This is a genomic window from Parvibaculum sp., assembly GCF_045863935.1.
Taxonomy (GTDB): domain Bacteria; phylum Pseudomonadota; class Alphaproteobacteria; order Parvibaculales; family Parvibaculaceae; genus Parvibaculum.
This window is the reverse complement of record NZ_BTVP01000003.1, coordinates 55,211-111,600: the sequence shown is the minus strand read 5'-3', so window position 1 is coordinate 111,600 and position 56,390 is coordinate 55,211. Positions and strand designations below refer to the sequence as shown.

The window sequence follows — 56,390 nt, the reverse complement described above, 5'->3', positions numbered from 1 at the left end:
AGCCGAGAAGCTCTTCCTTGTTCGCGGGCCGCGTCTGCTGGTACTCGATCCGTTCCGCCTCGGTCGCATCGCCCGCCTTGTGCCACTCATAGGACATGAGCAACACGCATTGGGCGAGGTTGAGCGAGGCAAAGGCCGGGTTCACCGGCACCATCATCAGCGCGTCGGCAAGCGCCAGATCGTCGTTTTCGAGGCCGGTGCGCTCCGGCCCGAAAAGGAGCCCCGCCCGACCGCCGCCCGCAAAGGCTTCCCGCATGCGCGCCGCCGCCGTTTCGGGCGTGAAGATCGGCTTCACCATGTCGCGGGCCCGCGCCGTGGTCGCCACGATATAATCGAGACCGGCAACCGCATCCGCCGTGCGGTCGAAGAGCTGCACATTGTCGATGACGATATCGGCGCCGGAAGCGGCCGCGCGGGCGCGCTCGTTCGGCCAGCCGTCGCGCGGGCGCACGATCCGGAGGTCCGTGAGGCCGAAATTGAGCATGGCGCGCGCCGCCGTGCCGATATTCTCGCCAAGCTGCGGCGCAACGAGAATGACGGCGGGCCCCGGCGAGGGGGCCGCAAGCTCATTTTTTGTGCGATCTGTTCCGGCCATGCCGCTCCGTCAATTCGGGTGGGGTAAAGCTGCCGCGCGGTCAATAAGCGATTGCCTGTCTTTAATCAATCGCCCCGCAATGTTATAGGGGTGTAGGCCGGTTTCAGGCCCCTCCGCGCAGCGCCCCAGTGTCTCCCTGCGCGCGCCCGTTGCTCGTATGTCACCTGTCGAAGGACCCCCCATGCCGAAGATCAAAGTCGCAAACCCCGTGGTCGATCTCGATGGCGATGAGATGACCCGGATCATCTGGCAAATGATCAAGGACAAGCTGATCTTCCCCTATCTGGACCTCGAACTCGACTATTACGACCTCGGCATGGAACACCGCGACGCCACCGACGACAAGGTGACGGTCGACGCCGCCGAAGCAATCAAACGGCACGGCGTGGGCGTGAAATGCGCCACCATCACGCCGGATGAAGCCCGCGTTACGGAATTCAAGCTCAAGAAGATGTGGAAGTCGCCGAACGGCACCATCCGCAACATCCTGGGCGGCACCGTCTTCCGCGAACCGATCATCTGCCGCAACATTCCCCGCCTCGTGCCCGGCTGGACGGAACCGATCGTGATTGGCCGCCACGCTTTCGGCGACCAGTACAAGGCCACCGACGTTCTCATTCCCGGCAAAGGCAAGCTCACGCTGAAATGGGTGTCGGAGGACGGCAAGGAGAGCATCGAGGAAGAAGTCTTCAACTTCCCCGGCGCAGGCGTCGCCATGGGCATGTACAACCTCGACGATTCGATCCGCGACTTCGCGCGCGCCTGCATGAAATACGGCCTCGACCGGAAATACCCGGTCTATCTTTCGACCAAGAACACGATCCTCAAGACCTATGACGGGCGCTTCAAGAATCTCTTCCAGGAAATCTACGAGAAGGAATTCAAGAGCGACTTCGACGCGGCGAAGATCACCTACGAGCATCGCCTGATCGATGACATGGTGGCCTCGGCGATGAAGTGGTCCGGCGGCTATCTCTGGGCCTGCAAGAACTACGACGGCGACGTGCAGTCGGACTCGGTCGCTCAGGGCTTCGGTTCGCTCGGCCTCATGACCTCCGTGCTGCTGACGCCCGATGGCGACATCATGGAAGCCGAAGCCGCCCACGGCACGGTGACGCGCCATTACCGCGCGCATCAGCGCGGCGAGGAAACCTCGACCAACTCCATCGCCTCGATCTTCGCCTGGACGCGCGGTCTTACGCATCGCGCCAAACTCGACGGCAACGACGCGCTGGCGGAGTTCGCGCACAAGCTCGAGAAGGTCTGCGTCTCGACGGTGGAGAGTGGCTACATGACGAAGGATCTCGCGCTCCTCGTCGGCTCCGAGCAGAAGTGGCTGTCGACGGAAGGCTTCCTCGACAAGGTAGCGAGCAATCTCGAAAAGGCGCTGGCGAAGGCAGGGTGATACCGCCTCTTCCGTACAACAAACCTAATTCGTCATGGCCCGGCTTGTCCGGGCCATCCACGTCTTTGGCGGCATCCTGAGAAGAAAGACGTGGATGACCCGCATAAAGCGGGTCATGACGGTTAATTGTATGGCCTTATGACATTGGCTGGATTGCGGCCTTTATGGCTTCGAACGCTTCATCCAGCCTCTCACCGTCTGGTCCGCCCGCTTGCGCCATATCAGGACGTCCGCCACCGCCCTTACCGCCAATATGCTGTGCCCCGATCTGGACCAGACCAACAGCATTGTTCGACGACATCAAATCCGCGCTGACACCAACTACGATTGCCGCTTTTCCGTCATCTCCCTTCGACGCAAGCGCAATGATTGTCGAGTCACTGTGTTGTCGACCGATCTCGTCGACGAGGCTCTTCAAATCTTTCGGGCTAACGCCCATTAATATGCGCGGTATGAACTTGATGCCGTGCACCATCTCAACCGGCGCTTCCGCCGCGCCGCCGGAGGCAGCGCCACCGCCCAGGGCGAGCTTCTTCTTCGCCTCGGCGAGCTCGCGCTCGAGACGCTTGCGCTCCTCCATCAGCGAGACGACGCGGGAGGGGAGATCTTCCGGGGCGATCTTGAGCGCACCCGCGGCTTCCTTCAGCGTCCGTTCCTGCTCCACGAGATAGCGCCGCGCGCCCTCGGCCGTCAGCGCCTCGATGCGGCGGATGCCGGACGCGACCGCGCTCTCGCTCACGATCTTGAAGATCGCGATGTCGCCGACGCGGCGCACATGCGTGCCGCCGCAGAGTTCGACCGAATAGGTGCCGTTGTCTTTCGCTTCGTCGAGACCCATCGCCAGCACACGAACCTCGTCGCCGTACTTCTCGCCGAAGAGCGCAAGCGCGCCCGCCGCGATAGCGTCGTCCGGCGTCATCAGCCGCGTCGAGACTTCCGCGTTCTGACGGATCACGCGGTTCACGATCGCCTCGACCTCGGCGATCTCTTCCGCCGTCATCGGCTTGGGGTGGCTGAAGTCGAAGCGCAGCCGTTCCGGCCCGACCATCGAACCCTTCTGCGTGACATGAGGTCCGAGCACGCGGCGCAGCGCCTCATGCAGCAGGTGCGTCGCCGAATGATTGGCGCGCGTCGCATCGCGCAGGCCTTTGTCGACCTTCATCTCGACGATGTCGCCGACGGCAAGCTCTCCGCGCGCAAGCTTGCCGAGATGCACATGCATGTCGCCGAGCTTCTTCACCGTATCGATGACGGGGAACTCCGCGCCATCCGCCGAGAAAATAATGCCCGTGTCGCCGACCTGGCCGCCGGATTCGCCGTAGAACGGCGTCTGGTTGGTGACGATTGCCGCCTCGTCTCCCGCCGCGATCTTCCCGACCGGTTTGCCGTCGACAAGAAGCGCGACGACCTGGCCTTCCGCGATTTCCGATTCATAGCCGAGGAATTCAGTGGCGCCTGCCTTCTCGCGCAACTCGAACCAGACAGCTTCCGTCGCCTTTTCGCCCGACCCCACCCATGCTGCGCGCGCATCCTGGCGCTGCTTCGCCATCGCCGCATCGAAGCCCGTCTGATCGACGCGCAAGCCGCGCGAGCGCAGCGCATCCTGCGTCAGGTCGAGCGGGAAGCCATAGGTGTCGTAGAGCTTGAAGGCGACCTCGCCGGGCAGCACGCTTTTGCCGCCAAGCGCCTCGACCTCTTCGTCGAGAAGTTTCAAACCGCGCGCGAGCGTATCGCGGAAGCGCGTCTCCTCGAGCTTCAGCGTCTCGGTGACAAGCGCTTCAGCGCGGCGGAGCTCCGGATAGGCATCGCCCATCTGGCGAACGAGCGCCGGCACCAGCCGGTACATCAGCGGCTCGGCCACGCCGACGATCTGCGCATGGCGCATGGCGCGGCGCATGATCCGGCGAAGCACATAGCCCCTGCCCTCGTTGGAGGGCATCACGCCATCGGCGATGAGGAAGGAAGACGAGCGCAGATGATCCGCGATAACCCGGTGGCTCACCGAATGGGGACCGTCGGGATCGGAATTCGACGCATCGGCGGACGCCACGATCAGCGACCGCATCAGATCGGTCGAGTAGTTGTCATGCGTGCCCTGAAGCACCGCCGCGATCCGCTCGAGGCCCATGCCCGTGTCGATCGAGGGCTTGGGAAGCGGCGTCCGCGAGCCGTCGCCATGCTGCTCATACTGCATGAAGACGAGGTTCCAGATTTCGATAAACCGGTCGCCATCCTCGTCCGGGCTGCCGGGCGGGCCGCCGGGGACTCTTTCCCCGTGATCGTAGAAGATTTCCGAGTTCGGGCCGCAGGGACCGGTGTCGCCCATCTGCCAGAAGTTCGACTTGGCGCCGAGCCGGACGATCTTGTCGTCCGAAAGCCCGGCAATCTTCTTCCAGAGCCCGTGCGCCTCGTCGTCATCCTCATAGATCGTCACCATGAGGCGGCTTTCCGGCAGCGCGAATTCCTTCGTGATCAGGTCCCAGGCGAATTTGATCGCCTCTTCCTTGTAGTAATCGCCGAAAGAGAAGTTGCCGAGCATCTCGAAAAAGGTGTGGTGGCGCGCCGTATAGCCCACATTGTCGAGATCGTTGTGCTTGCCGCCTGCGCGCACACATTTCTGGGCGCTGGCCGCGCGGCGGTAGGGCCGCGTCTCCTGGCCGGTGAAGACGTTCTTGAAGGGCACCATGCCGGCATTGGTGAAGAGCAGCGTCGGGTCGTTATTCGGCACGAGCGGACCCGACGGCACGACTTCGTGGCCCTCGTGCCGGAAGAACTCCAGGAACTTGTGTCGGATATCGTTGAGGCCGGCCATCTCGCTTGCGCTTCCGCTCTTGGAACCCTCGGGAGGACATTCTGGCGGGCGCCTCGCGCCCCTATCCGCCCGGTTCCATTAACAAATACAGGTGCCAGCTTTTACCTGTCGCCCTCCCGGCTGTCCAGAATGGGCCCTGGAAAAGGGCATGGAAACGGGCTGCGGCGAAAAGGCGTGTTCCAAAGGAAAACGGCGCCGGAGGGTACCCGGCGCCGTTCTTATGCCCGGCCAAACGAACCGAAGCAGAGAAATCCGTCAAAGGGCAGTCTCGCCCGCCCGGCGGCGCCTGTCAGGCGCTCGCCTCCATGTCATCCGCATCGCCGTCATCGTCGCTCTCGGCGCCGGCCGGCATTTCCATGATCTTCTCGGCGATGAGACCCGCATTCTGGCGGATCGCCTGCTCGATCTCGGCGGCAATATCGGGATTGTCCTTGAGGAACTGTTTGGCGTTCTCGCGGCCTTGCCCCACGCGCTGGCTGTTATAGGAGAACCAGGAGCCGGACTTCTCGACGATGCCCGCCTTGACGCCCAGATCGACCAGTTCGCCCGTTTTCGAGATGCCTTCGCCATACATGATGTCGAATTCGACCTGCTTGAAGGGCGGCGCAACCTTGTTCTTGACGACCTTCACGCGGGTCTGGTTGCCGACCACTTCCTCGCGCTCCTTGATCGCGCCGATGCGACGGATGTCGAGGCGGACGGAAGCGTAAAACTTCAGCGCATTGCCGCCCGTCGTCGTCTCCGGGCTGCCGAACATCACGCCGATCTTCATGCGGATCTGGTTGATGAAGATGACCATCGTGTTCGACTTGGAAATCGAACCGGTAAGCTTGCGAAGCGCCTGGCTCATGAGCCGCGCCTGAAGGCCCGGCAGGCTATCGCCCATTTCGCCTTCGAGTTCGGCCTTGGGCGTCAGCGCCGCCACCGAGTCGACGACGAGAATATCCACGGCACCGGACCGCACCAGCGTGTCGGCGATTTCGAGCGCCTGCTCGCCCGTGTCGGGCTGCGAGATCAGGAGATCGTCGAGCTGCACGCCGAGCTTGCGGGCATAGACGGGGTCGAGCGCATGCTCCGCATCAATGAAAGCACAGACGCCGCCACCCTTCTGCGCTTCGGCGATGGTCTGGAGCGCGAGCGTCGTCTTGCCCGACGATTCCGGCCCGTAGATCTCGATGACGCGGCCGCGGGGCAGACCGCCAATGCCGAGCGCGATATCGAGCCCGAGCGAGCCGGTGGAAATCGATTCAATCTCCACCACCTGCTCGTTCTTGCCGAGCCGCATGATGGAGCCCTTGCCGAACGAGCGCTCGATCTGGCTGAGCGCGGCGTCCAGCGCCTTCTTCTTGTCGGAATCGTCTTTCACGAGGCTCACTACATTCTTGGACATGACCGATTTCCCCTTATTCCATTGCTCGCCGAGTCGCGCAACGCGCCGTTCGTCTATGACGGTTAATGTACTTATTTTGTTCTCATTGGCAACGGAAAATTCAAGTCTTTGAGAACAAAGGGAAATTCAGTTCATGTTCGTGTGACGTTCCGCTTCCGCAGCAGCCTGCGCACCGTGCGTTACTACGGTTCCCCCCGCCCTCGCCGTCCGGGCGCCCGGCGCAACGCCGGAAACGGGCACAGCGGTTCCCCGCGCGGGCTTCCGGTCCCAGGCATGCGTCCAGTCGTGGATCGTCGCCCCTTCCGCCTCGAGGATCGGCCGCATCTCGTGGAAGGCAAGGCCGATCCGGTGGAACGGGATGCGCGGGAAGAGGTGATGGATCAGGTGATAGGTCTGGTACATGTCGAGCACCGTCACCAGCCGGTGGATGGCGCGCGGCAGCAGGAAGACGCCGGAATCCGTGTAGCGCTCCTGCGAGAGGTGCGGCCGGTGCGGCAAGTAATTGAAGATGAGCCCGATCAGCGCGACGTTGAGAAAGGTCGGCACGATCCAGAGCATCGCCATCTCGACGCCGAACCCATAGACGAAACCGACGGCGAGCAGGCTCCAGGCCGCGAAGTGATGCGCGCCCGCAATGAGATAGGGCCGCCGGAGCGCCTTGTCCTTCCACATCCCCATCCGCGTCATCATGTAGACATAGTGAGGCGTCTGCGTGAAGAAGCGCAGGACCAGCAAAAGCGGGTTGCGCCCCGCGCACCACGTGTCGGGATCGCGTTCGAAATCGTTGGTATAGCGGTGATGCGCGAGATGCATCACATCGTAACCGCGATAGGGAATGAGCGTCAGGATGCCGCCGACCCAGGCGAGCAGGTCGTTCAGCCATTTGAAGCGCTTGTCGTCGCCGCAAATCCCATCATGGATGCCGTCATGCACGGCCATGAACTGCATCAACAGGAGATAGCCGTTGACGAACATGGCGGCCCACATGGGCCAGAGCCCGGTGAGCGCCGCCGCGCTGGAGACGGCAAGCCCCGCCAGCGAGCCGAGCGAGACGAAAACGGTCGGCCAGGCGACATGCCCCATATGCCGCCGCGCGATGGCAAGCGCCGCGCGATGGTTCTCCGCGCTCGTGCGCGCGGGCCGCGAGCTCTCAGGGCTCAGATCGCTCAGATGGTCGACGGACATCGTTCGGGCCCCCGCTTCAGCGTGTCATACCGGCACAAAATACACCCGCCACCCGGGTGAAACCAGTATTGCATGGCAGCTTTCATGCCATGCGCGGCAATGCCGCACAGCGCTCCGGGGAACGAGGCGCCTGCCCGCCGCTCACTTGGCGTCCATGACTTCCTTCACGGCGGCGGCAAGCTGCTTCAGGGAGAAGGGCTTCGGCAGGAAATGGAACTCCTGATCGGGATCGAGATTCTTCGCAAAGGCGTCTTCGGCATAGCCCGAGACGAAGATGATCGGGATGCCCGGCAGCAGGCCTTTCAGCTCCTTCGCCATGGTCGGCCCGTCCATGTTGGGCATGACGACGTCCGAGACGACGAGATCGATGCGGCCTTCGTGCCCGCGCACGACATCGAGCGCCACCTCGCCGCTTTCGGCCTGCAACACCTCGTATCCACGGGTGCCGAGCGCCCGCGCGGCGAAGGTGCGCACGGCGTCCTCGTCCTCGACCAGGAGAATAGTGCCCTTGCCGGTGAGGTCCGTCGCTTCCGGCACCGCAGCCACGGTCGCCGCTTCCGCCGCCTTGTCGGCCGCGGTCTCGATGTAACGCGGCAGATAGATGCGGAAGGTCGTCCCCTTCCCTATCGTCGAATAGGGGAAGATGAAGCCGCCGGTCTGCTTGATGATGCCGTAGACGGTGGAAAGGCCGAGCCCCGTCCCCTTGGAGGGATCCTTCGTCGTGAAGAAGGGCTCGAAGATTTTCCCGAGATTTTCCTTCGGAATGCCGGTGCCCGTATCGCCCACCTCGATCAGCACATATTCGCCATGCGGCATCAGCGGGTGATCGAGCGCCCGGCTGTCCGCCTCCGATACGTTGGCCGTGCGGATGGTGAGCCGCCCGCCATCCGGCATCGCATCGCGCGCATTGACGGCGAGATTGATGATCACCTGCTCGAGCTGGTTCTGGTCGACCTTCACGAGGCCAAGCTCTCGCCCGTGAACGATCTTGAGTTCGACCTTCTCGGTCAGGAGCCGTGCGAGCAGGTTCTGCAGCTCCGCCAGAGCGTCGGTCAGCGAAAGAACCTTGGGCCGCAGCGTCTGCCGCCGCGAAAAAGCGAGGAGCTGCCGCGTCAGATTGGCAGCGCGGTTTGCGTTCTGCTTGATCTGCACGACGTCGGCGAAGGAAGGATCGCCCGCCTGGTGCCGCGCGAGCAACAGGTCGCAGAAACCGATGATCGCGGTGAGAAGATTGTTGAAGTCATGCGCCACGCCGCCCGCGAGCTGGCCCACCGCCTGCATCTTCTGCGACTGCGCGAATTGCAGCTCCAGCGACTTCTGCTCCGTCGCATCGATCATGTAGACCACGATGCCCGCCCCCGCGCCCGTGTCCACGCGCGAGGCGTAAAGCTGACCGACGCGATCCGGGCTGCGCGCAAGCCGCACATCTATGGGCGCTGCCGAGAATTGCCCCCCACGCGCATTCGCGACCGCCTCGTCGACCGCCGGGCGGTCTTCCTCGAGGAGGAGCGAGGTCAATTGCGTCCCCCGCTCCACGCCATCCCCCACATAGGCGACGAAGGAACGGTTCGCGTTGTCGATCCGGCCTTCGCCATCGATGGTCGCAATACCGATCGGCGCATTGTTGAAGAAACGGGCGAAGCGCATTTCCGCGTCCCGCGCTGTCTCCTCCGCCTTGTCGCCCGTTGTCCGGGTCAGCACCAGCGCGAAGACACGCGGCGGCCGCTTGCCGGTCGACGGTACGCGTGAACGCAGGATGCGAACTGGAATTGCCTTGCCGTCGGCGCCTTTCAGGTCGACGTCGAGCGGTGGCATCGTCTCATCGTCGCCAACAGAGCCATCCGCCAGCGCCGGAACCTCGCCAAGCGCAAGTTCGGAGAGTTTCGTTTTCCGTTCGGTCAGCCTTTCCGGAACCACGCCGAGCCAGGAGGCAAGCCGGGAATTCATGAAGATGAGGACGCCGTCCTCGTTGGCCGCGAAGAAACCGAACGGCGCATGCTCGATATAGGACAGAGACCGCAAATGCGTGCGTTCGGCGATCTCGACCCGCTCGCGCTCGCTCGTCATGTCGCGAAGCAGCCAGACCGCGCCGCCCGAGGCCCCGCTGAGTGGGCGAACCACCGCACGATAGGTGCGCTGCGCGTTGGGCGGCCCGATGCGGACGTCTTCTTCAGCGGCAAATCCCGTCCGTGCCGCCTGCGCAAGCCGGAAGGAGGCCTCCGCCCCCTCGCCCCGGCCCGAGAGCAACCGTTCGACCGGAACGGTCCTGCCGCCGTCGAAGCCGCCCGAGAGCGAGCGGTAGGCCTCGTTGGCGAAAAGCACCGCGCCGCGCCTGTCGGTCACATAGCAGGGATCGGGCAGCGCCGTCAGAGCGTCCGCCGCCGCAAGCGGCGCACGGCTGAGCGTCTCGGAACTGGTGCCGGAAAGACCGTAGAGAACGGCGGCGGCAATGGCGACAAGACCGAGCGCCGTAAGCGCCCCCGGCATGCCGAAGGCCTGCACGCCCAGCGTATCGAGGAGAGCCAGCACGAAACCGAGCGCAAGCGCTCCGATGACGACCCAGCGCCGCGCAGGCAGCGACCATTGCGCATCCTCGCGCGCTGCGGCGGCATCCATGCCGTCCGCGCCGCTATCGGCAAGATCGGCCGGCGTCTCGGCCATGTCCTACTCCTGCTGTGCCCGCCCCTCCGGCATGCGGGAACTCCGCGCCGGCGCACATCACCTCACCCCGGCCGAATCATCTCCGGCCGCTTCGGCTCATCTTAGCCTTAAGACGCATGACATAGCCAATAACCTCCGCGACCGCCTTGTAGTGCTCGGGTTTGATCTCCTCGTCGATCTGCACGGTCGCGTGGAGCGCGCGGGCGAGCGGCGGATTTTCGATGATCGGAATGTCATGTTCCTGGCCAACTTCGCGGATTCTGAAGGCAACAGCGTCGACGCCCTTGGCCACCACGACCGGCGCGCCCATGCCCTGCTCGTATTTGAGGGCCACGGCATAGTGGGTCGGGTTGGTGATGATGACGGTGGCGGTCGGCACGGCGGCCATCATGCGCTTGCGGCCGCGCTCCACCCGGATCTGGCGCAGTTTCGCCTTCACCGTGGGATCGCCTTCCATCTGTTTGTACTCGTCCTTCACTTCCTGGATGGACATGCGCTGCTTCTTCATCCATTGCATCCGCTCGAACAGGTAGTCGAGCGCCGCAACGATGGTCATGACCGCGATCACGCCCGCAAACATCTTGAGGGCCATGGCTTGAACGAGCGGCAGGAGCTGCGCGATATCCCAGGTCATCATCAGCGCAAGCCGGTCGCGCTCCGGCCAGACGATCAGGAACGAGACCGTGCCCACCACGCAGAGCTTCACGATGCCCTTCGCAAGGTTCATGAGGCTCTTCGGCCCGAAGAGACGCTTCAGTCCCTCCTTCGGTGAAATCTTGGAGAGCTTCGGCTTCATGTTCTCGGCCGTAAAGACCGGTGCGTTCTGAATGAGATGTCCGAAAAGCGCCGCACCGACGAGAATGGCAAGCGGTGCAATCACCGCGCCGAAGGCGTCCTGCCCGACCGAGAGCCATATGCGTCTCAGGTGCTCGGCATCCATCGGAATGGCATCGGGCTGCGCGAGAAAGACCTTGAGGGAGCCCGCGAGCGAACTCGCGGTCGCGGGGGCAAGAAGCGCAATGGCGACGGCCCCGCCCATCATCACGAACCAGGTGCTGATCTCCTGGCTCTTGACGACGTCGCCCTTCTTCTGGGCTTCGTCCAGTTTTCGTTGTGTTGGTTCTTCTGTTTTTTCTGAATCGTCCTGGTCCGACACGGCGCGCTCTCCCCGCTAACCGGCGAACATGGAAACGGACTGCTCGAAGCCCTGCAGGAACCACGTCATCATGGCGCCGAGCAGGAAAAGCAGCAGGAAGAAGCCGAGCATGATGTTGGCCGGCATCGCGATGAAGAAAATCTGGATCTGGGGCATCAGCCTCGAAAGAATGCCGATACCGACATAGAAAATGAGACCGAAAACGAGGAAGGGCGCCGCGAGCTGCAACCCGATCCGGAAGGCGCTCGAGACGAGCTTCACCGCCATCTGCGAAAAATCGCCGACGGGAATGGCCTGTCCGGGCACGAAAAGTTCGTAGCTGTCGCGCATGGCGGCAATCATCAGGTGGTCGAGATTGGTCGCGAAAATGAGCGTCACGGCGAGCAACGACAGGAAGTTGGCGATGAGGACGCCCTGCTGCCCCTGCGTCGGGTCGACGTTCTGCGCGAAGGCAAGGCTCATCTGCAGGGCGATGATGTTACCCGCGACATGAAGCGCGCTCATGATGATCCGCGCCGCGCCGCCGATGAAGAGGCCGATGGCAATTTCCGTAATGACGATGAAGGCGAGCGCCGGAACCGTGCCCGGTATCGGCCCGTAGGACGCGGCGACAAGCGGCATCATCACCATCGACAGAAGCAGCGCCAGCACCAGCCGCGCCTGCGCGGGAATGCTCGTCTCGCCGAGCGCCGGCAGCAGCATGATCATCGCCGCGAGCCGCGAGAAGATCAGCATGAAGGTGAAAGCCGTTTGCGGCAGGAAGTCGACCGTGATCATGGAATGCGGCGTCCGCTGCTAACCGGTCACGATCTTCTGCGCGACGAGGTTCATGAAGCCGCTCAGCGATTGCGCCATGAAGGGTAGTGCAATCAGCAGCGTCAGAAAGATCGCCACGATCTTCGGCACGAAGACGAGGGTCATTTCCTGAACCTGCGTCAGCGCCTGCAAAAGCGCGATCGCAAGGCCCACAACAAGCGCGACCACCATCATCGGCGCCGAAACCTCGAGCTGCACATAAATCGCCTGCCGCGCGAGGTCGAGAATTTCAGGTCCCGTCATTTTTGTTATTTGCCCCCGTCGCTGCCGTCAGATCGGCATGCGCATGATTTCCTGATAAGCCGTGATGACCTTGTCTCGCACGGTCACAACCGTTTGCAGCGTCGTCTCGGCCTCGGCCACCGCCGTCACCACGTCGACGATGTTGCCGCTGGTGCCGCCCGTAACGGCCGCCATCTTCTGTTCGCCACCCTTGGACGTCTCGACGCTTTCGTTGATCGCCTGCTTCAGCATGTCGCCGAAGCCGCCGGCTGCATCCTTTGCGGCGCCGGCCTGCGGCGTCTGGTTGCCGGAGCCCATCCCCGCGGCGCGGGCATAGGCGTTGAGCACTGTCGATGCCGGAATGGTCGTCATGTCGCTCGAGCTCCCCTCGCTTCAGCCGTCACTTGCGCAGAATGTCGATCGTCTGCGAGATCATGCGGCGGGATGCCTGGATGAGATTGAGGTTGGCCTCGTAGCTGCGCTGCGCCTCGCGCATGTCCATGGCCTCGATCATGCCGTTGACGTTCGGCGTCTTGACGTAGCCGTTCTCGTCGGCGCCCGGATGACCCGGCATGTATTTGAGGCCGAATTCGGCATTGTCGCGCACCGGCCGGCCGAGCGTCACGGTATGCGCGCCGATCTCCCGGTTGAGCTTGTCCTCGAAAGTCACGATCTTGCGCTGGTAGGGATCGCCGCCCGGAACGCGCGCGGTCGAATCCGCATTCGCGATGTTTTCGGCGATGACGCGCATGCGCCCGCTCTGGGCCTTGAGCCCGGAGGCCGCCACCATCATCGATTTGATCAGGTCCATGGCGCTCATGTTGCGTCTCTCCCTTTCAGTCCGTCTCAGCTACGGCCGAGTGCGATCTTGATGAGCTCGAGGCTCTTCGAATAAAGGCCGGTCACCGTCTGGTAATCCATCTGGTTCTGCGCGACCTTGATCATCTGGTCTTCCAGCACCACGGAATTGCCCGTGGGCGAGGTCTCGAAATCGGGCTGCTTGATGACTTCCCCGCCCGTCGCCTGGCCGGTGTGAAAGCTCCGTCCGCCGCCCGTCACCGGACTGCCGATATGGCCTGCCTGCGTTGCAGCGGGACGAAGCGCAAGGCCGCTCCGCTCCATCATCGTGCCGAAATCGAGTTGCTTGAGGTCGCGCGCCGTATAGCCCGGCGTGTCGGCATTGGCGACGTTCTGCGCGAGCACCTGCTGCCGCGCGGTCAGCCACTGCATCCGCTGCTTCATCATTTCGAAGATGGGAAGATCGCCGATTGCCATCGCCCGCGTGCCCCCGCGACCGGCTCTCCGAACACTCATTCTGAGCGATCAAACGGCCGGAACTAGAAGCCACGCATTCCTTGGCGGCAGGGTCGAGTGTTGCGCCCGAGCGTTAAGATCGTGCTAACGCGGCAAGAATGACCCGGTTCGTTCACAAACGGGTAACCAGAGAAGCGCCCGGATTCTCCCGCCCTTAACCCGGCATTAAGCGTGACGCGGCAAATTCTTCCCCATGACGGACGGTCTCTGGCCGTTTCCTGTGGGGGTAAATCCAATATGGACTTCTCGGAAATCTTCCGGTTCGTTGCGGCACTTGCATTCATCCTTGGGCTGATCGGTGTCTGCGCGATCCTCGCGCGCAAGTTCGGTCTGGTGCCCGGCGTCTCCGCCGTCGGCGGTCAGCGCCGCCTCGGCATCGTCGAGGTGAAGTCTGTCGACGCGAAGCATCGTCTTCTGCTGATCCGCCGGGACGGCAAGGAGCACCTGATCCTGACTGGCGGTGAACATCCCCTCCTCATCGAGGCAGGTATCGACGCCCCCCTCCCCGTCGAAACGGAACAGACCGAGACGGGCGCAACCGCGCCGGCTCAGATGGCGCTGCCGGCGCATGTCGTCCAGTTCCAGCGCATCGTGGAATTCATCAAGGAGCGCCGCGCGTGATCGCCCCCCGAAAAATTATGTCCTGGAAAATCATCGCTGTCATGAAGGTGGTCAACTTCTCGCGTCTCGCCAGCGTCCTCGGCCTCGTGGCGCTGAGCTTCGCCTTCGCGCATCCGGCCGCCGCCGAAACGATCCAGGTCGACCTTTCGGACGGGCTCGGCCTCACCGATCATGTCGTCCAGATCGTCGCGCTCGTCACGATCCTCAGCCTCGCGCCGTCGATCCTCATCATGGTGACGTCTTTCGTCCGCATCATCGTGGTGCTCGGCCTCCTGCGCACGGCGCTCGGCATGCAGCAGTCGCCGCCGAATGCGGTGCTGGTCAGCCTTGCGCTCTTCCTCACCGCCTTCGTCATGATGCCGACCTTCACCGCCGCCTATGAAGACGGCGTCGAACCGCTGATGAACCAGCAGATGGAAACGGGCGAAGCCTTCGATCGCGCCAGCGTGCCCTTCAAGGCTTTCATGCTGAAGCAGGTCCGCAAGGCCGATCTGCAGCTCTTCGTCGACCTTTCCAACGCGCCCGAACCCGAACAGGCCGAGGAAATCGGCCTTCAGGTGCTGGTTCCCGCCTTCATGATCAGCGAGCTCCGCCGCGCCTTCGAAATCGGCTTCCTCGTCTTCCTGCCCTTCATCGTGATCGACATGGTGGTTGCCTCCGTCCTCATGTCGATGGGCATGATGATGCTGCCACCGGTCATCATCTCGCTGCCCTTCAAGCTGATCTTCTTCGTCCTGGTGGATGGCTGGTCGCTGATTGCCGGCAGCCTGGTGCAGAGCTTCGGCACCTGAGGAAGCGGACGAAGCCTTTGCCGGCGCTCAGTTGAGCGCCGGTGTCCCTTCGACCCGCAGCGACGCCAGGAAGCGTTCGAGCGTATCGACCGAAGCGATCCGGCTCGTCATTTCCCGGAAGGCCACGCCCTGCTCCACGATGGGCTCGGAGACGACCGCGAAGGCGCTCGCATCGGGGCTCATGCTCATTGCCTCTCCGAACTTTGCCCTGAGCCTCGACAACCCGTTCTCGTCGCCCGCCAGCGAATAGGCGATGGCACCGCGCATCACGAGAAGCCGCGTCTCGTCGTCCAGTGTCTGATCGTACTTCCAGCTCTCGCCGAGGAACATTTCGATCGAGGCACCTGCCTCCGGCCAGCGTCCCGCGTCCCAGAGCGTATCCGCGCGGAGCCGCGCCGAGATATTGTCCTTCCGGCCTTCCAGCAGATCGAGCGCATTGTCGTACTGCTTGCTCTCGGCCAGCGCCCGCGCTTCCAGCAGCATGCGCCGCTCGGCAAGCGCCTCCGGCAGGAGGTTCTGCTTCGTGGCCCGAAGCGCCGCAAGCGCCTGCTCCGGCTTCTGGTCGACCAGGTAGATCGAGGCAAGTCGCGCCGCGACCTGCGCCTTGGCGACACCGCCGTGAAGCCGGTTCGCGACCTGATAGTCGAGTAGTTGCTCGGCCTGTGTCAGCAGGTCGACCTCGACGAGCCGTTCCGCAAGGGCGCGGATCATTTCGTCGCCCTTCTGCCCGATGGGCGTCAGTTCCTTGAAGCTGTCGAAAAAGGCAAGCGCCTGCACCGGCTCCATTTCCTTGATGGCATCGCTGAGGAAATAGTCCGCGAAGATATCGGACATGCGCACATTCATCTTGTGCGCTTCCTCGCTGTCGGGATAGTTCGCGGTCGCCGTCTGCATCTGCTTCAGCGCTTCGCCGATCTCTCCCTCTTCCAGCCGGAAAGTCGTGAGCCGCGTCAGGACTTCGAGTTCGAGCGCATCACCGCGCCATGCATAGCGCAGGCTTTCGAGTTCCTTTGCAAAGGTCTCCCCGTCGATCTCGCCGCGCTTGTGCTGCAGCATCGCCTTCCCGAACCGAGCGCGCGCCGCCACCGGCGGATAGTTTGTCGCGATCGCCGCGTCGTATCGCGCCAGCGCCGATTCTCCACCCGAACGCGCATCGTCCGTCATGGCGCGAACGAGCAGAATTTCGGCCTTCGCCTTCGCACTCCCCGGTGCGGCCGGGAAGCCCGCCACATAGGCTTCCGCCGAATTGACATCGCCGCCCTTGAGGGCCGCGACGGCGGCCCCTGTCCTGAAGCGCGTGCGCAAATCGTCGTCGAAGGCATCGAGAATGGCGCCAGCAAGTCCGAATTGTGCGCGAGCCTCTTCCCAGTGCCCGAGTTCCGCCCGCGCAAGCCCTCGCCATGCCGCGGCGTGGGGCGCATTTTCAAGACCGGTCGCCGAAAGATCGGCCATGGCCTCGACATAACGTCCGCTCAACACGTTTGCGACGCCTTTGGCGGCGCGGAAGGCGGGGTCGTTCACGAACTTCTGTTCGGCCTCGAGCGCGCCTGCAAAGGCCGCCAGCGCCTCCGGCGCAAGTCCGTTGCCGAGTAGGAAGCGGCCATAGGCGAAGCGCAGATCACCCAGCTCCTGCGTTCGCGCATTCGCAAGCCGCGCGAGATAATATTGCCGCCGCTCGGTGAAATTCTTGCCCGGCGCATTGCGCCATTCCGCGAAATGCATCTCGGCCGGCGCTTTTACCGCAGCAACCGAAGTGCCTTCCGCCTCCGGCGCTTCGGGACCGCCGCCGCCTGCGGACAGCACAAGCCCCTCGCGCCGCGACACGATCACATGGTCGGGTGCCGCCGCCACATTCACATCGTCCGCCACAGGAACAATGGCGAGACCTTGCGCGGTCTGCAGAGCCTGGAATTCGACGAAGCTCCGCGGCGTCTGCATGGACTGCACGGGGCCGCGCGCCGTCGCCACCACGATGTCGTCACCGACAAGCGGATCGCGCATCCTCAGTATCTTGCGCGTAGCCTTGAGATCGAACGCGACGCTGCCGCGCCCGTCCTCACGCCAGCTTCGCGAAAGCGATATCGGCCGTCCCGTGGTGGTCAGCGTCTCACCGGCGGAAATACGCCAGGACGCACCTTCCTCCACAGCGCCGATCAAAACCTTTTCGCTCAGCGGCACGACAAGCGCGGTCCCTTCCTCGAAGGCCAGAACCTCCGGCGTGCCGAACGAACCGAGCTTTTCCGGTATTGCATCCGTTGTATCGAGCGGCATCGCCGCATCGAACACGATCCAGAGTCTGTCTGCCCTTTCGAATACAGCGGCGCCCACAGGCTCCGGCCATTCGACCAGGATGTCGGTCCCGCTCCGGCCCGGCGCGAAACGCACCACCGCCTTGCCTTCCGGCCGCCCCCCCTGGGGCAGCGGGTTGGTTGCGATTCGCTCCTCGGCGGAATCCTCCGGCGATGCCGCCTCTGCCTGCGCTTCCGCGCCCTCTTCGGCTTCAGTCTGCGCCGCTTTCGGCAGGATATTCGTCGGGCCGTGGGCCTCTTTCTCGCTGTCCGCCTTCTCCGCGCCGTAGGTCTGCGACGAGGTGAGCTCGTCGGCTGCCGCCTGCGCTTCCGGGGCGATGCTGCCGCCCGAAGGCTTCAGGTCCAGCACCACGCTCATATCCTCGCGGAAGTCACTCACGCTCACGCCGGGTTTCAGCGTCAGCACAATGGCAAGCCTGCCATCATGTTCGAGAGCGCTCGCATGACTGAGATAGGGCGGCGGGTCGGCACGCAGCGGCGCGAGGTCCACTCGGGCCGAGCGGTCGAACGTAATGGTGGCAAGCCCCTCCCGCTCCACAAGCGAATAGAGAACGGGCTGGTTCCAGTCGAAAACAAGCCGCGTCATGCCCTCGCGCGCCGCGACACGCACCGCGAGGCCGGGCTTTTCGATCGTGGGCTTTTCGACCCCCAGCGCCTTGGCCGCAAGCTCCGCTTCCGCCTCCGCCCGCTTCTTTTCTGCGGCGGCATCGAGCCGAGCCTGCACATCTGCCGGCAGCGGCGGCGGCTTGCCGCTCCAGCTGGGCGGCATGAGATCGACATAGACGGAGTTCTCGGCCTGCTTCGTATCGAGCCAGAAGTCCGTCGTCAGCGCGAGGCGAATGGTGCCCTTGTCGCCGTCCCGCCGGGCCAGCGCCACATAGCGCGGCATCTGGCGGACGAATTCCTCGGTATCCGCATCGAAAGGCTTGTCGAACTGAAGAACGAGAATGCCGGCGTTGATCGTGGCGCGGTAGCCGGGAACCTTGCCTGGAAAGGTGAAGACCATGCGGCCATAGCCGTCCCGTTCGCTGAGCGACAGCGTCGTGGCTTCGGCGGCGCGGGCGGCGGGCGCGAGTGCCGCAGCGAGCAGGAACAGGCCGGTAATCGCCGCCAAAGCGCGAAAGCGCATGCCGACAGTCTCCTGTTGCTCGGAATTTCGGTGAGATCGAGTCACGCCGCTGCGTCCCAAAAGCTTCTGCCCACGAATGACGGCTTTCTGCCGTCATCGGGCAGTCTAGGCATCGCCGGTTAAGTGGGGCTTAAGGGTGCGAAGGCAAAAGGGCGGATTAGCTGGCTTTTTCGCCGCCGCCGGGCACTGTTGCGGGCGTCTCGGCCTCATCCGCGCTCTCACCCGCCCGGATTCCGGAAAGCCGGTCGCCGGTTGCAAGCTCGACGGTGAGGTCCTGTGCCACGACGGGATCCATGGCGGCCAGCACGGCGGCCATCTTCCGCGGCTGCATCCGCATCACCACGTCGAGCAGCACGCCCATGTCGAGACGTTCGAAAATGCGTGCCGCATCCTTCGGCTTCATGGTCTCATACATCGACACGAGCCCGGCGATCCGCGCCTCGTTCGCCTCGTCTTCCGCGCCGATCCGTTCGTTGATCCGCGCTTCGATTTCTTTCAGCTCGGCAATCCGTTCCTCGACGCGCCTTTCGGCGGCGGCGAGCAATTGTTCGCGCGTGTCGAGTTCCCCGGCACGCGTATCGAGTTCCTTGCGCCGCGAGGCAAGGCTCTGCAGCACGGTGCGTTCCGACTTGCTGATTTCCGGTTCGGCGGTAGGAGCCGGCGCCGGGGGCACAGCGGCAGCCGTCTCGCCGGCCGCCGTGTCGCCATGGCCCGCAGCCTCGCCATGCGCTTCGGCTTCTTCGCCGGATTTCTCCTCCGGCGCGCTGGCCTGGGCAATCGAGATCGCCGAGATCGTCGCGCTGCCCTCGCCGCCGGTTGCAAGATCGGCGAGCTTCAGCACCAGCAGCAGCGAGGCGCAGAGAATGACGGTCGGAAGAAGGCGAAGACGGTCGAGCATTCGGTTTCCCTGTAGATTGAACTCAGCGTGCCTTCTTCAGCGCCTCGAGAAGCTGGTTCGCGGCGCGTGCAGCGACAGCCGCATCGCGCGCTGTAGGTGACGGCGCCGCATGGCGCGGTCCGGCGGCGGGTTGCAGCGGCGCGCGCGGCGATGCCATGCGCTCGGCCGGTGCCACGCCCCGCCCAAGCCGTTCGGCGATCCTCTCGCCGGATTCGATCATGAGCGAAAGCTCATCGGCGAGCGCGCGTGCCCGCGTGACGCCGTCGCCAAGCTCCGCGCCCGTGGCGGCGCTCGCCTGCTTCAGCGCGTCGATGGCCGATGCGGCGCGTTGCGTCGCGGTGTTGAGTTCGCCCACCAGCTCGCGCAAGCCGTCCTGGCCGGAACGCATGGCGCGCAGCCTGCGATCCAGCATCGCGCAATAGGCGATGGTCGCGGCAAGAAACACGCAGACGATGATTTCGAGCATGAGACCGATCGGCACACTGGAAAGAACCGTCATTTCTCGGGTCCTGCAATCTTGACTTCGGGAGAACCTGCATCCGCTTCCGGCGCGGCAATGGCCGGGCCGCGCCGCGCATGACGGATCGCCTGTTCGACGCGCACTGCAACGTGATTGCCCACGCGGCCCATCCGGCCCCGTCCGAGCTTCACGCCGCCGCAACGCAGGTCGATCGCACCGTCCGGCGCGTTGTTGAGCATGAGCGTTTGTCCAACCTGGAAATTCATGACGTCGCGCAGCGTCAGCATCTGCTCGTCGAGCACCGCTTCCAGCGGCACCCGCGTCGACCAGAGCTCCGTCGCGAGATGGCTTTCCCAGATCGAATCGCGCCCGAACTTCTCGCCCATGAACATCTGCAGAAGCAGCTCTCGAATCGGTTCGAGCGTCGCATAGGGCAGCAGCATTTCGATGCGCCCGCCGCGATCTTCCATGTCCACGCGCAGCTTCACGAGGATCGCCGCATTGGCGGGCCGCGCAATGGCCGCGAAGCGCGGATTGGTTTCCATCCGGTCGAGTTCGAGCGTCACCGGCGACAGCGGCTCGAAGGCCGCCTGCACGTCCTGTATCACGACCTCGATCATGCGCTGGACGAGATTGAGTTCGATGGTCGTATAGGGCCGGCCTTCGATGCGCATGGCCGCCGTGCCGCGCCGTCCGCCGAGCAGCACGTCGACGATCGAATAGATCAGGTTCGAGTCGACCGTGAACATGCCGTAATTGTCCCACTGCTTCGCACGGAACACGGCGAGAATGGCCGGCAACGGAATTGAATTCAGGTAGTCGCCGAAGCGGATCGACGACACGTTGTCGAGCGAGACCTCGACGTTGTCGGACGTAAAGTTTCTGAGCGACACGGTCATCAGGCGCACGAGGCGGTCGAAGACGATTTCGAGCATCGGCAGGCGCTCGTAGGAGACGAGCGCCGAGTTCACGATGGCGTCGATCCCGTGCCGTTCCGGCGCCGCTTCTTCGTCCACTTCGAAACCGAGCAGGCTGTCGATCTCGTCCTGGTTGAGCACGCGCTCCGGTGCGGCTGCGGCCGCTTCGGCGGTCGCATTCATCGCTTCCTGTTCGAGGGTATCGCTTTCCGGCATCTCGGATACTTCCCGCTGACTGCTACTGAACGATGATTTCCTTGAAGAGCACGTCGGTGACGATCGGCTCTTGCGTGGCGAGATTGAGGCGGCGAAGCAGCTCCTCCTTGAGGTAGAGCATGCCGCGTGACCCCTCGAGGTCCTCCGGACGAAGCTCACGCAGGAAGGTCTGGAAACCGTCGAGCACGCGCGGCATCTCCATTTCGAGCTGCGGCACGGCCTCCTTGCTGGTGATCTGCAGCGCGACGCGCATCTTGAGATAGTGCTGCGGCGGCGGGCCGGAGAGGTTCACGAGAAAATCGGGCATGTCGAAGAACACGGGATCGGGCGCAACCTCGGCCACCGCCTCCTCGCTCTCGCCGCCGCCGAGAAGGCCGGACATGTAAACGCCCACGCCCGCCCCAACGAGGAGCAGCACGGGCAGCACGATATAGAGAACGAGAACCTTGCCCGCGAGCCGGCGCTTCGGCGCTGCCGCGGCTCCTTCTTCTTCGTCTCCCTCGGGAATTTCGGCGTCGACATCGGCCATCTGAACCGCCCCACCTTCTGCACAGATTGCCGCCGGAAAAGCGATGCTGCTTCCGGCCTGGCTCGTTACAACCGGATGCTCGCTGACTTTGGTTAACGAAGCGTTCGCGGTTGCGCTTCCGGACGGCCATTCTTGTGCCGGATGTCTCTATGGATGAGCGGACCGGCGGGCCGTGCCGGCTGCACGGCAGAAACTGCCCGGTAAAGCCTGCCCGAAACACCCGTCCGGTCGCCGGCGAAACTCTTCAAGCTATTGATTTAATTAAGTTTTCGATCTGGCACAGCCCCTGCACATAGCCGGGCAGCGCAAGACCTGCGCTCAAGGACCTGGGAACCGGCATGGAAAACGCTCTGCTCATAGGCCTCTCGCGTCAGATGGCGATGACGCGAGAAATGGCGACCATCGCGAACAATCTCGCGAACATGAATACGACCGCCTACAAGTCGGAAGCGATGCTCTTCGAGCAGTTCCTCATGCCCGATGCCTCCGAGGAGAGCGCGGGTGGCAACATCACCTTCGTCCAGGACTACGGCCAGCATCGCAACATGCGCGACGGCGCGATCCAGACGACGGCAAACCCCTTTGACGTGGCGATCGCCGGCGAGGGCTTCTTCCGTGTGCAGACGGAAACCGGCGTCCTCTACACGCGCAACGGCCACTTCAGTCTCGACGCCGAAGGCCAGCTCGCCACCTCCACCGGCGCCCTCGTCCTCACCGATGCGGGCGCGCCGATCCGCTTTGCCCAGGATGAGACCGGCATCTCCATCGCCCGCGACGGCACGATCTCCACGGATCAAGGTCAGCGCGGCAAGCTTGCCGTCGTTTCCTTCGAAAATCCGCAGGACATGCGCAATGTCGGCGACACCATGCTCGACACGGCCCAGGCGGAAATCCCCGTTGAAAACACCCGCCTCGTGCAGGGCGCGCTCGAAGGCTCGAACGTGCAGCCCATCGTCGAGATGACCAACATGATCGACGTCTCGCGTTCCTATGCGAGCGCCCAGAAACTCATAGACCAGGCAGACCAGATGCGTCGCCAGGCCATTCAGGAACTCGGGACGGCGGCCTGACGCCGCGCCCGCCCCTTCAGGGAAGTAAGGAAGAAAGTCCATGCAGTCGCTCAGCATCGCCGCCACCGGCATGATGGCCCAGCAGCTCAATGTCGAGGTCATCTCGAACAACATCGCGAACATGAGCACCTCGGGCTTCAAGCGTCAGCGCGCGGAGTTCCAGGATCTGCTCTATCAGAACCTGCGCCGCGTCGGCACCAACTCGTCGGACGCCGGCACCATCGTGCCAGCGGGTGTGCAGGTCGGCCTCGGCGTGAAGACGGGCTCCGTCTATCGCATCATGACGCAGGGCAACCTCGACAACACCGAGAACAAGCTCGACATAGCCATCCAGGGCCGCGGCTATTTCCGCGTCGAAATGCCGAGCGGCGAAGATGCCTACACCCGCGCGGGCTCCTTCCAGATCAGCCCCGACGGCCAGCTCGTAACGGCGGACGGCTACACCCTCGCGCCCGGCATCACCATTCCGCAGGAAGCGACCGATATTACGATCAGCAACGACGGCCAGGTGCAGGTCACTCTTCAGGGCCAGACCGACGCCCAGGTCGTCGGCCAGATCGAACTCGCCGCCTTCGCGAACGAGGCGGGCCTCGATCCGCTCGGCAGCAACCTCTTCATCGAGACCGCCGCGAGCGGCGCGCCCACGCTCGGCACCCCCGCCTCGGACGGTATCGGCAGCGTGCTGCAGGGTTTTCTCGAAACCTCGAACGTGAACGCGGTGAGCGAAATCACCACGCTCATCACCGCCCAGCGCGCCTACGAGATGAACGCCAAGGTCATTACCGCCACCGACGAAATGATGTCGGTCACCTCGAACGTGAAGTAACAACGGATGACCCTCATGTCCCCGCGTATCGCCATACTCGCTCTTCTCGTTGCCGCCGGCTTCACCACTGGCACGGGTGCGGCGGAGCTTCGCCCCGCCGTCACGGTTTCGGACGAAACGGTCACGCTCGGCGATATCTTCGACGATGCGGGCAAAGCCGCCTCGGTCGTCGTCGCCCCGGCGCCAGCGCCGGGTGCCCGCGCGGAGATCTCGGTTTCCCGCATCTCGCTCGCCGCGCGGCGCAATGGCATCGACTGGCGCAACGACGCCGGCCTCACCCACATCGTCATCGGGCGCAGCGGCGTGGCCGTACCGGACGACGATGTCGCCGCCGCCATCTCGTCGGCCATTGAGGCGCAGTCCTCCGCCCTTCCCTCCGCCTCGACGCTTCAGGTCGATTTCGCGAACGGCATGGCAGGCGTCCAGGTCGCCGACGGCGACGAGCCGACCGTCAAGGTCGAGCAACTCTCCTTCAACCACCGGAGCGGCGCCTTCACCGCCATTCTCCGCGCGCCTGCGGGCGACATGCTGAGCCCGCTCCGCCGCGTCGCAGGCCGTGCCTATCCCGTGACGGATGTGCCGGTCCTCACACGCGACATGCAGCCCGGCGAGGTCGTCCGCCAGCACGATATCGACTGGGTGCGTCTGCCCTCGAACCGCGTAGGCCAGAACATCGTAACTTCGCTTGAGCATCTCGTCGGCATGTCGCCGCGCCGTCCGGCGCGGGCGGGCGAACCCATGCGGATCGCCGACATGCAGCCTCCCCTCGTCGTCGACAAGGGCGCGCAGGTCGACATGACCTTCGTTTCCGGCGCGCTCACGCTCACGGCCCGCGGCCGCGCGCTCGAAAGCGGCGCCGTCGGCGATATCGTCAGTGTCTTGAATATCCGCTCGAACCGCACAGTCCAGGGCGTCGTGGAAGGCCCCAACATGATCCGCATCGACGCGCCGGGCGCTGCCCGTGCGGCAAGCCTCGCCCGAGGCAACAGCCCCTCGTAACAAGAGCCCGTCCTATCCTCGGTTCCGACCTCAAAAGGCCAGAGAAAAATGTTCGCCAGTACCTGTGTCCGCCTCGCCGTTATCGCGTTTCTCGCCGCCACGCTTGCGGGGTGCAACGCCGCAGAACGCATCTCGAACATCGGCAAGGCGCCGGATCTTTCGCCCATGGTCTCGCCCCCGACCACCGTCGCCATGCCCATGCCGGCGCCGGAGGAAATCGTCTACCAGCCCAACTCGCTCTGGCGGTCGGGCTCGCGCGCCTTCTTCCGCGATCAGCGCGCCGCCCGCATCGGCGACATCCTGACCGTCCTCATCAACGTGGCGGACAGCGCGAAGGTGAACAACTCGACGAAGCGCAGCCGCTCGAATTCCGAGAGCGCGGGCGTGAACAATCTTTTCGGTTACGAATCCTATCTCGGCAAGGTCTTCCCCGATGCCGTCGACAACACAAGCCTCGCCGATCTCTCCAGCGATGGATCGAGCGCGGGCGAAGGGTCCGTCGACCGCAAGGAGACGATCGACCTCACCGTCGCGGCCGTCGTCACGCAGGTCCTCCCCAACGGCAACCTTGTCATCGCCGGCCGCCAGCAGGTCCGCGTGAACTACGAGGTCCGCGATCTGCTTGTCAGCGGCATCGTTCGCCCGGAAGACATTTCGAACACCAACACCGTTCAGCACACGCAGATCGCCGAGGCCCGCATCTCCTATGGCGGCGAGGGACAGATCAGCGACATGCAGCAGCCGCGCTACGGCCAGCAGCTCTTCGACATCATCATGCCCTTCTGACGTCGCCGCAGCACCGGCACGCAAAAACGGAAAACGCGGCCTCTTTCGGGAGGCCGCGTTTTTCATTGTCCGGATAAGGAGAGCCGGAAAGGACATCAATCGTCGCGATAGACCTTCTCGCGCCGCTCGTGACGTTCCTGCGCTTCGATGGACAGCGTCGCGATCGGACGCGCATCGAGCCGCTTCAGGCTGATCGGCTCGCCCGTCTCTTCGCAGTAACCGTAAGTGCCGTCCTCGATCCGGCGCAGCGCCGCATCGATCTTGGCAATGAGCTTGCGCTGGCGGTCGCGTGTTCTGAGTTCGAGCGAGCGTTCGGTTTCGGAAGAGGCCCGGTCCGCGAGGTCCGGATGCTGAACCGAGTCGTCCTGCAAATGCTGCAGCGTCTCGCGGTTCTCGACGAGGATGTCCTCTTTCCATTTCTCGAGCTTGCGGCGGAAATACTCTTTCTGCCGCTTGTTCATGAACGGCTCGTCGTCTGACGGCATGTAGCCTTTGGGCAAACGTATGGCCATCTACGCAATCTCTCTCTGACGCCGGTGGTCCGATTTCGGCATTTGCCTCCCTGGGCCCGCATGGTCGCGAGCAAGCGTCGGGATCAGAGGACCATCGGCAATTCCATGAAACCGGTGAGCTTCTGAATTGGACATTTGAAAACGGGCTCAGCCACTGCCGGGTCTCAAATATCAAATTCGCTCCGCTGGCCCCTGCCGAAGCGCGGCGGAGTATAGGGAGGCCGTTCACGATTCTCAACAGGCCAGCCCAGCCCAAGCCGGTGAAATATATGTGAAATCCGGTGCGGGAAAAATCCGCGGTTTCAGCCGTTTGGCGGCGCTTACCTAGTCTTTGGTATAGGTACCGAACTTGGCAAGCTCCACCCTCGCCCGAAGTTCGATTTCGGCGAGAACCTCGCCGAGGCGCGGGTCGTTGAACGTGCCGTTCTGCCGCTCGACCACCGAAAGAAGGCGGGAAAGCTTGGCCTTCGGCAACTGCCCCATGAGAAGCGAGAGCTTGATCTCGTCCAGGATGTCGAGCATCTCCTCGCCCCGGCGGATCGCCCTGCGGCGCGGTGAATGGAGCGCATCGTCGCTCTGGGGTGTTTCCTGGAGGGCCAGCAGCGCATCGACCGCACTGAGCGAGGCAAGGCCGGAAAGTCCCGCCGTACCCCGCGCCTCGGACGCGCCTGCCGGCGCGAAGCCGCTGCCACCCGAGCGCGCCTGGGCGCCTCTTGCCGCTCCCCCCTGGGAAGCCGCTCTGGTCTGTCCGATCTTCATCTGGGTCGCCCCCCGATCCGGATGCTTGAAGGCGGAAAGCCGCCCTGGTCCCTCCAGAATGGACTTCGGGGTGTTAAATCCGCGTTAAGCCTGATGACAGGCACAGGCAAGCGCCCGGCAGGATTTGCCGGAGACCGGCAGGAGCTTCCGCAGACCGCCCCGGGCCTCCGCCCCGGGCAGGCCAAAGACGTAATAAAAACTCAATAAAAACAATCACTTGAAAAAACAGACCCCCTGTCTCGCCCATGGCACGGCTTTCGCTAGATACCGCCCGTATCGCAAGCGATTGATCGGTCGACCCATGTTCCGGCTTCCCGCCTTTTCTCTTCGGACTCTCCTCGTGCTCATCGCGGCCGCCTGCTTTGCGGGCCTTCCCGCGAGCGCCGGGGCAAGCTCGCGCATCAAGGACATCGTCGATGTCGAGGGCATCCGCGACAACATGCTGGTCGGCTACGGCCTCGTTGTCGGCCTCAACGGCACGGGCGATACGCTCCGGAACGCCCCCTTCACCCAGCAGAGCCTGACCGGCATGCTTGAGCGGCTCGGCGTCAACACGCGCGGCACCAACATGAAGACGGCCAACGTCGCCGCCGTCATGGTCTCGGCCAATCTTCCCGCCTTCGCCGCTCAGGGCACCCGCATCGATGTAACGGTGAGCGCGCTGGGCGACGCCACCAACCTCCAGGGCGGCGTCCTTCTCGTCACCCCGCTGATGGGCGCCGACGGCCAGGTCTATGCCGTGGCGCAGGGCCCGCTCGCCACCGGCGGTTTCGCCGCTCAGGGCGAGGCCGCGTCGGTCACGCGCGGCGTCCCCACCAACGGCCGCATCGCGAACGGCGCCATCGTGGAGCGCGAGATCGACTTCCAGCTCGCCGATCTGCGCAGCCTCCGGCTCTCGCTCCGCAATCCGGACCTGACGACGGCGCAACGCGTCGCCACCGCCATCAACACCTATCTCGGCACGCAGACCGCCTCCGCCGACAACTCCACCACCGTGCAGCTCAACGTGCCGCAGGCCTATCGCGGCGGCGTCGTGGCGCTCCTCACCGACATCGAGCAGCTCCGCGTGCAGCCGGATCTCGCTGCCCGCGTCGTCATCGACGAGTCCTCGGGCGTCATCGTCATGGGTCAGGACGTGCGCGTCAGCAAGGTCGCGATTGCCCAGGGCAATCTCACCATCTCCGTCAGCGAGACGCCGCAGGTCAGCCAGCCCTCCCCCTTCTCCACGCAGGGCGACACCGTGGTCGTACCTCGTACCGACATCGAGGTGGACGAGGAACAGGGCAAGCAGCTCGGCATCATCGACGGCAGCATTTCCCTGAAGGAGCTGGTCGACGGCCTGAACGCTCTCGGCGTCAGCCCCCGCGACATGATCACGATCCTGCAGGCCATCAAGTCGGCAGGTGCGCTCCAGGCGGAAATCGAGGTGATGTAATGGAAGCCCTCTCCGCCCTCCCCACCTATATGTATCTGTCTCAGGCCCGCCCGGCAGCCAAAGCGGCGGCGGCCATCGAAGACGGGCGCGACCCGCGTACATGGGAAGCGGCGAAGGAATTCGAGGCGCAGTTCGTTTCGACGCTCTTCCAGTCGATGTTCAAGGGTCTTGAGGACCAGGAGAGCGCCTTCGGCGGCGGGCCGGGCGAAACCATGTTCAGTTCTCTTCTCGTCGACCAGTACGGCCAGCAAATGGCGAAGTCGGGCGGCATCGGCCTTGCCGACAGCGTCTACCGCGAAATGCTGAAAATGCAGGAGGTATCGCAATGAGCGCTCAGCAGGGCCGCATTCCGGCCGAGACCTTGCAGCCCATCGAACTCGTGGACCGGCTGCTCGCGCTTACCACCGGCCTGACCTCGGTCATCCGCCGCGAAACGGATTTGCTGCGCGACCGCGCACAGGCCGAGGTTGCGGCCCTCCAGCCGGAAAAGATCCGCCTCGCCAACGATTACGCGATGGACGTCATGGCCGTTCGCGGCCACCGGAACCTGCTCGATCGGGCCCCCTCAGAGCGGGTTTCCCGCCTCAAATCGGCGATGGGCGAGCTCGACCGCGCCCTCGCGCTGAACGGCGAGGCGCTCACCGCTGCGAAATCCGTCTCCGAAGGCCTCATTCGCATGGTCGCGAATGCCATGAGCGAGCGCAGCGCGCCCGCTCTCGGTTATGGGCCCAACGCGGCGGCCGCCGCACGGCGCCCCGGCAGCTCCGCGGGCTCTGGTTCCCTGACCCTCGACTCCCGCGCATAATCGGCAGGTCCGGATCGGACCTGTTGACCGGCCCGTTAACCGGACCGTAACCATGACAGACCGAATGATACGCACCAATTAGGTCGGAAACGGCCGATCAGGGTTCGCGGGGGCAAATCTGGACATGTCTGGCTTGAGCAAGCGGCGCATCGCTGTCGATGGCGAAATCGAAAAGAAGCTCGCACAGGGCCAGCGCCTTCAGGCGCGCGAGCGCTATGCCGACGCCGAAGCCCGCTACCGCAAGGTGCTGGCCGCCGACGCGGGCCATGTCGTCGCCCTCACCGGCCTTTCCCAATGCCTGATCGCGCAGGAGCGCGCACCCGAAGCCATCGCGCTTCTCGATCGCGCCGCCGAAGCCGCCGTCGCCGAAACGGGATATCTCTTCGATCTCGCCACCGCTTGCGCCCTTGTGGGCTATCGCCACCAGGCCCGCGCCGTCTATCGCCGCGCGCTGGAAATCAATCCCGACCACACCTCGGTTCTCATTAATCTGGCCAATGTCGAAAACGACCTCGGCGAGACGCAGGCCGCGGTGGATCTGCTGTCCCGCGCCATCGAGATCAATCCGAACGCGGCCCGCGCCTGGACCAATCTCGGCAAGATTCTCACCGGCACCGACCTTCTCGACGATGCGCTGGCCTGCTACCGCCGCGCCATCGAGATCGACCCGAACATCTCCCAGGCCTGGACCAACCTCGCCGCCCTTTATGAAATTCTCGGTCGCTTCGAGGATGCGCTCGACGCGCTCCAGAAGAGCCTCACCCTCGACCCGGAATGCGATGCCGCCCGCTGGAACCTCGCCCGCACGCTGCTCACCCTCGGTGAAACGGAAGCCGGCTGGGATATGTACGGCTTCGGCTTCGCCTGCCGCGAGCGCCAGCCACACCGCCCTTTCCCCGGCCTCATCTGGGAAGACGAGGACCTCTCGGACAAGACCATCATGGTCTGGCGCGAACAGGGCCTTGGCGACGACCTGATCTTCTCGACCTGCTATTCCGACCTCATCGCCCGCGCCGGCCACGTCATCATCGAGACGGACGCCCGCCTCGTGCCGCTCTACCAGCGCACCTGGCCGGAAGCGACGGTCCGCGCCGAAACGATGGCATCCACCGGCCTCGGCAACTATCCCGATGTCGATTTCGACCTCACCGCGCCTGCCGGCCTCGTCGCCGGGCGTCTTCGCCGCCGTGTCGCCGACTTTCCCGACGAGATCCGCGGGCTTCAGGCAGATCCGGCGCGCCTCGCCGAATGCCGCGAATGGCTCGCCACGCTCGGCCCCGGTCCGAAGATCGGCCTGTCCTGGACATCCGGCAAGATCAACGACCTCCGCTCGGCCTACTACACCGCACTCGCGGACTGGAAACCTCTCTTCGAGACGAAGGACGTCTCGATCGTCAATCTTCAGTACACGAATGTGGATGAGGAAGCCGCGGCGCTCGCGCGCGACTTCGGCTTCACGCTTCACCGCATGCCCGGTCTCGACCTCTTCAAGGATATCGAGGGCGCGGCGGCGCTCACCACCTGCATGGACACCGTTGTCGGGCCGCCGAGCTTCCCCGTCATGCTTGCAGGCGCTCTCGGCCGTCCCTGCTTCCACTATGGCCAGAAGCGCGTCTGGACGAAGCTCGGCACGAACCGCCTCCCCTGGTTCCCCACCATACGCTGCTACACCATCGACCGGACGACCAACCGCACGGCGCTGGCCGCCCGCATGACCACGGACGTGAAGGCTTTTTTCGGCAAGTAAGGGCCCTCCCGCCGACGCCCCGCCCGGCGGCAAGCAGAGGACAAACTGCCGCCTTCACCCGGCAAAACTTTCCCCGCAGACGGAACTTCCTGCCAGCCGCAGCGGCGCACCCCTCCCATAACCCGTTGATTTCCCTCGTTTTTCAAACTGGCCCGTCCTTTGCGAATAGGAAGGCCAGAAGCAATCGACGGATGCAGGGTAAGGCGAAGCCGCTCATGCACCCGGTTCGGCCGCGAAGAGACTGCCGGAGCATAGATCGGCAATCGGACAGTCAAATCGCAATCAACCTCGGGTTGTTTACGCCGAATTAATGATTAACGCCGAGTGTAGTGCCCGTGCCGCCACGAGACGGCTGGGCCAAACCCTGGAGGGTAGAGACAATGGCTGATGTAGTCCTTTCCGGCGCAATCCGGTCGAACCTGCTCAGCATGCAGAACACAACCAAGCTTCTGGACGAAACGCAGCTGCGTCTCGCCACGGGCTTGAAGGTACGCAGCGCGATCGACAGCCCCACCGCCTTCTTTACGGCGCAGGGCCTGAACAACCGCGCATCCGACCTGAACAACCTGCTCGATGCGATGGGCCAGGGTGTGAAGACGCTGGAAGCCGCGGACCAGGGTATCAAGTCGATCCTCAAGCTCGTCGAGAGCATGAAGGCGGTCGCGAACCAGGCGCTCGAAACCAAGATCAACGCCACGACCATCGTCGGCAACCGCTCCGGCGCCGCCCTCACCGGTGGTGTCGCTCTTGCGGGCCTCGGCGCTCTGGCCACCGGCAACACGCTCACCATCACGGTCGGCGAAGTGACGGAGACGGTCGACATCGGCGCCGACTCGAGCGAAGTCGCCACCGTGCAGGACCTGATCGACTGGGTCGCCGCGACCTTCACCGGCGACGAGCCGCTCGAAGCCATGATCAATGATGAGGGCCAGCTCGAATTCTCCGCCGCCAACGGCCGCGAACTTACGGTTGCCGCCGACAATGGCGGTACTGCGGTCAGCCTCGTGGGCCTGCTCGGGTCTCACACCTCTTCGACCAACGGCGTGAACCGCGACAAGTTCGAGTCCGACTTCAACAATCTGCGCGAACAGATCGAACAGCTCGCCAGCGACGCCAGCTACAAGGGCGTGAACCTGCTGAAGGGTGACCTGCTCAGCGTCTTCTTCAACAATGAACAGACCTCGAAACTCGACATCGAGGGCGTGGACCTCACGCCCGATGGCTTGCTCAACATCGGCACGGTTCCGAATGAATCCGGCGATCATGGCTTTGCCGCCGACGGCGACATCCAGACCTTCGTGGACATTCTGAATGCCGCCACCGGCGTGCTCCGTCAGCAGTCCTCGACCTTCGGCGCCAACCTCGGCGTGGTGCAGATCCGCCAGGACTTCACCGCCTCGCTCATCAACACGCTGGAGACCGGCGCGTCGGAGCTGACGGTCGCCGACACCAACGAAGAAGGTGCGAAAATGCTCGCCCTGCAGACTCGCCAGCAGCTCGGCACCACTGCCCTGTCGCTTGCGAACCAGGCCGAACAGGGTGTTCTTCGCCTCTTCGGTTAAGATTGAATCCTCAAGGATTTCAAAGGGCGGACCCTCGGGTCCGCCCTTTTTGCTTAACGGGGTGCACGGAACTTTTCCAAAAAAATTCCGAAAAAAACGACGGGTTTTACGACCTTTTAACGAGAGCGGCTCATGCTCTCGTCATGGCTCAGGAAGAGCCTTGATTACCGTTCCTAGGAAAGGACACGACAAATGGGTGATATCGTCATTAACAGCGCTGTGCGTTCGAACCTGCAGACCCTGCAGAGCACCGCGAAGCTCATGGCTCAGACGCAGAACCGTCTGGCGACCGGCCTGAAAGTTTCCAGCGCCCTCGACAATCCGCAGTCCTTCTTCACGGCTTCCGGCCTGAACTCGCGTGCGCAGGATCTGGGCACCATTCAGGACTCGCTCAGCCTCGGCGTGAAGACGCTGAACGCCGCCGACGAAGGCATCAAGGCCATCCAGAAGCTCGTCAACCAGGCCAAGTCGGTCGCCAACCAGGCGCTCCAGGCGAAGGCCACCGCGACGACCCTCGACAAGACCGCTGAAGTGGCCGCGATCGCCGGCTCCGCCGGTGCCCGCACGGTCTCCTTCCAGATCGGCACGGCCACCGCTGTCAGCGTTGTCTTCGGCACGGCGACCTACGCCACGGCGGCCTCTTCAGCTGCTGCCATCGAAAGCGCGCTTTCCGGTCTCGTTTCGCCGACCGGTTCGCTCGCCGGCCTCACCGTCTCGGTCACGGGCGGCGCGCTCTCCTTCGAAGTGGCGTCGGGCGAAGATCTCACGATCTCCGGTACCGCTGCCGCGACGGGCGCCGCGGGCTTCGGCATCGCGACCTCCGGCACGCAGGGCCAGAACGGCGAAACGCTCACGGAAGCCCGTTCGACCTACGCGACCGACTACAATGGTCTGCGCACGCAGATCGACCAGCTCGCCACCGACGCCAGCTTCAACGGCATCAACCTGCTGAACGGCGACAACCTGACCGTGAAGTTCAACGAGTCCGGTTCGTCCAAGCTGGACATCACGGGCGTGACCTACGACGCAGCGGGCCTCGGCATCACGGAGACGACGTTCAGCGACATCGACGCCGACGTTGCCCTCCTCGATACGGCGACCTCGACGCTTCGCAAGCAGTCCTCGACCTTCGGCGCGAACCTCTCGGTCGTGCAGAACCGTCAGGACTTCACGAAGAACCTGATCAGCGTTCTCGAAGGCGGTGCCGGCGACCTGACGCTGGCCGACACGAACGAGGAAGCGGCCAACCTGCTCGCTCTGCAGACCCGTCAGTCCCTCGCTCAGAGCTCGCTGTCTCTCGCGAACCAGGCGGAACAGAGCGTTCTCAACCTCATCCGCTAATAAGCCTCCGCCCTCGGGCGGACGGACAGAAAAATCGACGGCGGGAACCCCGGTTCCCGCCGTTTTCTTGTGGAGCGGCTGCACGGGGGCGCCAAATCGCGCTAGACTGGCGGACCCTCTCCGTAGAATCGCTGTCAGGACGCACAAGCAATGGCTCTCAAAGTCGAACTCAAGCCCGGCGAACGCTTCATCCTTGGCGACAGCGTCATCACCAACGACGACCAGCGCACGCGTCTTTTCATCGAGGGCGATACCCCGATCCTGCGCGAGAAGGACATTCTCCGCGCGGCCGATGCCGACACGCCCTGCAAGCGGGTCTATCTCATCGTCCAGATGATGTATCTCGCGACAGACCCCCGCCCGCACCACGATCTCTATTTCCAGATCGTTAAGGATGTCATGCAGGCGGCGCCTTCCACGGCGCCCTATCTCGACGCCATCAACAGTAAAATCTTAACTGGCGAAATGTATAAAGCTCTCAAGGAAGCTCGAAAGTTGATCGAGTACGAACGGGGGCTGTTGGAGAATGTCAAAGGCACATGAGGCTTACGCCAGCGCCTCACGCAACGCGCCGAAGGATCCGCGAGAGTTCGAAGCGACGATCCTGACGCGGGCGGCGGGCCAGTTGCAGCGCATACGCGACAACTGGGACAACGAAAAGATGGACGCCCTCCACGACGCGCTCACCTACAACCGCCGCATCTGGACCGTCTTCGCCTCCTCGGCGGCCGAAAACGAGCACCCGCTCCCCCGCGAGATCAAGCAGAACATCGCGAACCTCGCCATCTTCATCTTCAAGCGCACGAATGAGATCCAGGCGAGCCGCGAGCCCGAGCCGAAGCTCCTCGACACGCTCATCATGATCAACCGCGAGATCGCCGCGGGCCTCTACAGCCGCGCCTGATCCTTCCTCATTCCTTCCGGCATCTAGCGCGGCGGCATGCGGATCGCACCGTCGAGCCGCACCGTCTCACCGTTGAAATAGCCGTTGCGGAGCATCGTCAGGGCGAGGTCCGCATATTCCGACGGATCGCCGAGACGCGGCGGAAAAGGCACGGATGCCGCCAGGTTCTCGAAGATTTGTGGCGCGCGGTCCTTCACGCCCAGCATCGGCGGCGTCGCCATGATGCCCGGCAGGATCGTGTTGATGCGAATGCCTTCCCTCGACAGATCGCGCGCAATCGTCAGCGTCATCCCTTTGATCGCCGCCTTCGCCGCCGAATAGGCCACCTGCCCGATCTGCCCGTCCTCGGCCGCAACCGAACCCGTATTCACGATCGCGCCGCGTTCCCCGCCCTCCAGCGGATCGAGCGTCGCCATGCCCGCCGCGCTCTTCACGACGCAGCGAAACGTGCCCACCGTATTGAGCCCCAGCACATATTCGAAATCCGCGATCTTGTAGGGAACGATCTCGCCCGTCTTCTTGTCGCGCGCGATGGTCTTGCCGCCGCGCCCGCCGCCGGCGCAGTTCACGAGACAGCGCTCCTGGCCGTTCGCGGCGCGCGCCTTGGCAAAGCCCGCATCGACCGACGCTTCGTCCATCACATTGACCTCGCAATAGAGCGCGCCAAGCTCCTTCGCAACCCTCTCCCCGTTCTCCCTGTTGAGATCGAAGATCGCAACCTTGACTCCGAGGCCGCGCAGCGCCGTCACCGTCGCCTTGCCGAGACCGGACGCCCCGCCGGTCACCACCGCGGATATCGAACTGTCGAGTTTCATGATCGAGCTGCTCCCGTCGTTTCTTGTTTTGCATTGGCCGATGGCCTTGACGGCCTCCAGCATGACGCGTTTTTCCATCCGCGCAAACCGCCGCTCCCCCGCCCGGTTTTGACGTCGGGGATTCCTGCGTCCGGAAATCCGGCAACAAAAAAGGGCCCGTGAAAACGGGCCCCTTTCATTCGTTCCGGCGGTCGCCTATCGCATGTAGTTCACGAGCGAGAGCTGCGACAGCATCGACGTCACCTGATAGCTCGCCTGAAGCTGCGTCTGCAGCGTCGTCAGCTTCACGCCGACCTCGTAAGGATCCGCATTCTGGATATCGCCCAGGATTTCATTCGCCGTCGCCATCGTGGCGTCGTGCCGGTTCTGCGTATGGCTCAGCGTCGAGGCCGCGAGACCGAGATTGGTCACGATGCTCTCGACGGACTGCACGCCCGTGAAGTTGAGCACCTGCCCCGCCCGGCTCGTCAGCGCGCGGTAGCTGTCGCGCTGTTCGAGATCGTCCGCATCGCTGTACTCGGCCGCCGCCAGCAGCGCCGACATCTTCAGCGTATCGCGGATCGAGGCCTGGTCGGCGCGCGCGCCGTAGCCAAGCTGCCGGCTCTCGTCGATCTGCGCCACGAAGTCCTTGCCCGCATTCGGGCCGAGATCGCCGCTGTACCAGATGACCGTGTCGTCGGTCGTCGCATCGCGAAGTCCGGTCGCCGTGTCGAAAGGCGGCCCGTCGACGCGCTGCGGAACCCCGCCCGCCGCATAGTCGAAGAAATTGTCGGCCGCCTCAACGGCCGAAGCCGCCCTCAGCGTCACATTCGCCTCGCGCTGGATCGCCGTGTCGAGCGCCGCCTGGAAATTGGCGCTCGTCGTTGCCGCATCGGCGCCGATGGTGAACTCGCCTGCTTCCGGCGGATTGTTGGTCGTCGCCTTCAGCGTCACGGTCGTCGTGGTCCCGTCCGGCAGGTCGAGCTCGAAGGAGATGGTCTCGCCGGCCGCCGGAAGCCCCGTGAATTCGACATCGACGCCCAGCGGAGAACCCGCCGGACCCGTCACATTGACATTGCCGAGGCTCGATTGCACATCCGCGATCTTGAAGCCGAAGACGCTCGGGTCCGCATCTTCAGCGAGCGTCACCGTCGTGCCCGCGCTGCCGAGCGTCAGCCGCCCGCGTCCATCCGCGCCGAGGTCGGCCTGCGCCCGCTCGTCGATGAACTGCTTGAGGCCCGCCTTGTTGCCGCTGCCGTTCAGGATCTCGTCGGGCAGCGCCACGGGGCGCGTCTGCGTATCCTTGCCGCCGAAGAGATAGCGGTCTTCGACCTGCAGGTTGAGCAGGTTCACCATCTCGTCGAAGCTCATCGCCGCCTGGACCTGCGCGCTCGTCTGCGTGCCGTTCACGAGTTCGAAGCCCGATGTCGCAAGCGAAGTCTTCGTCTCGCTCACGATGTCGTTCACGCGCGTCAGCGCGGTGGACATCAAGTCGATGCGCATCTGCGTCTTCGAGATCGTATTCGTATAGGCCGAAATCTGCCCGAGCTGGTGCGTCAGCGAGAGAACCGAGTTCCGGTCCGTGCCGAGCTTCGCATAGCTATCCGTCTTGAGCCCGGTCGAGAGCTGCCGCTGCAGATCGTCGAACTGGGCCCGCATGTCGTTGATCGACTGGCGGAGCGCGAGAGACTGGGAAAGCGTCGATACCTGCATGGGAATTACCTGCCGATGCTCATGAGCACGGTGAAGAGGTCCTGGATGGTCGAGATGACCCGGGCATTTGCCGAATAGGCATTCTGAAGAAGAAGGAGGTTCGACAACTCGTCGTCGATATTGACCCCCGTCTCCGCGTCGAAGCGGTCCTGCAGCGAGGAGGCGACCACCTGCTGCGCTTCCGCGTCGCGTGTCGCATTCGCCGACTGGCTCGACTGGAACGAAATGATGCGCCGCGCGAATTCATCAACCGAGCCGGTGAAGGGCGTCGCGCTGCCGCCGATGCCCGTGGAGGGCGCGTAGCTGCGCGGGTTGGATGTGAGCCGCGCCAGCAGGTCGAGCGGCCGCGTCGTGTCGCCAAGCGGCGTGCCCGTGTCATAGGCAACAAGCAGCGTATCGTCGGCGATCACCGCCGGGTTGATCGTGATGCGCGAGGCAAAGCCCGTCTTCTGCGCCGGGTCGCCGAGACTGTTCGAGAAGATCGTACCGCCCGAGCCGTCCACGAAGAGCGCCATGCCGGTGCCCGCATCCGTGAGCGCCGCAGGCGTCACCGTCGCGCTCACCGCATGGATGTCGCTGTTGCCCACGGCCCCGTCGTCGAGGAAGCGGATCGTGTTGCCTGCCGGGTTCGACACCACCACATCCGCCGGCAGCGCCGCCTGCAGATCCGCGATGATCCCTGCCATCGGCTGGTTGAAATCGACGCCGATCACCATGTCGTTGGGATTGGCCGTCGCGCTGTTGGACAGCGGCAGGACCGACGGGTCGTCCACCCGCACGATCGTCACGTCCTGCCGCACCCCACCCACCGTGTAGGAGAGGCTGATCGTATTGCCGGAGAGCATGTCGCTCGTATCGATGTCGAAGCCGGTCGCAGCGCCGTCAACGGCGGCAGTGCTTTCGACCGTTTCTTCCGACATGGCGAGCGCAAGCTGCGCGGCCAGTTCGTCGAGCTGCGCCTGCGCCTGCGGCAGAATGCTGTCGCGGAGTTCCATATAGCCCGCCAGCGCGCCCGAGCGGATGGCGCCTGCGGCAATGAGGTCGATCGAGGTCGATCCCGAAACCAGCCGGATCGTGCCGACGCCGCCATTCTCATAGGTCGAGCCGGGGTCGATCTGCGTGTGTTCGTCGAAAGTGAGTTCGACCGGCGTCCGGTCGAGCAGCAACTGCCCGCCCGAGGTGAACACCGTCACCGTGCCGTCGTCGCGGTTCACCACCTTCACGTCCATGAGGCGCGACAGCTCGTCGATCGCCATGTCGCGCTTGTCCTGCAGGTCACCGACCGACTGGCTGCCCGCCTGGCGCTGCGCGATCTGGTTGTTGACGTCGGCGATGGTCTTGAGCAGCGCGTTCGCCTGTTCGACGCCCGCCGCGATATTGCGCTCCGCCTCCAGCCGCATGTCCTGGATCGTGTCGGACATGCTGTTGAACTTCGCGACGAGGTTGCCCGCCTCGTTCAGGAGCGAGGCCCGCGCCGCTTCCGATTCCGGATTGTCGATCAGCTCCTGCAGCATCGTCGCCAGCGCGCCGATCGAGCCCGCGACGGAACTGTTCGAATCCGGCGTGCCGAAGCTCGCATCGATCCGGCCGAGCATGTTCGACTTGATATTGAGGAACGCCGAGCCCGCCGACGCCGTGCGCAGCTGCTGCTGCAGGAACGTGTCGATCTGGCGCTGTGCCGCCTCACGCCGCACGCCGATCCCCTCGCCCCCCGCGAGCAGGTTCGTCTGCTGCGCCACCTTGCGGGTATAGCCCGCCGTGCCGACATTCGCGATATTGCGCGAGGTAACGTCGATCCCGGCCTGGGAGACGTTCAGTCCGCTCATTGCGGCGCCGAGGGCGGAAGTAAGGCTCATGACGGGACCTGGTGACTGGCTTGGGCTGTGTAGCCGGTACGCGGCGGGTCAGCCCCGCCGCGCCTGTTGCTTAGCGCTTCATGTTGAGCGTTTCGCTGATGAGCTCGTCCGCCGTCGTCACGATGCGCGTGCCGGCCGTATAGGCCTGCTGCGTCACGATGAGCTTGGAGAACTCGTCGGCGATGTCGACGTTGGACGCTTCCTTCGCCGAACCGATCACGCTGTCGCCGCCCGTCAGCATCGGTTCGCCCGATTCCTGCGTCGCGGCGAAAGCCGTGCCGTCGATCTTCTGCAGCTTGTCCGCCGCATTGAACTTCGCCAGCGACACTTCCGCCAGATCGACCGTCTTGCCGTTCGAATAGGTGCCGGTAATGCGCCCGTTCTCGGAAACCGCGATGCTCACGAGTTCGCCGGAAGGATAGCCATCCTGGTCGAGCGCCGTCGTCTTCACGGTGCCGTTGTCGTCCTGGAACTGCGTGATGTTCGACGCGCCATGGTCGAGCGTCACGTCGCCAAGGCTGACGCCGTTCACGGTGAGGCCGGTGATCGTGGTCGAGTCCACGGCGGGCGAAAGGCGGCCCTGCGCATCGAACGCGTAATCCTGGCCGACATTCACCCATTTGTCCTGGACGCCGGTCGCGCTGTCGTCGGTCTTGTAGAACAGGTTCCAGGTGTCGCCGCCGCCATTGGCATTGTCGACCTTGGCCCAGCGGAACTGAACATTGGCCGGCGCGCCGAGCGCGTCGTAACCCGTCACCGCGCCGCCCGAGAGCGAGTTGTCGAGGAAGATATCCTCGTTCGCCGCCGAGATGACGCTGAGATCGGCCAGCGCCGGCGTGAAGCGATTGACCGTCAGCAGCTCGCTGTCCGCGATAGCCGTATCGGCGTTCACGGTCTTCGGCCAGGTCGGCAGGTTCGCCTTGTAGCTGATCGTGCCCGTGTTGCGCGCCGCCAGGAAGTCGCGGTTGATCTGGATGCGGCCCGGCGTGTCGCCCACCGGATTGCCCGTCGTCGGATCGATCTCGAGCCCCTGCAGCGTGTAGCCCGCGCCATTCACGAGATAGCCATACTTGTCCATCGCGAAGTCGCCGCGCCGCGTGTAGTAGTTCACGCCGTCGAAAACCGGGTTGCCGTCCACCGTCGCAACCTGCGCCGAGACGATGAAGAAGCCCTCGCCATTGATCGCCATATGCGTCGGCGTTTCGGAAGCGTCGATCGAGCCCTGCACCGTATTGGTGAAGGAGGGAGCGGCAAGCACCGCGCCCGGCAGGTGATTCCGGCTGCTCGACGCCGTCACGATGTCCTGGAAGCTCGTATCCGTGCGCTTGAAGCCCACGGTCTGCGAGTTCGCGATATTGTCCGAGATATGACCCAGCGCGCTCGACTGGGCGCGGATGCCGGTCACGGCGGTGGTCATCGATCCAAAAAAGCTCATGGCGCTCTCCACGGGGTCCGTCCCGGCCATCGGCGGCGGGACATGGTCTGGCCCTATGAGAGCAAGGATGAGGCCAGCAATTTACCTCATATATTTCAATAGCTTAGGCCAGCCCCCTCCCTCCCGGACCGGCAGCCCCTGCCCCTCACCCGGCAGAAACTGCCGTGAGCCGGGCAACTGCGATCCTTTCCCACCCGTTAAAATCGCGAAAGCCCCTCCCCGTCCGCGAACAGGCCTTTTCCTTGAACCCGGCCGGGCCAGCCTTTAGGTTCCTTCGCGTTCAGCAATTCGGTAACGGGCGCCAACGCGCACCCAGGGGAAAGCCATATCCATGAAGTTTGAGGGAACGAAAGATTACGTCGCCACAGAAGACCTGCGCGTCGCCGTCAACGCGGCGATCACGCTGCAGCGTCCCCTTCTCGTGAAGGGCGAGCCCGGAACCGGCAAGACGGTGCTGGCCGAGGAAATCGCCAAGGCGATCGATGCCGAGCTCATCACCTGGAACATCAAGTCGACCACCAAGGCGCATCAGGGCCTTTATGAGTACGATGCGGTCTCGCGCCTGCGCGACAGCCAGCTCGGCGACGAGCGCGTGAAGGACATCCGCAACTACATCTCAAAGGGCAAGCTCTGGGAAGCCTTCGAGCGCCCGAAGCGCCCGATCCTGCTCATCGACGAGATCGACAAGGCCGACATCGAGTTTCCGAACGACCTTCTGCAGGAACTCGACCGGATGGAATTCTACGTCTACGAGACGAACGAAACCATCAAGGCCGCCCAGCGCCCCATCGTCATCATCACCTCGAACAACGAGAAGGAACTGCCGGACGCCTTCCTGCGCCGCTGCTTCTTCCACTACATCAAGTTCCCGGACGAAGACACGATGCGCGCCATCATCGACGTCCACTTCCCGGGCCTCAAGGGCAAGCTCGTGCAGGAAGCGCTCTCGATCTTCTACGAGATCCGCGAAGTGCCGGGCCTGAAGAAGAAGCCCTCGACGTCCGAACTTCTTGACTGGCTGAAGCTCCTCCTTTCGGAAGACATCTCGCCGGAAGCGCTGCGCGAGAAGGACCCGACGAAGCTCATCCCGCCGCTCCACGGCGCGCTCCTGAAGAACGAGCAGGACGTTCACCTCTTCGAACGCCTCGCCTTCCTCGCGCGGCGTGAGCGGAACTAGACGACAAACTCCCTTTCCCACCCTCCCCTTGGGGAGGGTCGAAAAATCCTTCGGGATTTTTCGGGGCGGGGGTAGCCACAAGCCCAAACCATCAGAGCCCGCGCCTCACCGCGCGGGTTTTTTAATGCCTAAAAACAAAGTGTCATTCCGGCGGAAGCCGGAATCCATGGGCCTCGCGGCTATCCCCCCGGATGAATTTTCCGTGACATCCCGCCGCACCTCCCCTCCGTAAGGATGCTGTAAGCGGAAGAGGCTTTTTTTCATGCGCAATCCCGAACCGGCAAGTCCCGCACAGGAGTTTGCGTATGCGTATGAACAAGAAAACCCTTTCCGCGGCCATCGCCGCCTCCGCCCTTTTCCTTTCCGCCGCAAGCCTCGCGAATGCCGCCGTTCCCGAAAGCGGCAAGCTTGATTTCACCGTTCTGCGCGGCGGCGACGAGATCGGCACGCACCGTCTCGAATTTGCTCGCGAGGGCGACGAGCTGAAAGTCGACATCGACACCGATATCGCCGTGAAGATGCTCGGCATTGCCGTCTACCGCTTCGAACATGAAGGCCACGAAACCTGGCGCGACGGCCAGCTCGTCTCGCTCGAGTCGAAGACGAATGACGACGGCACGCCGCATCGCCTCGCCGTGAATGCGGCGGACGGCAAGCTGGTCGTGAATGGCGATGCCCGTCAGGGCGACGAGAACCCGGACGTCATCCCCGCGAGCCTCTGGAACGAAGACCTCGTCAAGCAGAACGCCCTCCTCAACACGCTGGACGGCTCCAGCATGGATGTGACGGTGCGCGAAGTCGGCCCCGAGACGGTCGAGGTGAACGGCGAGCCCGTCACCGCCACACACTACTCCGTCACCGGCAAGCTCGAACGCGAGCTCTGGTACGACGCCGCGGGTGTCCTCGTGCAGGTAAAGTTCGCCGGCTCCGACGGTTCCGAGATCAGCTACGTCCTCAAGTAAGCGGGACTTTGCCCCCATTCTTTGTTCGCGTAGCCGCGCCCGCCCCTCTCCGCCGGCGCAGACCACCCGAGGGCAGACGTGCAGGTGATGCTTGTCGATTCCACTGCGACGGTGCGGCCGGCCGTCGAGGATTTCATCAGGGCGGGTTACGCCCGGAAATATGGAGCGAAGGTCGGGAGCTTGCCGGCGACCCTCTTCGCCATCGCGGGAGCGGACGGCGCGCCGCTCGCGGCCGCCGGGATTCGCCTTCGCGGGGACGGTTTCTTCTCGGAGGCCTATCTCGATGCGCCGCTTGAAATGCAGGCTTTCGCCACCCTCGGCAAGCCGTACGCGCGCGACGAGTTTCTCGAAGTGACGACGCTGGTCAGCGCCTCGCCCTTCGCGCTCTTCCCGCTCATGTCCGCCATGTTGCGTCACGGGCGGGAGCGTGGCCTCCGCTGCGGCGTCTTCACGGCGACGGCGCCGCTCCGCAAGCTCTTCACGCGGCTCGGCATTCCCTTCGTGCCGGTCCTCGCCGCCGCGCCGGAACGCATCGGCAGCCCCGAAAGCTGGGGCAGCTATTACGAACAGGACCCCTGGGTCTGCCTCATGCCGAACCCGGCAGCGCCAGCAACCTGTCTTCTTCCGCGCACCCGAACGGCGCGCCCATCGAACCGGGAGACCGCATTGAATGGCTGAGGTGATCGCCGCTCTGAAAAAAGGCGCGAATGACTGGCCGGATCGTATCGCTTTTCGCGACGATGAAGGCGAGTTGAGCTATGCCGGTCTCGCCCGCCGCGTCGCGGGTGCGATGGAAATTCTGGCCCGCGACAACGCGCCTGTCGGCCTCATGGCGGAAAACGGCATTGACTGGGTCGTCGCCGATCTCGCGGCAACCGCTTCGGGCAGGCGCTTCGTCCCTCTGCCGCCCTTCTTTTCGGACGATCAATTGTCCCACGTCGTTCGGGACGCCGGCATCGGCCTGATCCTCGCAAGCCCCTCCATGAAAGACCGCGCCGCCCGCTTCGGCTACGTTCAGCCGGTGCCGAAAGCCGAGAGCGGCGTGCAAAGCCTCGATGCCGCCGTCTCCGGCGAACGTGTGATCTATACCTCGGGCTCCACCGGCCAGCCCAAGGGCGTGCGTCTCGGCGAAGCACAGCTCGATCATGTCTCGCGCGGCCTCGCGAAGGCGATCTCCGCCACGGAGAGCGACAGCTATCTCTCGGTTCTCCCCTTCCCGCTTCTCCTCGAGGAACTCTGCGGCATCCATGTGCCCCTCATGGTCGGCGGCGTCTCGACCATCCGCAAGGACGTCGCCGCGCAGTGCGCGGGCGGCAATCTCGATGCGATCCGCCTCGCCTTCGAGGAGGTGCGGCCTTCCGTCACCGTTCTCGTGCCCGAGCTTCTGCGCGCATGGGTCGGCTCGCTCATCCTTTCCGGCGAGCGGGCGCCTGCCTCGCTACGTGTCGTCGCGGCCGGCGGCGCCCCGGTGCCACCGCAGGTCCTGAACGCGGCAACGGATCTCGGCATCCCCTGCCTCGAAGGCTATGGCCTCTCCGAATGTGGCTCCGTCGTCGCCGTCAACCGTCCGGGTGCCGCCACGCCGGGCACGGTCGGAAAACCGCTCGACGGTCTCACCGTCACCATCTCGGGTGGCGAGATCGTGGTCGAAGGCCCAAGCGTCATGACGGGTTATGTCGGCCAGCCGGATCTCGACGGCCCCTGGCGCACCGGCGATCTCGGCTATTTCGACGATGCCGGCAACCTCGTCATCGAGGGACGCAAGGACGCGATGATCGTCACCGGCTTCGGGCGCAACGTGCAGCCGGAGTGGATCGAGGCGCAGTTACAGGGCGATCCGCGCATCCTGCGCGCGACGCTTGCCGGTCATGGCAGGTCCTATCCGACAGTGCTGGTCGTGCCGGGCGCCTTCGCCGGAGATTTCTTCACCACCGCCCGCCCCGGCGAGGTGCTGACCGCGCTTCACAATATCTGTGATGGGCTCCCCGACTACGCCCTGCCCCGCAGTTACGTCGCGATGACCGGCGACGAAATGCAGTCGCTCGGTCTCACAAGCCCCAATGGCCGCGTGCGGCGCAAGGCGGTCGAAGCCTGGCTGCGCACGGCGGATGCGCAATCGCGCAGCAAAACGGCGCCCGTGCCGGAAGAGGTTTCCTTATGAGTTTCTACGACCGTTTGATCGCGGAGACACAGGCCGCCCGCGACGCGTTTTTCTCCATCCCTATCGTGCTCGAAGCCGCGCAGAACGGCGTCGACCGCGATCTCTACATCGCCTATCTGACCGAAGCCTATCACCACGTCCGGCACACCTGCCCCTTGCTCGCGCATACGCTCGCGCATTGCCCGAAGGAAGACACGGCCTACCGCAAGGCGCTTCTCGAATATCTCGATGAGGAACAGGGCCACGAGGAATGGATTCTCGACGACATCGCCCATATCGGCGGCGATGCCGAAGCGGTGAGGCGCGGCGACGGTGACTGGCCGGTTCGCGCCATGGTGTCGTGGGTTTACTACGCCGTCGGATTTCTCAACCCCTATTCCATGCTCGGCATGGTTCTCGTCCTCGAGGGCACGTCGGTCGACATCGCCTCGGCAGGCGCCGACGCCGTGCGCAAGCGCCTCGGCATGATCGGCGAGCAGAAGGGCTTTTCCTATCTGACCTCGCACGGCACCCTCGACAGGGAGCACATCGTCTTCTTCCAGAACCTCGTCAACACCGTCGAGGGCGAAGAGAACCGCCGCGCGATCATCGACACGGCAAACATGGTCTATGCGCTCTGGGGCGAGATGTTCGCGAAGCTCGCCCGCGACGCTGAAAAGAGGAATGAACAAAATGCAGCGTGATGCGCAAGTCGTCGTCATAACGGGCGCGGGGTCGGGCATCGGCGCGGCGCTGGCGCGCGAAGCCGCAAAGAGCGGTGCGCAGCTCGTCCTCGCGGGCCGCCGCGCTGAGCCGCTTGCCGGCGTCGCCGATGCGCTCCGCGCCGCGTTGCCGCCCATCCTCGTGCAGGCCGACGTGACCACGCCGGACGGCCGCCGTCTCCTTCGCGAAGCCTGCATGCAGGCGGGTGGCCGCGTCGACATGCTCATCAACAATGCGGGTGTCGTCCACACCGGCCCCCTTTCCGCCATGGACGACCGCTCGGTCGAAGCGATGGTCGCAACGAACCTCGCCGCCCCGCTCTTCCTCGCGCGTGACCTCCTGCCCATGCTCCGCCGCTCGAAGACCCCGCGTATCGTCAATGTCGGTTCGATGTTCGGCGACATCGCCTTCCCGCTCTTCGCCGTCTACTCGGCAACGAAGTTCGGCCTTCGCGGCCTGTCGGACGCGCTCCGTCGCGAATTGCAGCCCGAAGGGATCGGCGTCACCTATGCCGCACCCCGTGCGGTCCGCACCCCCGCCGCGCAGGAGTTCGACGCACTGGTTGAGCCCTTCGCCATGAAGCTCGATGCACCGGAGAAGGTCGCGCGGCGCATCTGGCGCGGCGCCGTCAAGGGCAAGCGGACGATTTATCCCGCAGGGGCCGAGCGCCTCTTCATCTTCGTGCAGCAGTTCCTGCCCCGCGCCGTCGACAACGGCCTCGTGAAACAGCTGACCGCCTTCACCGCCCGCGAGCCCGCCGCCCAAAAGCAGATCCCCCAAAACCGGGCATAAGTCTGTGGCCCACCCTCCCCCTTTTTCTTCGCCTCCCCCTCGCGGGGAGGCCGGATTGCGGAACGCAATCCGGGTGGGGGGAAATCCTCACCGGGGATAACTAAATATACTCCGTATGCTGATCTATACGAATCCCCGTTCGTGACGTTTCGATGACATTCGTGTGACACTCGGGTGCGGCTTATCCCGCAAACGTCGAATCCGCGAACGGCATCAAGGACTTGGCCGGCCGGGACATATCCCCGCCCCCACCGTCACGATGCTCCGCGCCGCCGCGCCCCTTGCGGGCCGCTAAGTCCCGGCATTTACGGGAAAATTCATGGATATCCCCGGTCCATAAATGAACACGCGCGCCCCTTCAAACCCGGCGCCATAGGCCCTAGACTGCGCGCAAACGCCATTCAGAATTCGGGAACGCCCATGTTCGTCCATTTCTTCCATGAACTCAAAAAAGCCAATGTTCCCGTCAGCTTGCGTGAATATCTCACGCTGCTGGAGGCCATGGATGCGGACGTGATCGACCGCAGGGTCGAGGACTTCTACTACCTCTCGCGCTCCGCCCTGGTGAAGGACGAGCGCAACCTCGACAAGTTCGATCTCGTTTTCTCTCATGTTTTCAAAGGCCTGGAACAAGTGGGCGAAGGCGGCATCGCCCGGATCCCGGAAGAATGGCTCCGCGCCCTCACCGAGAAATTCCTGACCGAGGAAGAGAAGGCACAGATCGAGGCCCTGGGCGGTTGGGAAAAGATCATGGAGGAGCTGCAAAAGCGCCTCGATGAACAGAAGGAACGCCACGAAGGCGGCAACAAATGGATCGGCACGGGCGGAACTTCTCCTTTCGGTGCAAATGGTTACAACCCGGAAGGCGTCCGCATCGGTCAGAAGGAAGGCCGCCACGGCAAGGCCGTGAAGGTCTGGGACAAGCGCGAATACAAGAACCTCGACGACCAGATCGAGCTCGGCACCCGCAACATCAAGGTGGCGCTCCGCCGCCTGCGCCGTTTCGCGCGCGAAGGCGCACCGACGGAGCTCGATCTCGACGGCACCATCAAGGCGACCGCGCATCAGGGCTATCTCGACCTGATCATGCGTCCCGAGCGCCGCAACAAGATCAACGTCTTGATTTTCTTCGATATCGGCGGCTCGATGGATAGCCACATCAAGCTCTGCGAAGAACTTTTCTCAGCCGCGCGCACCGAATTCAAGAACCTCGAATATTTCTACTTCCACAACTGCCTTTATGAAGGCCTCTGGAAGGACAATCGCCGCCGCCACACGGAGAAGCTCGCCACCTGGGACGTGCTTCACAAGTATCCCTCTGATTACAAAGTGATTTTCGTCGGCGACGCCACCATGTCGCCCTATGAAATCACCTATGCCGGCGGCTCCGTCGAGCATTGGAACGAAGAGCCGGGCGGTATCTGGCTCGAGCGCGTCAATCATATCTACGAAAGCTGCATCTGGATCAATCCGATCCCCGAGCGGCACTGGGAGTACACGCCCTCGCTCCAGATCATCAAGCAGATCATGGGCGAGCGCATGTTCCCGCTGACGCTTGAAGGCCTCGACCACGCGATGCGCGAACTGAGCCGATAGCCAAACACAGAGGCAAGCATGTTTGATCGCGGCGAGCAGCACATTGAACTATTAAAAGCCACGATCGCCTTCGAACATGCTTCACTGCGAGCCATTCTGCTTCTGAATGGCGGTGCATCAATCGCCGCGCTGACGTTTGTTGGAAACTCGTCGGCAAGAGAAGTCAATTTCTATCTTGGCAGTGCCCTTGCCGGTTGGCTGATCGGGCTACTTCTTTTTGGCTTGGGTACGCAGCTTGCCTATAAATCCCAATTTCATTTCTTGAAAGCTCTTCGTCGGTCCGAGGACGCCGCCGATGCAAAAGGCACGAATTTCGAGGACCCAAACGACAAAGTAGAAGAGGTAGCATCGAAGAGAGCGGAGAGCAGGTGCCATAACATCAAAGGTTGGCGCTACAGAACGGCAACCCATATTTGCACAGGATTTAGCCTTGTGTGTTTCATACTCGGATCAGCATTGGCCATCTGGTGGCTATTTAGTGCAGCATCTCAAGACTCTTTGAAAAGCATCAATCCACCAACTGCCGCTGAATCAATCGAGACACCCCGCTAACGCCTCGTATCGCGGTCGACGCGTCCGTCCACAAGGTGAATGTTGCGGTCGGTCGCCTCCGCGAAACCGGGTTCGTGCGTCACCGCAACGACCGTCCTTCCCTCTTCGCGCACCAGCTTCGCGAAAATCTCCTGCACGATCTCGCTGTTCTTGCTGTCGAGATTGCCGGTCGGCTCGTCGGCAAGGATGAGTGCCGGGTCGTTTGCAAGCGCCCGCGCGATCGCGACCCTCTGCCGCTGCCCGCCGGAAAGCTGGTCCGGCCGCTTCTTCGCCTGGTCGGCAATGTCCAACCCCTCAAGCAGCTTGTGCCCGCGCTCCGTCATCTCCGCTTCGGTTTGGCTGCCAAGACGCCGCATCGGCAGCATCACGTTCTGCAGCACCGAGAATTCCGGTAGCAGAAAATGGAACTGAAAGACGAACCCGATCTTGCGAAGTCTCATCGCCGCGAGCGCGTCGGCATCGAGGCCGGTCGTATCCTGCCTGTCGAGAAATACGCTGCCAGACGTCGGCACGTCGAGAAGGCCTAGCAAGTAGAGCAACGACGACTTTCCCGACCCGGAAGGCCCCGTCACGCTGACGAACTCGCCCCGGCCCACGCTGATGTCGATATCCCGGACAAGCGTGACCGGCACCGCCTCCTGCAGGATACGGGAAACGCCGCGCGCCTCGATCAGCGGATGAACGTCGCTCATGCCGCCCCCCGAATGATGTCGACGGGACGAACTTGCGATGCTTTCCGCGCCGGATACCACGCAGCCCCCACCGCCGATACCAGCGAGAAAAACCCGCCCATCACAAACTGGAAGAAGCTGCGGTCGAGCACGATATGCTGCTTTTCCGACATGCCGGGAATGGTGAATTCGATCGATGCAAGCATCTGCAGCAGCACGAGCCCGATGCACCAGCCAAGCAACATGCCGACGATCCCGACGACCGCTCCCTGCAAAAGAAAGATCACCTGGATATCGAAAGCCCGGAATCCCATCGACATGAGAATAGCGATATCGCGCCGCTTCTCCATCACGATGGTCGAGATGATGTTGAAGATGCCGAACGACGCCACCACCATGATCGCGCCCACGATCGAATAGGTAATCGTGTTGCGGATCACGAAAAGGCCGAGAAAGTCGCGGTTCACTTCCTGCCAGGATTCCGAACGGTACCCCCATCGGCTCTCGATGCGCGCCGCGAAAGTCTCCGCCTGGTCCGGATCGCCGATCTTGATCCGGACCCTGTTGGCGATGAACGGCTTGTCGAGCAATACCTGCGCGTCCTTGATCAGCATATAGACCTGCCCCTCGTCGAGCAGCAGATTGCCTGTGCTGAAGATGCCGACCACCTTCATGCGCCGGACGAGCCCGGTCGGCGAAACGACCGTCGCGAGATCGTCCATGCCGAGCCCAAGCCTGACGGACATGCCGCGCCCGATCACGATGCCCTGCGATGCGGTCTTGAGCCGCATCAGGCTTCCTTCGCGCATGTCGCGCTCGACAGTCGTGAGATAGCGTTCCTTCTCGGGGTCGATCCCCGCGATGGACGCACCGACATCCTTGCTCGCATAGCGGACGATCGCCTGTCCGGTCAGCGCCGCCTCGGCGATCACGCCATTTTGTTGCGAGAGTTCGTCGACGATCGCGCCGTAATTCTTGATGCCGCGAAGATACTCGCGCGGCTTCGTGTTCGTAAGCTTGATGGTCGCATCCGGCATGGCCACGAAGATCGGCTGCTTCGCCGCGGTTCGGAATTCGTCCTTCATCGTGATATGCGGCGCGTTGTTCACCAGCCGTTGCACGAGATCGTTTTCCGATCCGGACATCACCGATGATGTGGCGATGAAGAAGCCCACACCGAGCGCGACGCCCAGCGTCGAAACGATGGTCTGGCGCCGCCGGTGAAGGAGCTGCGCTGCGGCGATGCTGATGGCGACCTGCCAGAACATGGAGGCACCCTCGCCTAAGAGGAGGCAGCAGCGGAGATCGGCCTCGTCCGCACGCTGTCCCCTTCCGAAAGACCCGATGGCGGATCGGCAATGACTGTCGCGTCCTCTGCAAGACCTGAGACAATTTCAGCGTTCGTATCGCCCACCGCACCGAGCTCGACGTCTTGCAGCCGCGCCGCGCCGTCCGAAACGACCCAGACGGATTTTCCCGACAAGGCCGAAACGGGGACGAGCAGCGCATTCTCCTCGCGTCGCACCACGATGTTGATTTCGGTCGTCATGCCGGAAATGAGAGGCGTGTCTTCGGGAAGCGAAAGATAGACGCGGTAGGTCCGGCCGACAGGGTCCCCGTAAGGCGTGATGCGCAGCACTCTCGCCTTGAGCGCACGCCCCGGAAAGGCGTCCGCGCGGATCAGGGCTTCCTGACCCGGTTTGACCTTGACGATGTCCTCCTCATCCACTTCCGCATCGATCTGCAGTTCCGCCGGGTCACCGACCATGAAAAGGATCTGGCCCGGCTGCACCATGTCGCCAACCTTGATTCTGTTTTCCGAGCGCAGCACCTCGCCGGAAATGGGCGCCGTGATGAAATGATCGTCGAGCCGTGCCTTCGCCCCTCGATAGGCGGCGACGGCAGCCGAGTGCGCGCTCTCGGCCTGGTCGAGCGTCGCCTGGCTCGCATTCCCGGTCCGTCTGAGTTGCTTGGCGCGGTCGAGTTCCGCCGCGGTGAGCTTCATGCGCGCGGCAAGCTCCTGCACCCGCGTGATGTCCTCACTCGCCTCGATAACCGCAAGGATGTTGCCCCGCTCGACGGGCTCGCCTTCGTGCTTCAGCACTTCGGTAATGGGTCCGGCAATCTTCGTTCCCACACGCGCATAGCGGAGGGGCTCCACCGTTCCCGTGGCATAGACCGCTTCCACCGCACTCCCCCGGTGAGGAGACGTCGTCGCGACCCCCGGGGGCAGAAAATAGGTGAAATAAACGAAGATGAGTGCCGCGACGGCGACCGCGGCAGCGCCGCCTACCCAGATTGTACGTCTTTGCAAAACGCCTCCGCCGATGCCTTGGGCTGTTCACGTGACCTTGCTTATAGCAGAAGATATCAGGGCGACGGCATCCGGGGACAAGTCCAGGGCGGAATGCCGCAGACCGAATGAGGAAAAGACATGCAGGAAAAAACGATTCGGGGTGTCGCCTGGGCGGACCTTGTGGTGACTTTGCCCTTCGCGCTGCCTTTTATCGCGGAGGCGGTGATCGCACTCATCTATGTTCTCGACCGCTGGCTGGGCTTCGGAACGCCGGCGATTTTGTTCGAGATGGGCCCTCTCGCGATGATGTTCGTGCACATCATGGGGGTGCTTGGTGTCGTTTGGGCGCTCGCGCGCCTGCGCATTCCCTCGCTCCTCCTCGCACGGACCGATGCTTTGGCCCGCCTCGCCGTTGCGGGGCTCATCCTCTACGCGATGACGGAGGGCGCGACACCCGTGCTCTGGCTCTTCGCGGCGACGGAAATCGGAGGCAGCGCCGTCCAGTTCGTGGCCCTGCGCGGCAAATGATATCCCCGGCTCCGGCCGCTCAGTGAAAATCGCGGCTTCGGGGAACGAACCGCGCAGCGCGCATGCGCTTCTGTTCTTCCTTGCTGTGGTTGCCGTCGCGGGGGTCCTGCCCCGGATGTTTCACCCCATCGGCCCGCGCGATTACGGTCTCGCCGAAATCTTCCGATGAGAGAAGGCCGAGTTCCTGTGTCCAGTCTTCAAGGTCATCGGCCACCACATGGATCACGATACCCTCCTTCTGCACGCGGCCGCGTACGAACAGCAATCTTGATGTAAGCACGATCCGGCGGCGCTTCTCGTAAAGTTTCGGCCAGATGATGATGTTGGCGATACCCGTTTCGTCCTCCAGCGTTGCGAAGATCACGCCGCTCGCTGTGCCGGGCCGCTGGCGCACGAGGACGAGCCCCGCAAGCGTCACTCGCCTGCCTGCCTCGACATCCTTCAACCTTGCATTGGGAATGACACCGCACGCCGAGAAGCGACCGCGGAGAAAAGAGAGCGGATGCGCCTTCAGCGAGAGCCGGAGCGTTGCATAATCGAGCACGACATGCTCGCCGGGCGGCATCGCGGGTAAGGCCATCTCCTCCTCCTTCTGCAAACCACCCTCTTCCAGCGCGGCGAAAAGCGGCAAGGTTGCTGGCATCTTGCCATTCTGGCCGCTCGCATATCCCCCTAGACCACGCACGGCCCAGAGCGCTTCACGGCGATCGAGGCCGATCGAACGAAACGCATCCGCATCGGCCAACCGTTCGATGATGCGGGGATAGAGCCCTGTTCTCAGCCAGAAATGCCGCACGGAATCGAAACCGCCCGCGCGGCTTCTTTCAATAGTGACAGCAGTCGCCTCCTGCACACCCTTTACCTGACGGATGCCGAGCCTGACGGCACATTTCCCCACCCCCGCCTCTTCGAGCGTACAATCCCAATCGCTATGATTGACATCGACGGGCCGGACCTCGACCCCATGTTCCCGCGCGTCGCGAACAAGCTGCGCCGGTGCATAAAAACCCATCGGCTGCGAATTGAGGATCGCCGCGCAGAAAACGTCCGGATAGTGACATTTAAGCCAGGCAGAAACATAGGCAAGCCGCGCAAAGGCGGCGGCGTGGCTCTCGGGAAAACCGTAATCGGCAAAACCTTCGATCTGTTTGAAACAACGCTCCGCGAAATCGGGCTCGTAACCGTTCCGCATCATCCCGTCGACAAACTTCTCTCGATACATGCCGATTGTGCCCGACTTGCGGAACGTAGCCATGGCGCGGCGCAGCCGGTCGGATTCTCCGGGCGTGAAGCTTGCTGCCACAATGGCAATCTTCATTGCCTGTTCCTGAAAAAGCGGTACGCCGTAAGTCTTTTTCAAAACGGCTTCGAGTTCTTTCCTGGGATAGTCGACCTTTTCCTGTCCACTCCGCCGCCGCAGATAAGGATGAACCATATCTCCCTGTATGGGTCCCGGCCGCACGATCGCCACTTCGACCACGAGATCGTAAAAGCAGCGCGGCTTGAGACGCGGCAGCATCGACATCTGCGCCCGGCTCTCGACCTGGAAAACGCCAACCGCATCGGCGTTGCAAAGCATGTCGTAGACCTTCTCATCGCCCGGAGGCACATTCGCAAGCGTCATCCGCTTGCCGTAGTGCCTGTTGAGAAGGTCGAAGGCCCTGCGGATGCAGGTCAGCATGCCAAGCGCCAGCACGTCGATCTTCAGAATACCAAGTGTATCGAGATCATCCTTGTCCCATTCTACGAAGGTCCGATCTTCCATTGCCGCATTCTGGATCGGTACCACTTCCTCAAGCGGACCTTTCGTGATGACGAAGCCGCCGACATGTTGCGAAAGGTGACGGGGAAAACCGATAAGCTCGCTCGCGAGTTTCAATGCTAAACGCAATTGCGGATTTTCCGGATCGAGCCCGATTTCCTCGGCATCCTCGACCGAGATACCCGTGCTCGACCAACCCCATGTCGAGCGCGACAGCGCAGTGACGACGTCTTCGGAAAGACCGAACACCTTGCCGACATCCCGAATGGCGCTGCGCGAGCGATATGTGATCACCGTTGCCGCGATACCTGCACGGTGACGTCCATACTTTTCATAGATGTACTGGATCACCTCTTCACGCCGTTCATGCTCGAAATCGACGTCGATATCCGGTGGTTCATCGCGATCCGTGGAGACGAAACGCTCGAACAGGAGATCGACTTCCACCGGATTGACCGAGGTAATGCCGAGACAGAAGCAAACAACCGAATTGGCGGCAGATCCCCGCCCCTGGCAGAGAATATTAAGACGGCGTGCCTCTCGAACGATGTCATGAACCGTCAGAAAGTAAGGTGCGTAAGCCTTTTCCTCGATGATGGCGAGTTCATGTGCAATCGTCTTTTCGAGCTTCCCGCCTATCCCTCTCGGAAAATGCTCTCTCGCGCCTTCCCATGTCAGACGTTCCAGAAGCTCCTGCGGTGTCTCATTTTCCGAAAAACTGTCGGCGGGATACTCATAACGCAGTTCATCCAGAGAAAAATGGCAACGGTTGACGATCTCTTGCGTCGCATCGAGTGCTTCCGGCCAGTCGGCAAGAAGCCGCGTCATTTCCTCGCCGCTCTTCACATGCCGTTCGGCATTTGCAGAAAGACGGAATCCAGCCTCCTTCAGCGTGCAGTGCTCCCGGATACAGGTGAGAACATCTTGTAACGGCTTCCGGTTCGGCATGTGATAGAAGACGTCATTCGTCGCGACGAGCGGCACACTCGTTTCCCGCGAAAGCCGGGCGAGTACGGCATGGCGCCGCTTGTCGTCGCTCCGGTAAAGCGGCGTGAGACCGATCCAGACAGAGGGGGAAAATGCTTCAGCCAGCAATTTGAGATTGCCGGCAAAATCCTTGCCCGGAATGGCGGGCGGCATGGCGATGAAACAATGCCCCTCGCCATACGCAAGCACATCGCTCATGCCGAGATGGCATTCACCTTTCGGCGCTCGGCGATTGCCAAGCGTAAGCAGCTTCGTCAGCCGTCCATAGGCTTCGCGGTCCTGCGGATAAGCAATGACCTCGAAGCCATCCTCCAGCACAAGCCTTGCACCGACGAGAAGCCTTATTCCGGCTTCCTTCGCAGCCGCATGAACGCGCACCACACCCGCAAGCGTATTCCGGTCAGCAATGCCAATTGCGGAAAGTCCGAGCGCTTCTGCCGCCATTACCAGTTCCTCGGCGTGCGATGCACCGCGCAGGAAACTGAAATTGGTTGCAACCGCCAGCTCTGCAAAGAACGGGCTCATTCGAAAACTCCATGAAGAAACCAGCGCGGAGCTTCCTTGTCCCGGTAATAAAGGCCGTCGCGGTAAAGCCAGAAACGGCAGCCTTCACTATCCTCTACCCGATAATAATCCCGTGTGTGCTGACGGTTCCCGCGCCACCATTCAGGTGCGATCCTCTCCGGTCCCTCCGTGCGCGCAACCCTGTGGGCGATCCGCCGCCAGCGAAAAATGCGTGGCAGTCCCTCAGGCACCTCGGCGACAACGTCGACCAGCTCAGGCAGAGGGAGAAGCCTCAAGGGACGCGGCAGGCTGCCGCCGAGCATGGAAGCGCGATGCACGTCCCTGTGCGTTGGCCAGGAACGCATGGCAGGCGTCATACCACGCAGCGAAGGGACATCGGCGACGGCACGCTCGGGAATATGGCTCGCTCTTGGCTCAAGCCGAAGGACACGATCCTGCCCGATACGGTTGCTCAGCCGGTCCAGAAAGCGCTCAAGATCGTGAAGATGCGTTTCGTTTCCGTCGAAGCCATCCTGGATGGGCGACAACGGCTCGACGGCAAGGCAGGCAAGGGTGATGGCCTCGATGCCAAAACCCGCATCGAAATCATCGCCTGCTTGCGCAACCTTCTCGCGGAAAAGTCGTGCCAGATGGGCAGCTTCGTGAGAGGGCCTGCCGGTGCCCGCACGAAGGTACGTCACATCTCCATCGACGCGGAAAAGCAACAATTCAAGCCGCCGGGCGCCCTGCTGTTCGCGTTGAAGCACTTCGCAGAGATCGCCTGCAATCCGCCGAACGGCTTCCTCGATATGAAGAAGTTGCATCAGCCCTTCCGGAAAGGAAAGGCTCGCACGATAGGGAACATGCGGCAGGTTGGGCGAGATCGGTTCCGGCTCGAAACCGAGTGCTTCATCGAGGCGCCGCGCCACTTCGGCGCCAAAACGGGCGGTGATCGGCGCGCGCGGTTTACCGTAGAGATCGCCTGTCCGCTTCAGTCCGAGACGCATGAGCCCATCCACAACCGCCCTGTCGAGCCGGAGCGCCGCGACCGGCAATTCGCGAAGCGCGTCCGCTTCGCCACCCAAGGGAACGATGGAAAGCATGTTCCGGCCATATCGCGCGACCGCCCAGGCTGCCCCTGGTGTCGATGCGATCGCACAACGGACCGTCAGGCCCAGTTCACAAAAACGCCGATGAAGAATCGAAAGCAGTTCTTCCTCACCGCCAAAGAGATGAGCGCAGCCTGTGATGTCGAGCAGAATGCCGTCCGGCTCCTCTCCCCGGCCAATGGGATCTGCCGCCGTCCAGGGCGTGTAACGCCCACACCAGCGAGCAAGTCGCGCAAGCGCCTTGCGGTCGCCTTCGATGTCCGCCGGATGCAATTCAAGCAGGGGACAAAGCGCCATGGCATCCGGCACCAATTGTCCATGTTCGACGCCCTCGACCTGAGCCTGTCTATCGCAGACCGTTATCCGCAGGCCTCCTGCGCTGGGTCGGGCAAGAGCCCGCGGCCTTTCCGTTATCTTGGGATACCGCTGTGCAAGCTCACGGTAGAGCCGCTCGATAGGCCAGAAAGGCAACCAGAGCGCAGCGATCCGTCTTTCTCCCTTCATTGGCACACCGCTAGAACAAAACAGGAACATCATATTGCCCCGTTCTCATTTCGATGGCGAGTCGAATCGGGAAGTTACTTTCCGCTCCTCCTTGCACGAAACGGGAGTAGCCTTAGG

The 56,390-nt window shown here is 63.3% G+C and carries 51 protein-coding genes (1 of these 51 cut by a window edge); 24 read left to right on the top strand and 27 right to left on the bottom strand.

The window, feature by feature from the left end:
* Nucleotides 1-595: the 5' portion of an RNA methyltransferase gene (locus ACKUUH_RS02560; protein ID WP_407948287.1), read on the bottom strand. 194 nt of this gene lie to the left of the window's left edge; 595 of the gene's 789 nt are visible here — the first part of the coding sequence; its start codon is at nt 593-595; the stop codon falls past the left edge of the window.
* A 181-nt stretch (nt 596-776) separates the two neighbouring features.
* On the opposite strand from ACKUUH_RS02560, the gene ACKUUH_RS02555 reads away from it, so the two are divergent.
* Entirely contained in the window at nt 777-2,000 is a 1,224-nt protein-coding gene (locus tag ACKUUH_RS02555) for an NADP-dependent isocitrate dehydrogenase (protein WP_407948286.1), read from the top strand.
* A gap of 136 nt (nt 2,001-2,136) precedes the next feature.
* Here ACKUUH_RS02555 and alaS read toward each other — a convergent pair whose 3' ends face one another.
* From alaS to flgB, 10 genes are all read right to left on the bottom strand, one after another.
* Complete coding sequence (alaS, locus tag ACKUUH_RS02550) at nt 2,137-4,812, bottom strand: alanine--tRNA ligase (protein ID WP_407948285.1); 2,676 nt, start codon at nt 4,810-4,812, stop codon at nt 2,137-2,139.
* 289 nt (nt 4,813-5,101) lie between these two features.
* Entirely contained in the window at nt 5,102-6,202 is a 1,101-nt protein-coding gene (recA, locus tag ACKUUH_RS02545) for a recombinase RecA (RefSeq protein WP_407948284.1), read from the bottom strand.
* A 126-nt stretch (nt 6,203-6,328) separates the two neighbouring features.
* The gene (locus ACKUUH_RS02540; RefSeq protein WP_407948283.1) at nt 6,329-7,387 is read right to left on the bottom strand and encodes a fatty acid desaturase family protein; all 1,059 of its coding nucleotides are present in this window, start codon (nt 7,385-7,387) and stop codon (nt 6,329-6,331) included.
* A 141-nt stretch (nt 7,388-7,528) separates the two neighbouring features.
* A complete protein-coding gene (locus tag ACKUUH_RS02535) occupies nt 7,529-10,048 on the bottom strand; it encodes an ATP-binding protein (protein ID WP_407948282.1) in 2,520 nt (839 codons plus the stop codon).
* A gap of 76 nt (nt 10,049-10,124) precedes the next feature.
* On the bottom strand, nt 10,125-11,204 hold the full coding sequence (gene flhB / locus ACKUUH_RS02530; protein ID WP_407948281.1) for a flagellar biosynthesis protein FlhB: 1,080 nt from the start codon (nt 11,202-11,204) through the stop codon (nt 10,125-10,127).
* A gap of 15 nt (nt 11,205-11,219) precedes the next feature.
* The gene (fliR, locus tag ACKUUH_RS02525; RefSeq protein ID WP_407948280.1) at nt 11,220-11,981 is read right to left on the bottom strand and encodes a flagellar biosynthetic protein FliR; all 762 of its coding nucleotides are present in this window, start codon (nt 11,979-11,981) and stop codon (nt 11,220-11,222) included.
* Between the two features lie 18 nt (nt 11,982-11,999).
* Nucleotides 12,000-12,263, bottom strand: a complete 264-nt coding sequence (gene fliQ, locus ACKUUH_RS02520; protein WP_407948279.1) for a flagellar biosynthesis protein FliQ — start codon at nt 12,261-12,263, stop codon at nt 12,000-12,002.
* A gap of 27 nt (nt 12,264-12,290) precedes the next feature.
* Nucleotides 12,291-12,614 (bottom strand): flagellar hook-basal body complex protein FliE, encoded by a 324-nt coding sequence (gene fliE, locus ACKUUH_RS02515; protein WP_407948278.1) that lies wholly within the window; start codon nt 12,612-12,614, stop codon nt 12,291-12,293.
* Between the two features lie 28 nt (nt 12,615-12,642).
* Nucleotides 12,643-13,053, bottom strand: a complete 411-nt coding sequence (gene flgC / locus ACKUUH_RS02510; RefSeq protein ID WP_407948311.1) for a flagellar basal body rod protein FlgC — start codon at nt 13,051-13,053, stop codon at nt 12,643-12,645.
* A gap of 35 nt (nt 13,054-13,088) precedes the next feature.
* Nucleotides 13,089-13,517 carry a flagellar basal body rod protein FlgB gene (gene flgB / locus ACKUUH_RS02505; RefSeq protein ID WP_407948277.1) on the bottom strand — a complete coding sequence of 143 codons (429 nt, stop codon included), beginning with the start codon at nt 13,515-13,517 and terminating at the stop codon, nt 13,089-13,091.
* A 276-nt stretch (nt 13,518-13,793) separates the two neighbouring features.
* Between flgB and ACKUUH_RS02500 the strand changes: the two genes are divergently transcribed.
* Nucleotides 13,794-14,177 (top strand): hypothetical protein, encoded by a 384-nt coding sequence (locus ACKUUH_RS02500; protein ID WP_407948276.1) that lies wholly within the window; start codon nt 13,794-13,796, stop codon nt 14,175-14,177.
* A 17-nt stretch (nt 14,178-14,194) separates the two neighbouring features.
* Entirely contained in the window at nt 14,195-14,968 is a 774-nt protein-coding gene (gene fliP, locus ACKUUH_RS02495; RefSeq protein ID WP_407948275.1) for a flagellar type III secretion system pore protein FliP, read from the top strand.
* Between the two features lie 27 nt (nt 14,969-14,995).
* Here fliP and ACKUUH_RS02490 read toward each other — a convergent pair whose 3' ends face one another.
* The 5 genes from ACKUUH_RS02490 to ACKUUH_RS02470 all read right to left on the bottom strand — a co-directional run bounded on the left by ACKUUH_RS02490 (nt 14,996) and on the right by ACKUUH_RS02470 (nt 21,426).
* Nucleotides 14,996-18,406, bottom strand: coding sequence for a hypothetical protein (locus ACKUUH_RS02490; protein ID WP_407948274.1), 3,411 nt, complete (start codon nt 18,404-18,406; stop codon nt 14,996-14,998).
* Between the two features lie 157 nt (nt 18,407-18,563).
* On the bottom strand, nt 18,564-19,304 hold the full coding sequence (locus ACKUUH_RS02485; protein ID WP_407948273.1) for a MotE family protein: 741 nt from the start codon (nt 19,302-19,304) through the stop codon (nt 18,564-18,566).
* A 22-nt stretch (nt 19,305-19,326) separates the two neighbouring features.
* Entirely contained in the window at nt 19,327-19,803 is a 477-nt protein-coding gene (locus ACKUUH_RS02480; protein ID WP_407948272.1) for a DUF6468 domain-containing protein, read from the bottom strand.
* A complete protein-coding gene (gene fliM, locus ACKUUH_RS02475) occupies nt 19,800-20,897 on the bottom strand; it encodes a flagellar motor switch protein FliM (RefSeq protein WP_407948271.1) in 1,098 nt (365 codons plus the stop codon). Before fliM ends, ACKUUH_RS02480 begins: the two co-directional genes overlap by 4 nt.
* Nucleotides 20,898-20,919: 22 nt before the next feature.
* A complete protein-coding gene (locus ACKUUH_RS02470) occupies nt 20,920-21,426 on the bottom strand; it encodes a flagellar basal body-associated FliL family protein (protein ID WP_407948270.1) in 507 nt (168 codons plus the stop codon).
* A 338-nt stretch (nt 21,427-21,764) separates the two neighbouring features.
* Between ACKUUH_RS02470 and flgF the strand changes: the two genes are divergently transcribed.
* The 4 genes from flgF to flgH are packed head-to-tail and all read left to right on the top strand — an operon-like array spanning nt 21,765 to nt 25,107.
* A complete protein-coding gene (flgF, locus tag ACKUUH_RS02465; protein ID WP_407948268.1) occupies nt 21,765-22,496 on the top strand; it encodes a flagellar basal-body rod protein FlgF in 732 nt (243 codons plus the stop codon).
* Between the two features lie 40 nt (nt 22,497-22,536).
* Nucleotides 22,537-23,322, top strand: a complete 786-nt coding sequence (gene flgG, locus ACKUUH_RS02460; RefSeq protein ID WP_407948267.1) for a flagellar basal-body rod protein FlgG — start codon at nt 22,537-22,539, stop codon at nt 23,320-23,322.
* A 15-nt stretch (nt 23,323-23,337) separates the two neighbouring features.
* Nucleotides 23,338-24,321 (top strand): flagellar basal body P-ring formation chaperone FlgA, encoded by a 984-nt coding sequence (flgA, locus tag ACKUUH_RS02455; RefSeq protein ID WP_407948266.1) that lies wholly within the window; start codon nt 23,338-23,340, stop codon nt 24,319-24,321.
* 48 nt (nt 24,322-24,369) lie between these two features.
* Nucleotides 24,370-25,107 carry a flagellar basal body L-ring protein FlgH gene (gene flgH / locus ACKUUH_RS02450; RefSeq protein ID WP_407948264.1) on the top strand — a complete coding sequence of 246 codons (738 nt, stop codon included), beginning with the start codon at nt 24,370-24,372 and terminating at the stop codon, nt 25,105-25,107.
* Between the two features lie 95 nt (nt 25,108-25,202).
* On the opposite strand, the gene dksA is transcribed toward flgH, so the two are convergent.
* Together dksA and ACKUUH_RS02440 are read right to left on the bottom strand one after the other, a co-directional pair.
* Complete coding sequence (gene dksA / locus ACKUUH_RS02445; RefSeq protein WP_407948263.1) at nt 25,203-25,619, bottom strand: RNA polymerase-binding protein DksA; 417 nt, start codon at nt 25,617-25,619, stop codon at nt 25,203-25,205.
* A 324-nt stretch (nt 25,620-25,943) separates the two neighbouring features.
* Nucleotides 25,944-26,378, bottom strand: a complete 435-nt coding sequence (locus ACKUUH_RS02440) for a flagellar assembly protein FliX (protein ID WP_407948262.1) — start codon at nt 26,376-26,378, stop codon at nt 25,944-25,946.
* Between the two features lie 301 nt (nt 26,379-26,679).
* On the opposite strand from ACKUUH_RS02440, the gene ACKUUH_RS02435 reads away from it, so the two are divergent.
* The 8 genes from ACKUUH_RS02435 to flaF all read left to right on the top strand — a co-directional run bounded on the left by ACKUUH_RS02435 (nt 26,680) and on the right by flaF (nt 34,172).
* Nucleotides 26,680-27,813: a flagellar basal body P-ring protein FlgI gene (locus ACKUUH_RS02435; protein ID WP_407948261.1), complete on the top strand. Its 1,134-nt coding sequence runs from the start codon at nt 26,680-26,682 to the stop codon at nt 27,811-27,813.
* Complete coding sequence (locus ACKUUH_RS02430) at nt 27,813-28,142, top strand: rod-binding protein (protein WP_407948260.1); 330 nt, start codon at nt 27,813-27,815, stop codon at nt 28,140-28,142. The genes ACKUUH_RS02435 and ACKUUH_RS02430 overlap by 1 nt, the downstream gene beginning before the upstream one ends.
* On the top strand, nt 28,139-28,618 hold the full coding sequence (locus ACKUUH_RS02425) for a hypothetical protein (RefSeq protein WP_407948259.1): 480 nt from the start codon (nt 28,139-28,141) through the stop codon (nt 28,616-28,618). The genes ACKUUH_RS02430 and ACKUUH_RS02425 overlap by 4 nt, the downstream gene beginning before the upstream one ends.
* Before the next feature lie 124 nt (nt 28,619-28,742).
* Nucleotides 28,743-30,365 carry a tetratricopeptide repeat protein gene (locus ACKUUH_RS02420; RefSeq protein WP_407948258.1) on the top strand — a complete coding sequence of 541 codons (1,623 nt, stop codon included), beginning with the start codon at nt 28,743-28,745 and terminating at the stop codon, nt 30,363-30,365.
* A gap of 380 nt (nt 30,366-30,745) precedes the next feature.
* Nucleotides 30,746-31,927 (top strand): flagellin, encoded by a 1,182-nt coding sequence (locus ACKUUH_RS02415; protein ID WP_407948257.1) that lies wholly within the window; start codon nt 30,746-30,748, stop codon nt 31,925-31,927.
* Between the two features lie 192 nt (nt 31,928-32,119).
* Nucleotides 32,120-33,268: a flagellin gene (locus ACKUUH_RS02410; RefSeq protein ID WP_407948256.1), complete on the top strand. Its 1,149-nt coding sequence runs from the start codon at nt 32,120-32,122 to the stop codon at nt 33,266-33,268.
* Nucleotides 33,269-33,418: 150 nt separating this feature from the next.
* On the top strand, nt 33,419-33,811 hold the full coding sequence (gene flbT / locus ACKUUH_RS02405) for a flagellar biosynthesis repressor FlbT (RefSeq protein ID WP_407948255.1): 393 nt from the start codon (nt 33,419-33,421) through the stop codon (nt 33,809-33,811).
* Complete coding sequence (gene flaF / locus ACKUUH_RS02400; RefSeq protein WP_407948254.1) at nt 33,795-34,172, top strand: flagellar biosynthesis regulator FlaF; 378 nt, start codon at nt 33,795-33,797, stop codon at nt 34,170-34,172. Before flbT ends, flaF begins: the two co-directional genes overlap by 17 nt.
* Nucleotides 34,173-34,195: 23 nt before the next feature.
* Here the strand turns inward: flaF and ACKUUH_RS02395 are convergent, their stop codons facing one another.
* The 4 genes from ACKUUH_RS02395 to ACKUUH_RS02380 all read right to left on the bottom strand — a co-directional run bounded on the left by ACKUUH_RS02395 (nt 34,196) and on the right by ACKUUH_RS02380 (nt 39,970).
* Nucleotides 34,196-34,987, bottom strand: coding sequence for an SDR family NAD(P)-dependent oxidoreductase (locus ACKUUH_RS02395; RefSeq protein ID WP_407948253.1), 792 nt, complete (start codon nt 34,985-34,987; stop codon nt 34,196-34,198).
* A gap of 195 nt (nt 34,988-35,182) precedes the next feature.
* On the bottom strand, nt 35,183-36,679 hold the full coding sequence (locus ACKUUH_RS02390; RefSeq protein ID WP_407948252.1) for a flagellin: 1,497 nt from the start codon (nt 36,677-36,679) through the stop codon (nt 35,183-35,185).
* 5 nt (nt 36,680-36,684) lie between these two features.
* Nucleotides 36,685-38,535, bottom strand: a complete 1,851-nt coding sequence (gene flgK, locus ACKUUH_RS02385; protein WP_407948251.1) for a flagellar hook-associated protein FlgK — start codon at nt 38,533-38,535, stop codon at nt 36,685-36,687.
* Between the two features lie 70 nt (nt 38,536-38,605).
* A complete protein-coding gene (locus ACKUUH_RS02380) occupies nt 38,606-39,970 on the bottom strand; it encodes a flagellar hook protein FlgE (RefSeq protein ID WP_407948250.1) in 1,365 nt (454 codons plus the stop codon).
* A 331-nt stretch (nt 39,971-40,301) separates the two neighbouring features.
* On the opposite strand from ACKUUH_RS02380, the gene ACKUUH_RS02375 reads away from it, so the two are divergent.
* The 8 genes from ACKUUH_RS02375 to ACKUUH_RS02340 all read left to right on the top strand — a co-directional run bounded on the left by ACKUUH_RS02375 (nt 40,302) and on the right by ACKUUH_RS02340 (nt 47,912).
* Nucleotides 40,302-41,147 carry an AAA family ATPase gene (locus tag ACKUUH_RS02375; protein WP_407948249.1) on the top strand — a complete coding sequence of 282 codons (846 nt, stop codon included), beginning with the start codon at nt 40,302-40,304 and terminating at the stop codon, nt 41,145-41,147.
* A 305-nt stretch (nt 41,148-41,452) separates the two neighbouring features.
* Entirely contained in the window at nt 41,453-42,109 is a 657-nt protein-coding gene (locus ACKUUH_RS02370; RefSeq protein ID WP_407948248.1) for a DUF6134 family protein, read from the top strand.
* A gap of 87 nt (nt 42,110-42,196) precedes the next feature.
* Nucleotides 42,197-42,787 (top strand): thermostable hemolysin, encoded by a 591-nt coding sequence (locus tag ACKUUH_RS02365; protein WP_407948310.1) that lies wholly within the window; start codon nt 42,197-42,199, stop codon nt 42,785-42,787.
* Nucleotides 42,780-44,270: an AMP-binding protein gene (locus ACKUUH_RS02360; RefSeq protein WP_407948247.1), complete on the top strand. Its 1,491-nt coding sequence runs from the start codon at nt 42,780-42,782 to the stop codon at nt 44,268-44,270. Before ACKUUH_RS02365 ends, ACKUUH_RS02360 begins: the two co-directional genes overlap by 8 nt.
* Complete coding sequence (locus ACKUUH_RS02355; protein WP_407948246.1) at nt 44,267-44,953, top strand: TenA family transcriptional regulator; 687 nt, start codon at nt 44,267-44,269, stop codon at nt 44,951-44,953. Before ACKUUH_RS02360 ends, ACKUUH_RS02355 begins: the two co-directional genes overlap by 4 nt.
* On the top strand, nt 44,943-45,764 hold the full coding sequence (locus ACKUUH_RS02350; protein WP_407948245.1) for an SDR family NAD(P)-dependent oxidoreductase: 822 nt from the start codon (nt 44,943-44,945) through the stop codon (nt 45,762-45,764). Before ACKUUH_RS02355 ends, ACKUUH_RS02350 begins: the two co-directional genes overlap by 11 nt.
* A gap of 420 nt (nt 45,765-46,184) precedes the next feature.
* On the top strand, nt 46,185-47,360 hold the full coding sequence (locus tag ACKUUH_RS02345; RefSeq protein ID WP_407948244.1) for a vWA domain-containing protein: 1,176 nt from the start codon (nt 46,185-46,187) through the stop codon (nt 47,358-47,360).
* A gap of 18 nt (nt 47,361-47,378) precedes the next feature.
* Nucleotides 47,379-47,912 (top strand): hypothetical protein, encoded by a 534-nt coding sequence (locus ACKUUH_RS02340; protein ID WP_407948243.1) that lies wholly within the window; start codon nt 47,379-47,381, stop codon nt 47,910-47,912.
* Here the strand turns inward: ACKUUH_RS02340 and ACKUUH_RS02335 are convergent.
* The 3 genes from ACKUUH_RS02335 to ACKUUH_RS02325 are packed head-to-tail and all read right to left on the bottom strand — an operon-like array spanning nt 47,909 to nt 50,897.
* Nucleotides 47,909-48,604 carry an ABC transporter ATP-binding protein gene (locus ACKUUH_RS02335; RefSeq protein ID WP_407948242.1) on the bottom strand — a complete coding sequence of 232 codons (696 nt, stop codon included), beginning with the start codon at nt 48,602-48,604 and terminating at the stop codon, nt 47,909-47,911. The genes ACKUUH_RS02340 and ACKUUH_RS02335 overlap by 4 nt on opposite strands.
* Nucleotides 48,601-49,851 carry an ABC transporter permease gene (locus ACKUUH_RS02330; protein ID WP_407948241.1) on the bottom strand — a complete coding sequence of 417 codons (1,251 nt, stop codon included), beginning with the start codon at nt 49,849-49,851 and terminating at the stop codon, nt 48,601-48,603. The genes ACKUUH_RS02335 and ACKUUH_RS02330 overlap by 4 nt, the downstream gene beginning before the upstream one ends.
* Nucleotides 49,852-49,865: 14 nt before the next feature.
* Nucleotides 49,866-50,897, bottom strand: a complete 1,032-nt coding sequence (locus ACKUUH_RS02325) for an efflux RND transporter periplasmic adaptor subunit (protein ID WP_407948240.1) — start codon at nt 50,895-50,897, stop codon at nt 49,866-49,868.
* 120 nt (nt 50,898-51,017) lie between these two features.
* On the opposite strand from ACKUUH_RS02325, the gene ACKUUH_RS02320 reads away from it, so the two are divergent.
* A complete protein-coding gene (locus ACKUUH_RS02320; RefSeq protein ID WP_407948239.1) occupies nt 51,018-51,407 on the top strand; it encodes a hypothetical protein in 390 nt (129 codons plus the stop codon).
* A gap of 19 nt (nt 51,408-51,426) precedes the next feature.
* Here the strand turns inward: ACKUUH_RS02320 and ACKUUH_RS02315 are convergent, their stop codons facing one another.
* A complete protein-coding gene (locus ACKUUH_RS02315; RefSeq protein WP_407948238.1) occupies nt 51,427-54,681 on the bottom strand; it encodes an error-prone DNA polymerase in 3,255 nt (1,084 codons plus the stop codon).
* A complete protein-coding gene (locus tag ACKUUH_RS02310) occupies nt 54,678-56,273 on the bottom strand; it encodes a DUF6504 family protein (protein WP_407948237.1) in 1,596 nt (531 codons plus the stop codon). Before ACKUUH_RS02310 ends, ACKUUH_RS02315 begins: the two co-directional genes overlap by 4 nt.
* Between the last annotated feature and the right edge of the window lie 117 nt (nt 56,274-56,390).

Excerpts from the sequence above, each read along its gene's own strand:
- ACKUUH_RS02490 (WP_407948274.1), bottom strand. The coding sequence starts at position 18,406 with ATGCGCTTTCGCGCTTTGGCGGCGATTACCGGCCTGTTCCTGCTCGCT.
- ACKUUH_RS02390 (WP_407948252.1), bottom strand. The coding sequence starts at position 36,679 with ATGCAGGTATCGACGCTTTCCCAGTCTCTCGCGCTCCGCCAGTCGATC.
- ACKUUH_RS02485 (WP_407948273.1), bottom strand. The coding sequence starts at position 19,304 with ATGCTCGACCGTCTTCGCCTTCTTCCGACCGTCATTCTCTGCGCCTCG.
- flgF (WP_407948268.1), top strand. The coding sequence starts at position 21,765 with ATGGAAAACGCTCTGCTCATAGGCCTCTCGCGTCAGATGGCGATGACG.
- ACKUUH_RS02540 (WP_407948283.1), bottom strand. The coding sequence starts at position 7,387 with ATGTCCGTCGACCATCTGAGCGATCTGAGCCCTGAGAGCTCGCGGCCC.
- alaS (WP_407948285.1), bottom strand. The coding sequence starts at position 4,812 with ATGGCCGGCCTCAACGATATCCGACACAAGTTCCTGGAGTTCTTCCGG.
- flgH (WP_407948264.1), top strand. The coding sequence starts at position 24,370 with ATGTTCGCCAGTACCTGTGTCCGCCTCGCCGTTATCGCGTTTCTCGCC.
- fliM (WP_407948271.1), bottom strand. The coding sequence starts at position 20,897 with ATGCCGGAAAGCGATACCCTCGAACAGGAAGCGATGAATGCGACCGCC.
- ACKUUH_RS02480 (WP_407948272.1), bottom strand. The coding sequence starts at position 19,803 with ATGACGGTTCTTTCCAGTGTGCCGATCGGTCTCATGCTCGAAATCATC.
- fliP (WP_407948275.1), top strand. The coding sequence starts at position 14,195 with ATGTCCTGGAAAATCATCGCTGTCATGAAGGTGGTCAACTTCTCGCGT.
- ACKUUH_RS02535 (WP_407948282.1), bottom strand. The coding sequence starts at position 10,048 with ATGGCCGAGACGCCGGCCGATCTTGCCGATAGCGGCGCGGACGGCATG.
- fliE (WP_407948278.1), bottom strand. The coding sequence starts at position 12,614 with ATGACGACCATTCCGGCATCGACAGTGCTCAACGCCTATGCCCGCGCC.
- ACKUUH_RS02375 (WP_407948249.1), top strand. The coding sequence starts at position 40,302 with ATGAAGTTTGAGGGAACGAAAGATTACGTCGCCACAGAAGACCTGCGC.
- ACKUUH_RS02555 (WP_407948286.1), top strand. The coding sequence starts at position 777 with ATGCCGAAGATCAAAGTCGCAAACCCCGTGGTCGATCTCGATGGCGAT.
- ACKUUH_RS02340 (WP_407948243.1), top strand. The coding sequence starts at position 47,379 with ATGTTTGATCGCGGCGAGCAGCACATTGAACTATTAAAAGCCACGATC.
- ACKUUH_RS02355 (WP_407948246.1), top strand. The coding sequence starts at position 44,267 with ATGAGTTTCTACGACCGTTTGATCGCGGAGACACAGGCCGCCCGCGAC.
- ACKUUH_RS02435 (WP_407948261.1), top strand. The coding sequence starts at position 26,680 with ATGTTCCGGCTTCCCGCCTTTTCTCTTCGGACTCTCCTCGTGCTCATC.
- recA (WP_407948284.1), bottom strand. The coding sequence starts at position 6,202 with ATGTCCAAGAATGTAGTGAGCCTCGTGAAAGACGATTCCGACAAGAAG.
- ACKUUH_RS02415 (WP_407948257.1), top strand. The coding sequence starts at position 30,746 with ATGGCTGATGTAGTCCTTTCCGGCGCAATCCGGTCGAACCTGCTCAGC.
- flgB (WP_407948277.1), bottom strand. The coding sequence starts at position 13,517 with ATGGCAATCGGCGATCTTCCCATCTTCGAAATGATGAAGCAGCGGATG.
- ACKUUH_RS02330 (WP_407948241.1), bottom strand. The coding sequence starts at position 49,851 with ATGTTCTGGCAGGTCGCCATCAGCATCGCCGCAGCGCAGCTCCTTCAC.
- ACKUUH_RS02470 (WP_407948270.1), bottom strand. The coding sequence starts at position 21,426 with ATGGCCGATGTCGACGCCGAAATTCCCGAGGGAGACGAAGAAGAAGGA.
- flbT (WP_407948255.1), top strand. The coding sequence starts at position 33,419 with ATGGCTCTCAAAGTCGAACTCAAGCCCGGCGAACGCTTCATCCTTGGC.
- flgA (WP_407948266.1), top strand. The coding sequence starts at position 23,338 with ATGTCCCCGCGTATCGCCATACTCGCTCTTCTCGTTGCCGCCGGCTTC.
- ACKUUH_RS02430 (WP_407948260.1), top strand. The coding sequence starts at position 27,813 with ATGGAAGCCCTCTCCGCCCTCCCCACCTATATGTATCTGTCTCAGGCC.
- flgK (WP_407948251.1), bottom strand. The coding sequence starts at position 38,535 with ATGAGCCTTACTTCCGCCCTCGGCGCCGCAATGAGCGGACTGAACGTC.
- ACKUUH_RS02335 (WP_407948242.1), bottom strand. The coding sequence starts at position 48,604 with ATGAGCGACGTTCATCCGCTGATCGAGGCGCGCGGCGTTTCCCGTATC.
- flgC (WP_407948311.1), bottom strand. The coding sequence starts at position 13,053 with ATGGACCTGATCAAATCGATGATGGTGGCGGCCTCCGGGCTCAAGGCC.
- ACKUUH_RS02360 (WP_407948247.1), top strand. The coding sequence starts at position 42,780 with ATGGCTGAGGTGATCGCCGCTCTGAAAAAAGGCGCGAATGACTGGCCG.
- ACKUUH_RS02370 (WP_407948248.1), top strand. The coding sequence starts at position 41,453 with ATGCGTATGAACAAGAAAACCCTTTCCGCGGCCATCGCCGCCTCCGCC.
- ACKUUH_RS02365 (WP_407948310.1), top strand. The coding sequence starts at position 42,197 with ATGCTTGTCGATTCCACTGCGACGGTGCGGCCGGCCGTCGAGGATTTC.
- ACKUUH_RS02500 (WP_407948276.1), top strand. The coding sequence starts at position 13,794 with ATGGACTTCTCGGAAATCTTCCGGTTCGTTGCGGCACTTGCATTCATC.
- fliR (WP_407948280.1), bottom strand. The coding sequence starts at position 11,981 with ATGATCACGGTCGACTTCCTGCCGCAAACGGCTTTCACCTTCATGCTG.
- ACKUUH_RS02440 (WP_407948262.1), bottom strand. The coding sequence starts at position 26,378 with ATGAAGATCGGACAGACCAGAGCGGCTTCCCAGGGGGGAGCGGCAAGA.
- ACKUUH_RS02310 (WP_407948237.1), bottom strand. The coding sequence starts at position 56,273 with ATGAAGGGAGAAAGACGGATCGCTGCGCTCTGGTTGCCTTTCTGGCCT.
- ACKUUH_RS02345 (WP_407948244.1), top strand. The coding sequence starts at position 46,185 with ATGTTCGTCCATTTCTTCCATGAACTCAAAAAAGCCAATGTTCCCGTC.
- ACKUUH_RS02380 (WP_407948250.1), bottom strand. The coding sequence starts at position 39,970 with ATGAGCTTTTTTGGATCGATGACCACCGCCGTGACCGGCATCCGCGCC.
- fliQ (WP_407948279.1), bottom strand. The coding sequence starts at position 12,263 with ATGACGGGACCTGAAATTCTCGACCTCGCGCGGCAGGCGATTTATGTG.
- ACKUUH_RS02425 (WP_407948259.1), top strand. The coding sequence starts at position 28,139 with ATGAGCGCTCAGCAGGGCCGCATTCCGGCCGAGACCTTGCAGCCCATC.
- ACKUUH_RS02315 (WP_407948238.1), bottom strand. The coding sequence starts at position 54,681 with ATGAGCCCGTTCTTTGCAGAGCTGGCGGTTGCAACCAATTTCAGTTTC.
- dksA (WP_407948263.1), bottom strand. The coding sequence starts at position 25,619 with ATGGCCATACGTTTGCCCAAAGGCTACATGCCGTCAGACGACGAGCCG.
- flgG (WP_407948267.1), top strand. The coding sequence starts at position 22,537 with ATGCAGTCGCTCAGCATCGCCGCCACCGGCATGATGGCCCAGCAGCTC.
- ACKUUH_RS02320 (WP_407948239.1), top strand. The coding sequence starts at position 51,018 with ATGCAGGAAAAAACGATTCGGGGTGTCGCCTGGGCGGACCTTGTGGTG.
- flaF (WP_407948254.1), top strand. The coding sequence starts at position 33,795 with ATGTCAAAGGCACATGAGGCTTACGCCAGCGCCTCACGCAACGCGCCG.
- ACKUUH_RS02395 (WP_407948253.1), bottom strand. The coding sequence starts at position 34,987 with ATGAAACTCGACAGTTCGATATCCGCGGTGGTGACCGGCGGGGCGTCC.
- ACKUUH_RS02420 (WP_407948258.1), top strand. The coding sequence starts at position 28,743 with ATGTCTGGCTTGAGCAAGCGGCGCATCGCTGTCGATGGCGAAATCGAA.
- ACKUUH_RS02410 (WP_407948256.1), top strand. The coding sequence starts at position 32,120 with ATGGGTGATATCGTCATTAACAGCGCTGTGCGTTCGAACCTGCAGACC.
- ACKUUH_RS02350 (WP_407948245.1), top strand. The coding sequence starts at position 44,943 with ATGCAGCGTGATGCGCAAGTCGTCGTCATAACGGGCGCGGGGTCGGGC.